Origin of the sequence: Paenibacillus thailandensis, assembly GCF_042685365.1 — a bacterium.
Lineage (GTDB): Bacteria > Bacillota > Bacilli > Paenibacillales > Paenibacillaceae > Paenibacillus_AP > Paenibacillus_AP thailandensis.
The window spans coordinates 54519-112189 of the sequence record NZ_JBHUMY010000016.1; the positions used below are offsets into that span (position 1 = coordinate 54519).

Annotated in this window: 46 protein-coding genes and 1 other RNA gene (2 of these 47 cut by a window edge); 5 read left to right on the top strand and 42 right to left on the bottom strand. The window is 56.3% G+C overall.

What is annotated here, in order from left to right:
* Positions 1-1214 carry the 3' portion of a cache domain-containing sensor histidine kinase gene (locus tag ACFSW5_RS15260; RefSeq protein WP_379274691.1) on the top strand. The gene continues 688 nt to the left of window position 1, outside the view, so the window shows 1214 of its 1902 coding nt (coding positions 689-1902); its start codon lies off the left edge, out of view; it ends in the stop codon at positions 1212-1214.
* Positions 1211-2857, top strand: a complete 1647-nt coding sequence (locus ACFSW5_RS15265) for a response regulator transcription factor (protein ID WP_379274694.1) — start codon at positions 1211-1213, stop codon at positions 2855-2857. The genes ACFSW5_RS15260 and ACFSW5_RS15265 overlap by 4 nt, the downstream gene beginning before the upstream one ends.
* Positions 2858-3008: 151 nt before the next feature.
* On the opposite strand, the gene ACFSW5_RS15270 is transcribed toward ACFSW5_RS15265, so the two are convergent.
* From ACFSW5_RS15270 to ACFSW5_RS15285, 4 genes are read right to left on the bottom strand one after another with little or no spacing between them, the layout of a single operon-like run.
* Entirely contained in the window at positions 3009-4982 is a 1974-nt protein-coding gene (locus ACFSW5_RS15270) for a glycoside hydrolase family 15 protein (RefSeq protein ID WP_379274696.1), read from the bottom strand.
* Complete coding sequence (gene glgA, locus ACFSW5_RS15275; RefSeq protein ID WP_379274698.1) at positions 4964-6418, bottom strand: glycogen synthase GlgA; 1455 nt, start codon at positions 6416-6418, stop codon at positions 4964-4966. The genes ACFSW5_RS15270 and glgA overlap by 19 nt, the downstream gene beginning before the upstream one ends.
* Positions 6419-6452: 34 nt before the next feature.
* Positions 6453-7565: a glucose-1-phosphate adenylyltransferase subunit GlgD gene (gene glgD / locus ACFSW5_RS15280; protein ID WP_379274700.1), complete on the bottom strand. Its 1113-nt coding sequence runs from the start codon at positions 7563-7565 to the stop codon at positions 6453-6455.
* Positions 7562-8728 (bottom strand): glucose-1-phosphate adenylyltransferase, encoded by a 1167-nt coding sequence (locus tag ACFSW5_RS15285; RefSeq protein ID WP_379274703.1) that lies wholly within the window; start codon positions 8726-8728, stop codon positions 7562-7564. The genes glgD and ACFSW5_RS15285 overlap by 4 nt, the downstream gene beginning before the upstream one ends.
* A 1260-nt stretch (positions 8729-9988) precedes the next feature.
* Between ACFSW5_RS15285 and ACFSW5_RS15290 the strand changes: the two genes are divergently transcribed.
* Positions 9989-10567 carry a helix-turn-helix domain-containing protein gene (locus ACFSW5_RS15290; protein WP_379274705.1) on the top strand — a complete coding sequence of 193 codons (579 nt, stop codon included), beginning with the start codon at positions 9989-9991 and terminating at the stop codon, positions 10565-10567.
* Here the strand turns inward: ACFSW5_RS15290 and helD are convergent.
* On the bottom strand, positions 10564-12906 hold the full coding sequence (gene helD, locus ACFSW5_RS15295; protein ID WP_379274708.1) for an RNA polymerase recycling motor HelD: 2343 nt from the start codon (positions 12904-12906) through the stop codon (positions 10564-10566). The two genes, ACFSW5_RS15290 and helD, sit on opposite strands and share 4 nt — an antisense overlap.
* A gap of 255 nt (positions 12907-13161) precedes the next feature.
* Between helD and ACFSW5_RS15300 the strand changes: the two genes are divergently transcribed.
* Positions 13162-13884 (top strand): queuosine precursor transporter, encoded by a 723-nt coding sequence (locus tag ACFSW5_RS15300; RefSeq protein WP_379274711.1) that lies wholly within the window; start codon positions 13162-13164, stop codon positions 13882-13884.
* Between the two features lie 56 nt (positions 13885-13940).
* Here the strand turns inward: ACFSW5_RS15300 and ACFSW5_RS15305 are convergent, their stop codons facing one another.
* The 5 genes from ACFSW5_RS15305 to ACFSW5_RS15325 all read right to left on the bottom strand — a co-directional run bounded on the left by ACFSW5_RS15305 (position 13941) and on the right by ACFSW5_RS15325 (position 18797).
* On the bottom strand, positions 13941-16211 hold the full coding sequence (locus tag ACFSW5_RS15305; RefSeq protein ID WP_379274714.1) for an alpha/beta hydrolase family protein: 2271 nt from the start codon (positions 16209-16211) through the stop codon (positions 13941-13943).
* A gap of 61 nt (positions 16212-16272) precedes the next feature.
* Positions 16273-17052, bottom strand: coding sequence for an ABC transporter ATP-binding protein (locus ACFSW5_RS15310; RefSeq protein WP_379274716.1), 780 nt, complete (start codon positions 17050-17052; stop codon positions 16273-16275).
* A 535-nt stretch (positions 17053-17587) separates the two neighbouring features.
* The gene (locus tag ACFSW5_RS15315) at positions 17588-17959 is read right to left on the bottom strand and encodes a DUF4190 domain-containing protein (protein WP_379274718.1); all 372 of its coding nucleotides are present in this window, start codon (positions 17957-17959) and stop codon (positions 17588-17590) included.
* Between the two features lie 7 nt (positions 17960-17966).
* The gene (locus ACFSW5_RS15320) at positions 17967-18179 is read right to left on the bottom strand and encodes a DUF1540 domain-containing protein (protein WP_379274721.1); all 213 of its coding nucleotides are present in this window, start codon (positions 18177-18179) and stop codon (positions 17967-17969) included.
* Positions 18180-18296: 117 nt separating this feature from the next.
* Positions 18297-18797, bottom strand: coding sequence for a YpuI family protein (locus ACFSW5_RS15325; RefSeq protein ID WP_379274723.1), 501 nt, complete (start codon positions 18795-18797; stop codon positions 18297-18299).
* Positions 18798-18970: 173 nt separating this feature from the next.
* Between ACFSW5_RS15325 and ACFSW5_RS15330 the strand changes: the two genes are divergently transcribed.
* Positions 18971-20854 carry a S8 family peptidase gene (locus tag ACFSW5_RS15330; RefSeq protein WP_379274725.1) on the top strand — a complete coding sequence of 628 codons (1884 nt, stop codon included), beginning with the start codon at positions 18971-18973 and terminating at the stop codon, positions 20852-20854.
* Between the two features lie 128 nt (positions 20855-20982).
* Here the strand turns inward: ACFSW5_RS15330 and rnpB are convergent.
* From rnpB to ACFSW5_RS15490, 32 genes are all read right to left on the bottom strand, one after another.
* Positions 20983-21387: RNase P RNA component class A (gene rnpB, locus ACFSW5_RS15335), an RNA gene on the bottom strand.
* A 96-nt stretch (positions 21388-21483) separates the two neighbouring features.
* Positions 21484-22605 (bottom strand): Nif3-like dinuclear metal center hexameric protein, encoded by a 1122-nt coding sequence (locus tag ACFSW5_RS15340; RefSeq protein ID WP_379274727.1) that lies wholly within the window; start codon positions 22603-22605, stop codon positions 21484-21486.
* Positions 22581-23354 (bottom strand): tRNA (adenine(22)-N(1))-methyltransferase, encoded by a 774-nt coding sequence (locus ACFSW5_RS15345; RefSeq protein ID WP_379274730.1) that lies wholly within the window; start codon positions 23352-23354, stop codon positions 22581-22583. The genes ACFSW5_RS15340 and ACFSW5_RS15345 overlap by 25 nt, the downstream gene beginning before the upstream one ends.
* Entirely contained in the window at positions 23354-24196 is an 843-nt protein-coding gene (locus ACFSW5_RS15350; RefSeq protein WP_379274732.1) for a hypothetical protein, read from the bottom strand. The genes ACFSW5_RS15345 and ACFSW5_RS15350 overlap by 1 nt, the downstream gene beginning before the upstream one ends.
* A gap of 118 nt (positions 24197-24314) precedes the next feature.
* On the bottom strand, positions 24315-25448 hold the full coding sequence (gene rpoD / locus ACFSW5_RS15355; protein ID WP_379274735.1) for an RNA polymerase sigma factor RpoD: 1134 nt from the start codon (positions 25446-25448) through the stop codon (positions 24315-24317).
* Between the two features lie 18 nt (positions 25449-25466).
* A complete protein-coding gene (gene dnaG / locus ACFSW5_RS15360) occupies positions 25467-27317 on the bottom strand; it encodes a DNA primase (protein WP_379274738.1) in 1851 nt (616 codons plus the stop codon).
* 44 nt (positions 27318-27361) lie between these two features.
* The gene (locus tag ACFSW5_RS15365; RefSeq protein ID WP_379274740.1) at positions 27362-27838 is read right to left on the bottom strand and encodes a YaiI/YqxD family protein; all 477 of its coding nucleotides are present in this window, start codon (positions 27836-27838) and stop codon (positions 27362-27364) included.
* Between the two features lie 87 nt (positions 27839-27925).
* Positions 27926-28741, bottom strand: a complete 816-nt coding sequence (locus ACFSW5_RS15370) for a pyruvate, water dikinase regulatory protein (protein WP_379274743.1) — start codon at positions 28739-28741, stop codon at positions 27926-27928.
* A 65-nt stretch (positions 28742-28806) separates the two neighbouring features.
* On the bottom strand, positions 28807-30888 hold the full coding sequence (gene glyS / locus ACFSW5_RS15375) for a glycine--tRNA ligase subunit beta (protein WP_379274746.1): 2082 nt from the start codon (positions 30886-30888) through the stop codon (positions 28807-28809).
* Positions 30881-31768, bottom strand: a complete 888-nt coding sequence (glyQ, locus tag ACFSW5_RS15380; RefSeq protein ID WP_379275170.1) for a glycine--tRNA ligase subunit alpha — start codon at positions 31766-31768, stop codon at positions 30881-30883. Before glyQ ends, glyS begins: the two co-directional genes overlap by 8 nt.
* A 479-nt stretch (positions 31769-32247) precedes the next feature.
* Positions 32248-32997, bottom strand: a complete 750-nt coding sequence (gene recO / locus ACFSW5_RS15385) for a DNA repair protein RecO (RefSeq protein ID WP_379274749.1) — start codon at positions 32995-32997, stop codon at positions 32248-32250.
* 31 nt (positions 32998-33028) lie between these two features.
* Positions 33029-33190 carry a YqzL family protein gene (locus ACFSW5_RS15390; RefSeq protein ID WP_379274751.1) on the bottom strand — a complete coding sequence of 54 codons (162 nt, stop codon included), beginning with the start codon at positions 33188-33190 and terminating at the stop codon, positions 33029-33031.
* A gap of 95 nt (positions 33191-33285) precedes the next feature.
* Complete coding sequence (gene era, locus ACFSW5_RS15395) at positions 33286-34185, bottom strand: GTPase Era (RefSeq protein WP_379274753.1); 900 nt, start codon at positions 34183-34185, stop codon at positions 33286-33288.
* Between the two features lie 12 nt (positions 34186-34197).
* Positions 34198-34632, bottom strand: coding sequence for a cytidine deaminase (gene cdd, locus ACFSW5_RS15400; RefSeq protein ID WP_379274756.1), 435 nt, complete (start codon positions 34630-34632; stop codon positions 34198-34200).
* A 92-nt stretch (positions 34633-34724) separates the two neighbouring features.
* Positions 34725-35084, bottom strand: a complete 360-nt coding sequence (locus ACFSW5_RS15405; protein ID WP_379274758.1) for a diacylglycerol kinase family protein — start codon at positions 35082-35084, stop codon at positions 34725-34727.
* Positions 35084-35581, bottom strand: a complete 498-nt coding sequence (ybeY, locus tag ACFSW5_RS15410; protein ID WP_379274762.1) for an rRNA maturation RNase YbeY — start codon at positions 35579-35581, stop codon at positions 35084-35086. Before ybeY ends, ACFSW5_RS15405 begins: the two co-directional genes overlap by 1 nt.
* A complete protein-coding gene (locus ACFSW5_RS15415) occupies positions 35578-37818 on the bottom strand; it encodes an HD family phosphohydrolase (RefSeq protein ID WP_379274764.1) in 2241 nt (746 codons plus the stop codon). Before ACFSW5_RS15415 ends, ybeY begins: the two co-directional genes overlap by 4 nt.
* 17 nt (positions 37819-37835) lie before the next feature.
* A complete protein-coding gene (locus ACFSW5_RS15420; protein WP_379274766.1) occupies positions 37836-38810 on the bottom strand; it encodes a PhoH family protein in 975 nt (324 codons plus the stop codon).
* A gap of 3 nt (positions 38811-38813) precedes the next feature.
* Positions 38814-40001, bottom strand: coding sequence for a sporulation protein YqfD (yqfD, locus tag ACFSW5_RS15425; protein WP_379275173.1), 1188 nt, complete (start codon positions 39999-40001; stop codon positions 38814-38816).
* A gap of 189 nt (positions 40002-40190) precedes the next feature.
* Positions 40191-40466 (bottom strand): sporulation protein YqfC, encoded by a 276-nt coding sequence (gene yqfC, locus ACFSW5_RS15430; protein WP_379274768.1) that lies wholly within the window; start codon positions 40464-40466, stop codon positions 40191-40193.
* Positions 40467-41114: 648 nt separating this feature from the next.
* Positions 41115-41570 (bottom strand): hypothetical protein, encoded by a 456-nt coding sequence (locus ACFSW5_RS15435; RefSeq protein ID WP_379274770.1) that lies wholly within the window; start codon positions 41568-41570, stop codon positions 41115-41117.
* 33 nt (positions 41571-41603) lie between these two features.
* The gene (gene floA, locus ACFSW5_RS15440; protein WP_379274773.1) at positions 41604-42620 is read right to left on the bottom strand and encodes a flotillin-like protein FloA; all 1017 of its coding nucleotides are present in this window, start codon (positions 42618-42620) and stop codon (positions 41604-41606) included.
* An 18-nt stretch (positions 42621-42638) separates the two neighbouring features.
* Positions 42639-44024, bottom strand: a complete 1386-nt coding sequence (locus tag ACFSW5_RS15445) for an NfeD family protein (RefSeq protein ID WP_379275175.1) — start codon at positions 44022-44024, stop codon at positions 42639-42641.
* Positions 44025-44516: 492 nt separating this feature from the next.
* The gene (locus ACFSW5_RS15450; RefSeq protein ID WP_379274774.1) at positions 44517-44960 is read right to left on the bottom strand and encodes a GatB/YqeY domain-containing protein; all 444 of its coding nucleotides are present in this window, start codon (positions 44958-44960) and stop codon (positions 44517-44519) included.
* A gap of 15 nt (positions 44961-44975) precedes the next feature.
* Positions 44976-45149, bottom strand: coding sequence for a 30S ribosomal protein S21 (gene rpsU, locus ACFSW5_RS15455; protein ID WP_005547957.1), 174 nt, complete (start codon positions 45147-45149; stop codon positions 44976-44978).
* 112 nt (positions 45150-45261) lie between these two features.
* Positions 45262-45612, bottom strand: a complete 351-nt coding sequence (locus ACFSW5_RS15460) for a histidine triad nucleotide-binding protein (RefSeq protein WP_379274777.1) — start codon at positions 45610-45612, stop codon at positions 45262-45264.
* A 172-nt stretch (positions 45613-45784) separates the two neighbouring features.
* Positions 45785-46219 (bottom strand): hypothetical protein, encoded by a 435-nt coding sequence (locus tag ACFSW5_RS15465; protein ID WP_379274779.1) that lies wholly within the window; start codon positions 46217-46219, stop codon positions 45785-45787.
* A 73-nt stretch (positions 46220-46292) separates the two neighbouring features.
* Positions 46293-46904, bottom strand: a complete 612-nt coding sequence (locus tag ACFSW5_RS15470; RefSeq protein WP_379274781.1) for a hypothetical protein — start codon at positions 46902-46904, stop codon at positions 46293-46295.
* Positions 46905-46973: 69 nt separating this feature from the next.
* Entirely contained in the window at positions 46974-51014 is a 4041-nt protein-coding gene (gene addA / locus ACFSW5_RS15475) for a helicase-exonuclease AddAB subunit AddA (protein WP_379274783.1), read from the bottom strand.
* Entirely contained in the window at positions 50992-54531 is a 3540-nt protein-coding gene (gene addB, locus ACFSW5_RS15480; RefSeq protein ID WP_379274785.1) for a helicase-exonuclease AddAB subunit AddB, read from the bottom strand. Before addB ends, addA begins: the two co-directional genes overlap by 23 nt.
* Positions 54532-54734: 203 nt before the next feature.
* On the bottom strand, positions 54735-56645 hold the full coding sequence (locus ACFSW5_RS15485) for a rhamnogalacturonan lyase (RefSeq protein ID WP_379274787.1): 1911 nt from the start codon (positions 56643-56645) through the stop codon (positions 54735-54737).
* Positions 56646-56810: 165 nt separating this feature from the next.
* On the bottom strand, positions 56811-57671 hold the 3' end of the coding sequence (locus tag ACFSW5_RS15490) for a rhamnogalacturonan lyase family protein (RefSeq protein WP_379274789.1). 4410 nt of this gene lie beyond the right edge of the window; 861 of the gene's 5271 nt are visible here — the last part of the coding sequence; its start codon lies off the right edge, out of view; it ends in the stop codon at positions 56811-56813.

Consider the following 57671-nt stretch of genomic DNA (forward strand, 5'->3'; position numbering starts at 1 on the left):
CGGACGACAGCGGGCTGATGGGCGAAAAAATACGCGCCGGCTGGTACGATTCGCGGAGCGGCCAGCTGACGGACAGCGGCTATTTCGAGCAGGACGATTCGCTGTTCGTTTATTCGCGGCTGAACTCGGAGCTTGTCGATTGGACGATCGTCAAGCAAATTCCGACCTCGTACCTTGCAAAGGGCGCGAACGAAGCGGCGATGATCAATATTTTGCTGCTCGCGGTTTCGCTTATCGTCATCATTGCGCTTACCGTGGCGATCACCGTGCGGATGACAAAGCCGATCAAGCAGCTGGTCCGCTACATGTCCGAGGTTCAGGCCGGCAATCTGAACGTCGACGTCATTCCGTCGAGCAAAGGCGAAATCGGGCTCGTCATCGAGCAATTCGGGAGGATGATGCGGACGATCAATCATCTGATCGTAAACGAGTACAAGCTGGAGCTTGCCAGCAAGACAAATCAGCTTAAAGCGCTGCAAGCGCAAATCAATCCGCATTTTTTGAACAACACGCTGCAAATTATCGGCACGCTTGCCCTGGAGCTGAATGTGCCGCGAATATACGCGCTGCTCTCCTCGCTGGCCAAAATGATGCGCTACAGCATGGACAACGCCGCCACGGCGACGATGCGGGAGGAGCTGGCCCATCTGAACGCTTATATCGAGCTGCAGAAGGAACGGTTTGAAAACCGGTTCGAATTCCGCTACGATGTGGAGGACGCGCTCATGGAGCTTTCCGTTCCGAGGATGATCCTCCAGCCGGTAGTCGAAAATTATTTCAAGCACGGGCTGGACCGTGCGGAACAGACCGGGCTCCTGTCTTTGACCGCCGTTATGCGCGAAAGCGAGATTCGGATCACGGTCGAAAACAACGGGACAAGCATCCCGGAAGAAAGGATTCGCATGCTTCATTACGCGCTTAAGCTGAACGACAAGGCGCCTAATCGGGCGCAGCGGCTGTTCGGGGGGGACGCATTCGGCGGCGCGCCGGAAACGGAACCCGCTTCCGACGACTCGACAAGCAGCATGAAGCAAAAGCTGAAGAAGGCGCAAGACGGGGCGGATTCCCGCATCGGCCTGCTCAACGTGCTCGAGCGGATGCAAATGGTGTACGGGCCCGATGCGAGCTTGTCGATCGAAAACGTAAAGCCGAAGGGCGTTCGGATCGAAATGAGAATGAACCTACAGAACAAAATGGAGCGTGATGAAGGATGAAGGCGCTCATCGTGGACGACGAAGCGCGCGTGCGCAAAGCGGTGAGGCTGCTCGTCGATTGGGAGGAACACGGCATCTCGGATATCGCGGAGGCCGAGAACGGCAGCGAGGCGGTCCGGTATATCGAAGCGGAGAAGCCGGCCGTGGTGATTATGGATATGATGATGCCGGAATTTAACGGGATCGACCTGATGTCATGGGTAAGCGAAAACGCGAATACCGTCAAGTTCATCGTCGTCAGCGGCCATAACGATTTTGATTTCGTCCGGCAAACGGTCCGAAACGGCGGGATCGATTATTTGCTGAAGCCGATCGAGCCGGACGCGATTAACGCCGCCGTAGCCAAAGCGGTCCGGGAATGGCGCGAGGAGGAAGCGCGAAGAATTTCGCTCCAAAAAAACAATATTCAACTGAACGAGCTGAAGCCGATCTACAGCGAAAAGCTGCTGACGGGCATCGTCGACGAGCCGGGGCAAAGCTATTCTGCCATCCGGCGCCTGCAGGAGGAAGGCGTCCTCCCGCCCTCGATCGATAAAGCGCGAATCGCTTTGCTGCAGGCGGACATCAGCGATGAAGAGCTGTATAAGCGATTTGGCTACGACAGCGAGCTGCTTTATTACTGTATCCTCAACATTTGCAACGAGTTCGTCATGGAGAGCGGATGCGGCATCGCATTCCGGTATTGGAGCGAACCGTCCGACATGATCGTTCTCGTCTGGAGCGATTTCGAACGGCTGGAGACGCTGATCAGACGAATCAATGACGGCTTGTACCGGACTTTAGGCAGAAGGATGCATTTCGGCTTAAGCGAAACGGCCGACTTCCCTGCGCGGCTGGCCGAGCAATATTCGCAAGCGTCGGGCGCTTTATGGGACCGGAACGTGCTTGATGCCGGCCTCTTTGTCCATCGTCCCGCGAATGAACCGAAACCGGCTCCTTCAGCCGAAGGTTCGCGTTATCCGTTTCAGCTTGCCGACTGGGAGGAAGACTGGCGGACGGCTATCGTAAGCGGCCATGCCGGCCAAATCGCGGAAGCGTGCGGACGGTGGCGGGATGCCGCCAATAGCGTTCGAAGCGTCACCCCCCGCCGGCTTGTCCAATGGACGGCCGATATCGAACTGTTCACGAACCGGTTGCTACGGGAGCGGCTCGGCGCGGCGGCCGAAGCGGCCAGAAGCAGGCTGGAGGACGCGGCCGCGTTCCCTTATCCGGGAAGCGGCCGGTTCTCGCGCGAAGATTGGCTAGCGGCAATCGAACGGTGGATGAATGAAACCGCCCGCGTCATCAACGATCTTCAAGGAAACGAAACGACGACCATCGGCGACATCGTCGCTTACATCAAGCAGCATTATCAGTTGGACTTGTCGCTTCAGGATATTGCCGGCCGGTTCCATGTCAGCCGCGAATACGTATCGCGGAAGTTTAAGCAGGAGTACGGCATTACTTTAACGGACTTCATTACGGAACTTCGAATGGATCATGCAAAGAGGCTTATGCTGAACCCTCAGCTGAAAATCGCCCAAATCGCCGAAATGGTCGGGTTTCACGACGAAAAATATTTCAGTAAAGTGTTTAAGAAACTGACCGGGTTATCGCCTTCCGCCTATCGGCAGGAAACGAGCGCGGAGCATCTTCCCGGCTAACCTTTGTAGTATCCCAAACTAGCACCGTTCTAAGGGGGGGTATAGGGTTTTCAAACGCTTTTCTACTCTATAGCCGCTCCCTTTGCTTTTCCGTCTTCCCTTCCGTTGTTTCATCCGGTATGTTAGCGATGACTTGCGGTCATTGACCGGCTTAATCTTCGGGACGGCGGCTCAGCTCCTTGTATTTTTTCGCATATTTGCATACCGCATGGACGAAGGTGGCGTGAGACCAAGTGAGCGGCGCCACGGACAACGGCTCGCCGCTGTACGGGTTTAACTGCTCGGGCAGCATGCCGCTTTGCAGCGCGTGCTTCGTGACCCATTGCAGCGTGCGGAGCGGCCGCTTCAGGTCTTCGACCGTATCGGCCGATTCGATTTCGTACTCCGCCATCCATAACGTGCATATAATCCACGGATTGCCCGGCACTTTATCGATCTCGCCCGACTGCTGGAAGTAATAGTCGTTCGTATAGCGGGCGACGCCGCCGATATGCGTTTTGACGCTAAGCCCTTCCTTGATCGCCTCCATCGTTCGGACGACGCGGGGATCGTCTACCGGAAGCAGCCCGAACTCCACGATGAAATAAAGGCTGCTCTCCAGCGTCATGTCTTTCACCCAGCGGTTGTCCTTCTGAACCAATCCCCGGGCGAAGCGCCCCGCTTCCTCATCCCATAAATGGGTCAGAATGCCTTCCTTCAACGTGTCGGCCGTAGAGCGGAAGTAGTCGCTGCGCTCGTAATCGCCGAACAGCTCGGTGAAAAAAGAAGCCGCCATCAAGCCGCCGTATACCGATGCCGCCGTATACGTCCAGATCCCGTACCTCTCTTCCCATAAATCGTAGCTTGGTTTCGGAAGGTGAAGCCCCGGCTCCATATATTCGCACAAGAACGATCCCGCTTTGCGGATCAGATTGGTATAAAGCGACTGCGGCAGCTCGATCACTTGATTGCGCGTGTAATCCTGCCATAAAGCGAACAGCACGAGCGCCGTTTCGTCCTCCTGAATCGGAAGCCGCCGGCTCCCTTGAACAACATAAGGATGCCAGCTGGAGCCAACCGTGCCGTCCGGATTGTATTTGTGGTACAAATAGCCGTCCGGAGACAAGGCGGAAGCGCAAAACTGGAAAAACGGGGAGATAACGCTCTGATAGCCCGCCAGCGACATCGCGTCGGCAATAAGCGCTCCGTCGCGCGGCCACATATAGCTGTAATGGTCCCGATTGTACTGCAAAATATCGGTGTCGTTCGCCGCCAATATCGCTCCGCCTTCGTCAATCTGCGTGCGGACGATCAGCAGGCTGTGCTTGAACATGCGGACGACTTCGGCCGGAAGGTTGCCGAAGTCGGTTTCCGCGCGCCGCAGCCATTGCTTCCAGTAGATGACCATCCGGCTCAGCAGCTTTTCCGGGTGGTTGTCGGCGACATAGGCGTTTAACGTTTTGACCTCTTCCAAATGCTTTCCGACGGACATCCAGTAATAGATGCTTTTCTCGCCGTGCGGCGGGAGCGCGGTCCGAAAGCTGATCGTGCTGTCGACGGAGCCTTGCGATATCGTGTTGCCCATCAGCATGCCGTCCTCGGCGTCGCGCCAGGTGCCCTCCGCGGAATGAAACCTTTTGATGCCGGTCGAATATTGCGCGATGCCGCCTTCGTCCGAAAATCCGTTAAACATGAAATAATTCGAGCGCTTGTAATGGAAAACGGTGTTGTTCTCCGGATAATAAGCGGCGGTATCGCCGACCTCGGTGCCGTCGATCATTAAATCCTGATGGAAGAACAGCTTGAACTCTCTCGCCTCGTCCCGTAAATTGCGCGCCACGACCCGCTTGATATAGATGCATTCGCGTTGATGAATGCCGTCGTTCATGTCGAGCTCGATGCCGAGGCTGTCGTTCCGCGCCGTAATATTCGTAACCAGCGAGTCTTCAATGTAATCGAGCCGGATATCCCAATCCGGCTCATGCAGCCATGTGAAACGTCCATCCGCCCAGACGCCGAGCCGGCAATATTGTCCGCCGACATGATTGAGCTGCCCGATGAACGGATAATAAATATCGCGAATGTAGCAGCGGTCGTCCAGGTTTAACAGCATTTTTCCGTTGCCGATTACGAGATGGCGGGCCATTGCATCTTCTCCTTTCGGTGCGACAACAAGCTCTCGTAAACAGCCAAATAGGCTGACGCCGAACGCTCCCAGCTGAAATCGGCCTGTGTTCCGCTTAAGACAATGCCCTCCCATGTCTTTCCGCCGTCTTTTCGGTAAAAACCGAGGGCTCTGCGAATCGTATATAGCATGTCATGCGCGTTGTAATTCCGAAAGCTGAAGCCGTTCCCTTCGCCGGTAAACTCGTTGAACGGCTTGACCGTATCGGCCAAGCCTCCCGTCTCCCTTACGATCGGCACCGCCCCGTATCGGAATGCAAGCAGCTGGCTTAACCCGCACGGTTCGAACTTGGACGGCATCAGATACATGTCGGCCGCCGCATAAATGAGTCTCGCCAGCCGGTCGTTATAACCGAGCCATACTTTAACCTTGTCGGGATGGCCGAAAGCGGCCCGGTTGAACGCTTCCTCATAGACGTATTCGCCCGCGCCCAGCACGACCAGCTGAATGTCTTCCTGCAGCAGTTCGTCGAGCACATGGAGAATGAGATCGAAGCCTTTTTGCTCGACGAGTCTGGACACGATCCCGATCATCGGAGTCGTCTCGGATTGCGGCAAACCCAGCTCCTTCTGCAAATCGAGCTTGTTTTTGCGCTTGCGGGAAAGCGAGCTCCGGTAAGGCGTATGCAGCGCATCGTCGTTCATCGGGTCGTATAAATCCGTGTCTATGCCGTTTACGATGCCGTGCAGATCGGCGCTGCGATGCCGGAGCAAAGGGTCCAGTCTTTCCCCGTACCATTCCGTCTGGATTTCCCGAGCGTACGTTTCGCTTACGGTCGTAATTTTGTCGGCGAACACCAGCCCGCCCTTCATGCAGCTTCCGGCTCCGTAAAACTCCAGCTCGGTTCCTTCTCCCCCTATAAGCTCCTTCAAGAGCGGCATGGGAACGATCCCCTGATATTTTAAATTATGTATCGTAAAGACGGTCCGTGCCCCGGCCCATGCCGGATCGCTTGCATAACGCGCATGCAGGAAATAAGGGATGAGCGCGGTCTGCCAATCGTGGCAGTGGACGATGTCCGGCGCCCATTCCAAACGGCGGACGGCTTCCATGACGGCCACGCTAAAAAAGACAAACCGCTCCGGATCGTCGCCGTAGCCGTACAAGCCTCTGCGCTTGAAGTAAAACTCGTTATCGATCAAATAATAAACGATGCCGTCGATCGAACCTTTAAGCACGCCGCAATATTGATTCCGCCAACCGAAGGAAACGTTAAAGACCGCAACCGTTTCGAACTGCCGGATCAGCTCCGGGTCGATCTCCTCATATTTCGGGAGCATGATCCTGACGTCCGCTCCGAGCCTGCCAAGCGCCTTCGGAAGCGATCCCGCGACGTCCGCAAGCCCTCCCGATTTGGCAAGAGGCACCGCTTCCGACACCGCAAACAACACATTCATGACCGAAATTCCTCCCCGTTCATGATTTCGAATGTCAAAGCACTTTGCGTTTGCCTGCAACAAAAGGCGAATTTTCGGCACCGCGAATGTCGCGGCGGGGATGCACCATGACATCCTTGTCCAAAATCGTATGCTGGACGATGCTGTTTTCGCCGATCGTGCCGTTTTGCATAATGATGCTGTTATGTACGACAGCCCCTTTTTTGACATGAACGCCCCGAAACAAAATGCTGTTTACGACCGTTCCTTCGATCCGGCAGCCGTTTGCGATAAGGGAATTTCTTACTTTCGACGATTCGTCGTACTGGACGGGGGGCTCGTCCTTGACCTTCGTGTAAATCGGGCCGGGCTTGAAAAACAGCTCCTTCCACGTATCCGGAACGAGCAGGTTCATGCTGTTGCGGTAATAGCTTGGCAGCGTGTTGACGACGCCGAGATAGCCTTCATGCATAAAGGCCGATACGTGCAGGTTGTCAAGCCTGGAAAATATGGCGTGGCGGACGAGATGGTCCTTCCCCTGCGCAAGCGACGTCTCCACGATTTCCATGAGCAAATCTTTGCGCATCAGATACATTTCCATCGAGCAGATATCGCTGTTCATTCGGCCGTATTGCTCTTGAATCGCCGTAATTCGTCCGTCCTCGTTCACCCTGACCTTGCGGGCGTGGCCGCCGTGCAGCTCAGCGTCTTGCTTGCACACGATCGTAATGTCCGCCTTCCGTTGTTCGTGGGCCGCGACGACGGCTTCGAAGTCGAGATTGCAAACCATATGGCTGCGGGCGATGATGACATATTCCAACGAGGAGCGGGCAAACAAATCGCGGTGCTGATAGAAATGATACAAATCGCCGCGGCTAAGCTCCTGGATGTTGTCCGTCGCGGGAGGAAGAATAAACAGGCCGCTCTGGCGGTTGTCCAGGTCCCAGTTCTTGCCCGAGCCCAAATGGTCCATAAGCGAGCGGTATTTCGTATGCGCGAATATCGCGACTTTCGAGATGTTCGAGTTGACCATGCTGGACAATATAAAATCGATCAGCCGATAGCGCGCCCCGAACGGAACCGTCGCAAGGCAGCGGCCATTCGTCAAACGTTCGAGTTCGTCGGTTTCATGAATGAGATTGATGACGCCCATCACCTTATGCTTCATGCCTGTTCGACCTCCTCGAGCCATTGGTTGTTCGCAACATACTCCCCGACCGCAACGACCGTAATGCCGCCGTCATACGGATCTCCGATGGAGGCGCCGTCTTCGATGACCGCCCCTTCGCCGATGATCGCCCTATGAATGCGGGCCCCCTTGCCGATCCGGACGCCCGGCATGATGACCGAATCCTGAATATCGCTCCTTGCGCCGACATGGACGCCGTAGAACAATACCGAGTGATGGACGCGGCCTTCGATTACGCAGCCTTCGGAGACGAGGCAACCCGCCGCTTCCCCTTCTTCGGCGATATAATGCGCAGGCTGGTTCGGGCTGACGGAGTAGATTCGCCATTCTTCATCCGTCAAGTCCATCGATGCGCGGCCGTCCAGCAAGTCCATGTTGGCTTCCCACAAGCTTTCGATCGTCCCGACATCCTTCCAATAGCCTTGAAACTTGTAGGAGAATAGCCTCAAGCCGTCCTGGAGCATCGCCGGAATGACGTCTTTGCCGAAGTCATGGCTGGAGGAACGGTTCGCCTCGTCGTACACAAGATAACTGTGCAGGACGGACCACGAAAAGATATAAACGCCCATCGAAACCAGGTTGCTGGTCGGCGTCTTCGGCTTTTCTTCAAAAGCGATAATGCGGTCTTCGTCATCGACATGGATAACGCCGAACCGGCTCGCTTCCTTCCAGTCGACCTCGAACCCGGCGATCGTCACGTCCGCTCCTTTCCTTTTATGTTCGGCAAGCATCTTCTCATAATCCATCTTGTAAATATGGTCGCCGGAAATGACAAGCACGTAATCGGGAGCGTAGCGTTCGATAAAGGAGATGTTCTGGTAAATGGCGTTTGCGGTTCCTTTGTACCAAACGCCCCCCCTCTGTTTCACATGAGGCGGCAATATCGTCATTCCGCCGTCGCGCCTGTCAAGTCCCCAGGGGCTTCCGATCCCTAAATACCGATTAAGCTCCAGCGGCTGGTATTGCGTCAGCACGCCTACCGTGTCGATGCCCGAATGTGCGCAATTGCTCAGCGTAAAATCAATAATCCGGTATTTGCCGCCGAAATAAACAGCGGGCTTGGCCAAGTCCCGGGTTAACACGCCGAGCCTTTTGCCTTCCCCTCCGGCAAGCAGCATTGCGATCATTTCTTTTCGGGCCATAGACTCCAACTCCCTCGAAAGTGTAGGTTCCCCGCTTGGCTTTCAGTGTGCGGCACGAAGAATCCAAGGGGTGTACATGCTCCATTAAAAAAGAAAAGACATAGCGGATGAATTGCATTTCCATGATGGACGGATGAAGAAAAACATCATAATCTCGAGGTGTAAAACGAAAAGGCGGAATTGATGAAGGTAGGTCCAGTAGATGCCAAAGACTTTACATACTATGGGAGTATAACTTGAAGCTGAGGAAATATCAAGCAAGCGGCCGGAAGGTGCGGGGCGAACAAGCCCTGCGCTTGTTCGCAGCCCCCCGATTGCCGTACGAGACTCATGTATAAGGAGTAATCTGTATCTAAATTATACATGGTCCCCTGAAAAAATACACCCCGTTATCAATAAAACGTTCAATAGATGTCATAGTTGTTGACATCATTCGACACGTCTATTGATGGCATGACGAAACCCGATAAATATAGTAGTGCTTCGTGCATAGCCCTTTCGAAACTGCCGGGCGTTCGCAGTTCACCCAGGAACAAGCCTTAGGTTGTTTCGTTCTGCGAGGCCTAACCGTATTCGGATCGCCGTGACGCAATAGCCGCTGATGATGCATTGCGCACAAACCTTTCGCCTTAACCGGTTTCGAGCATTCGTTCATGGTGCAGATTTCCAAGTTGTCAGCCCCCTTCCAACAGGCATTTCAGCAGACTAAAGCAAGAATGCTACTACATAATACCCGAATCAATAAACTTAATGAAAACGGATAAAACGGGCAAATCGCATTCAATATACATCGGGATTGCGCTGTAGCTTGTACTTAATCCATGACATGCGGCATAGTTTAATTTTTTAAACCTTGTAATTTGATGTGAATATGTACCTCTTGTAGCGTAAATCCAGTTCTCTTATACTTAAAATCGACAATGCGCAGCTAGATTTAGAAAGGTGGACATTTATTGTCGTATTATCGCGAAACGTTTTATGCGGTCAGCCAACCGCTTGTTCTTATAAAAAACGATAATTTGGCCGTTCTGGACGCCAATCCCGCTTTTGTCCGGCTTTGCGGTTATAACGCCGAAGAGCTCCGCCGTATCCCGTTATCTTCTCTGATCGAGCATTGCACGGGCATAAGCCAGCTCCGAAACAACCCGATTAAAAGATTTACGCTGATTACCAGAAGAAAAAAAAAGAATCCCCATATGGATCGAGCTGTTTCCGCTCGCGGCTTCCAACAGAGGAAAGCCAAACGCAACGGCCCTTTCCGTGCAGGACTTAAGCTCCCAGTTATGGTTAAGGCAGCGATGCGACGGCGATCATGTGCTGGTAAGCGGAGTGGTGGACGAAGCCCATAAAATCAAATTTCTATTGAATTCACGGCCGCTTGAGCTGCAGGAAGCCGAACGTTCGGATGACGAATCGATTTTCCGGTATGTCGAAAAGGAAGAATGGTCCCGGGTGCTGAAAACGACCGCGGAAGCGGTGAAACAGAAGCAGGCCCGAACCGTCGTCATCCGATCGGCCAATCTCGGCGCTATACTGGATATGAACATTACGTTCCAGCCCATCTTTGACGGCTTCGGCAAAGTAAAAGAATATGCGTTTGTCCTTCATGATCTGAAGCCTGTCGAAAAATCGGCCGATTCCTCGATCAAGCTGAAAATATGGATGGCCAAACGCGATATTAACGCCAGCCAGCTGGCCGCGGCTACCGGGATCACGCCGCAGACCATCTCCAAGCTTCGCAACGGCAAAATCATCCGGCCGCATCGGCTGACGGCGGAGCTGATCGCCGCCGAGCTTCGGGTCGACGTATCCGACATTTGGACGGAAGTCCGAAATTAACGGTTTCGCCCGGGCGGCGGCAAGAGCGGCGTAGGCCGATCCTCGTAATAAATATGCAGCTCGTGCATGGCTCTGGTGCACGCCGTATAAAACAGCTTTCTTTCGTTTTCTTTGCCGTAAACGGAGGAAGAAGCGTTATAAATGATAACGGCGTCAAATTCCAAGCCTTTTGCCAAATAGGACGGAATGACGACGGTTCCTTGGCCGAACGTCGCCGTTTCTTTCTCCACCAGCCGAACGGCCGCCCCTTCCTCTTGCAAAAGCGAATGCGCCTCCCTGGATTCCTCGGCCGTTTTGCAAATGACGGCAATCGACCGGAAGCCTTCGGCCTCAAGCTCGCGCAGCCGTTCCGCAATCAGCCTCAATCGTTCGGTCCGGCCGCCGGCCGCCGTTAACGACGGCTTTTCCCCTTCCCGGTTGAACGGAATGATCCGCTCTCCTCCCGCAATCATGCGGCTCGTAAATTCCACGATCGGCCGCGTCGAACGGTAGCTTCGCTCCAATGCGACGGTTTCCGTCGCTTCCTCGCCGTACAAGCCTTTCAGCATTTCGAAGCTGTCCCTGTATTCGGCGTGCGCGAAGATCGCCTGATTCAAGTCTCCGAGCACCGTCATCTTCGCGAATGGAAAGATCCGCTTCAAATAATGGAATTGAAAAGCCGAATAATCCTGCGCCTCGTCGACGAATACATGACGAACCTTCGTATTCGTATGGAACCCTTCCAGCAGCTCCTTCAAGTAGAGGTAAGGCGTTGCGTCCTCGTAAAACATGGCGCCGCTCTCCAGCTTGGCAATCGTCAGCCTGCAAATGCCGGTCCATTCGGCCGGAAAGCCCGCGTCGGGTTCCGCTGCCGCAAACAGCTGGCGGTACATGGCGGGCACGTCGAGAAACCGGAGCAGCTTCGCTCTTCTTCGCAGCTTTTTGAACTTTTCGGTGACGACCATAGTCGACAAAATCCGCTTTTCCCGTTCAAAATCGTTAAACGAATCTTCGTGATAACCGTTTTTTCGCGACAGCTCGTTATAAGCTCGAATGTATTCCTCCTTGTCCAAAAGCTCGATCTCTTCCTCGACCCAGCTTTTGTTCCGCTCCAGCTTCGCAAGTCTTGTCAGCTCCTTGAGAAGCCATTCCGCCAGCTGCTTCAAACGGTTCGGTATCGACGACGAGCGGTCGAGCTCGTAGAACTTCTCCTCCATCGTTTCCGCGGCGACGAGCACGCGGCCCCGAAAGCGGATCGGCTTGAACTTGAGCCCTTTGTCCCCAAGCGATGCCGCGTACCGCTCGATCGCGTTCATAAAAAGGAGATCCGATTTGAAGCGGATGGAGGCCATTCTCGCTTCATAGTCGGGATCGTCCGAAGCTCCAAGCGTATATTCCATCTGGGTGAACGGATCCTCGAGATCGAAGGAGCGGCCGAGCCTATGCTCCAAATATTGCTGATAAGTGGTCTGCTGCATGTTCTCTTCCCCAAGCTCCGGCAATACGGTGGCGACGTAGCTGTTAAACATCGGGTTCGGCGAAAATAATACGATCTGATCGGCCGTCAGGCTGTCGCGATACCGGTACAGCAAGTAAGCGACCCGCTGGAGGGCGGCCGACGTTTTGCCGCTTCCCGCGGCTCCCTGAACGATCAGCAGCTTTGCCCGCTCGTTGCGGATAATCGCGTTCTGCTCGCGTTGGATCGTCGCGACGATCCCTTTCATCTGCGCGTCGGAATGCCGGCCGAGCAGCTCCTGCAGCAGCTCGTCGCCGATCGTGACGCCCGTATCGAACATGCTTCGGATCCGGCCGTTCCGGATGACGAATTGCCGCTTGAGCGTCATTTCGCCGCGGATCGTCCCCGCCGGCGCCCGGTATTGGGCCGGACCCGGCGAATAATCGTAATACAGGCTGGAAATGGGCGAACGCCAGTCGTAAATCAAATAATGGCCGCCGGATTCGTCCAGAAGCGAGCCGACGCCCAAATAGACCGCTTCCGCATCGGCTTCTCCGTCCTCCTTGAAGTCGATGCGGCCGAAATAAGGGGTCTGTTCGAGCTTCCGCAACGTGTTGAGCTGCATTCTCGCATGCCGGTGGCTGTGCTCTCTTTCGAACAGCACTTCCGCCTGCTGCTTTAAGCTTGCCGCCGTTTCCGCCGCTTCGGCCGAATCTTCGAAGTTGACGGTGACGTCGTCCCAGAATTCTCTGCGAATTTCGACGACGTCTTCGCGTTTCTCGCCAAGGCGATCCTCAAGCTCCTCGATTTTGGTCCGAATATGGTTCGTAACCCGGTCTGCCCGCTTCTGTTCCTCCGCCAGCTCCGCAGTTATCCGTTCTTCTTGTTCATTCTGAATATCCATACCTAACCCCTTCTGCTGCATAATACTCATGCGAATATGTACCCGCCCGCGCATTAACGGTCGCGTTCGGACCGCGTGCTTTCACATTTTAACACCGGCCCGGCCGAAATGGAATCGTACGCTTGCCGCGGCATATTGCCCGTTTGCCGGTTTGCCTATATAATGACAAGGTTAAGCTGTCCCAGCCGTCGTTCCGCGTTACGGAACGGGCCGCGGTTCGAAATCTCCCGCGTCAACAAAACTAGGAGGAACGTTATGTTTAATTTATGGTTCGGCGCATTGTTTATGCTTGTCCACTTCGCACTTTTCCTGCTCGGCTACCGGCTGTTCGGCAAAGTCGGCGTTTACGCGTGGATCGGAATGGCAACCGTCCTCGCCAACATTCAGGTCGTGAAGACGATCGACATTTACGGCATCGTGCTGACCCTTGGCAATACGATGTACGGCACGATCTATCTCGCTTCCGACCTCCTGAACGAGAAGTACGGACGGAAGGAAGCGAAAAAGGGAGTTTGGTTCGGCTTTTTTACGTTGCTCGTCTCGACCTTTATTATGCAGCTTGCGCTGCTGTTTGAGCCGCATGACGCCGAATTCTCGCTGGCCGCACAGGGAGCGATGGAAACGCTGTTCGGACTTATGCCGAGAATAGCCGCCGGCAGCTTGTGCGCTTATTTTATAAGCCAGTTTCTCGACGTTCGCATTTATTCGCTGCTTAAACGGCTTTGCCCGAAACCGAATCAGCTGTGGATCCGGAACAACGGCAGCACGGCCGTCAGCCAGCTTGTCGATACGCTTGTTTTTACGTCGATCGCTTTTCTCGGCGAATACGACATGCCGACATGGCTGTCGGTGTTCGTCACGACATATGTCGTCAAATTTATCGTATCTGTCTGCTCCACGCCTTTCCTGTATGCCGCCAGAAGCATTACGTTTAAGGAAGAGCCGCTAAACGGCAAAGATCCTTCCGCGCTAAAATAACGCCGAGAGAAAAAGGGATGCCCGCATGCGGTCGGAACCGGCTTGCAGGACATCCCTTATTCGGATGCAAACCCAACGTGGTCAAGCATCGCTTTGCCGGCTCCGCCGTCCATCCGGAAGGCAACTTGAACGATATCTTCCGCTTTCGTTGTCCCGAGCGGGACTCTGACCGTTTGATATACCGGCTCGTTCGGTTCCTTGTATTTGCCGTCGTCGATCGTATCTTCCAGAAACGGCAATCGAGTAAACGTCACGAATTCCGGCTCTTCCCACTGCATGACGGAAGCTAACGGAACTTCCCGGCGCTTTCCGTCCGCCGTTATCCATTCAACCGTTATTGACGAACCGGGATTTACGGCCCGTTTATTTTTGCCGCCGGCTTCGGGCAAATCCCTGCTCAGATCGGCAATGGCAAACGTCAATACCGCCGGTTCGGCTGCCTTCGCGAATTGCCCGTTCATTTCTCCCCGCTGCAGCCGAAGCGTATAGGACGCTGTTCCGTCCCACTCCAAAATGACGCCTTTCGTCCCTTTGCCGTTGCGGCTGCGGCTTAACGCTTCGCCTTCCGACCATTCGTTGAAGCCCGTCGCCTCCGCAGTCCCCGCTGCGGTCAACGTTCTCCTGTCGCCGTCCTCTTCGAAGTCCGCGATGGCCGCAAACGACCCGTCTTCGTATTGGCTGTAATACCGGGTCGTGGACGGCAGCCAATCGCTGCCGTACCGGTAATCCTGAAACAGCTTGGCATAAGCGGCGTTATCGTGAAGCGTTGCCTCCAGAAACGCCGAAATATAAACCTGGGCCGCCCGGCGCTGATCGTCGCCGTCCATAATCGGCTTCAGCTCCAGCAGCAGCCCTCCTGGCAGCTTCTGATCCATGGAGCCCCAAGAAGTGTTAAACCGGCTATGGTTAGCGTTCGTCATATAAAGCGAAGCTTTAAACATGCCGCTCCCGGTCTGCGTAAAGGTCGTCCGATTATATTGCCGGTCGCCGTAAAAATCGGTCACATCCGCGTCTCTCGCCCCTTGGAGCGTCAAATAAGCGACGTCGTTCAGTTCCGCATGCTTGCCGTCTACGGCCCGGTCGGTCGGCGCCATGGCCGCGACGGAGCGGATGCGCACGCCGTTCAGGTCCTTCATCAGCTTGTCCTCGCCCGCGAACCAGCGCCTGGCATCGGCGGCCATCGCGACGGCCTGGCCTCCTCTGGAGTGGCCGATCAAACCTACTTTGTCCCAATCGATCCGGCCGTAAAACGGATTGCCCGGCTCGCTGCCGAAAGCCTTCAGCTGCTGCAAATGCTTGAGCAGCATCCACGCTCTCGCTTTCATGTCGTTATCGGGAATGCCGGACCAAACGGAGTAATTCAGAAAGTTTTCGTCCACTGAAATCGCTATAAATCCCCGGCTTGCAAGCAATTGTCCCAAATACCCGTACCCGTCGTCGGAAAACTGCTCCATGAGATGGTTGCCGTGCACGATCAGAACAAGCGGCCGCGGCCCGCTTCCTTCCGGCATCCACACGCGGCCGTTGACCGGCAGCGACTTCCGGTCGAAGCCCCAGAACAGCTTCTTGAGCCAAGGCCAGTCGGAAATATATGCGGAGGCGTCGACGGGAACGGTCTTCAGCGTAACCCCATTGCCGTATTCGGCACGATGGCGGTCATCCCCGCTTCCGTAAGTAAAATAGCGGAAAGCATACGGCCCTGCAGCGGCAGGATCGCCGGCATACAAGCCGGCTCCTAGGACGGAGTCCAGCGCATCGGCCGAATCGCCTCCGTCCGCAGCATCGGCCGGAGTATAGCCGTCAGCGCTGTCCGCGAGAACAGGTTCCGCCGCCGGATCGGCGGCCGGCAGCTGCCATACCGCGCTGAGCATGACGGCCGCTCCGACGGCGGCGGCCGCAGCCTGCCGCCTGGCTCCTGCCGCGGGAAGCCGCCTAAGCAAAGCGACCGCGGCCGCCGTCCCCGCAGCGGCGGCCGTCAATACGGCGGCGATCGCAAGCGAGCTTGCAGCGGTTAAATCCGCAGAGTAACTAAGCAGGTATATTTCGGTACCGGCATAAAGCGCGTAACCGGCGAATAACCGCGGTACGGGTACATAAACGAACGATAAGACGATCGCAACGGCGTGGGCGGCAAGCCATGACCCAACGGCCGTGAGCAAGCCAAAGAGGAGCAAGTCTGCGCCTCCTCCAAGACCGGTCGGCATGCCGGGAGCCGCTAGACATATCCCCAATAGGCTGAGCGATATAACGCCTCTGGACGCCGCTTTCCATAAGCCCGTATGGTAAAGGTATCGGGCTGCAAGCCGCTTCCGCAGCCAGCCGATCAATGTCCGCCGTCTCCGAAGACCGGGTTTTGCCCGATGTTCGTCCGCGAACGGTAACCCGGTATCAGCTCCGCTTAACATAAAGCCAATGGCGCTGGTCTCTTGTTTCGATTTCAACCGGCACTTCAAAAAATCCGCTCATGCTTTCCGAGGTCAGCACGTCGCTTGTCCGGCCCGCTTGGAACACTTCTCCTTTTTTAAGAAGCAGCGTATGGCTGAACACCGGCAATATTTCCTCGACGTGATGCGTAACGTAAACGATTGCCGGCGCTTGCTCGCCCTCCGCAATCGCCTCGATCATCCGGAGCAATTGCTCCCGCGCGAACAAATCGAGCCCCGTGCAAGGCTCGTCCAAAATAAGCAGGGACGGCTCGCTCATCAGAGCCCTTGCGATTAAAATGCGTTGACGTTCGCCCTGCGACATTGTCTGATACGTCCGGCCGCTCAAATACCCGCAGCCAAGCTGCTCCAGAATCGCTTCCGCCCGGCGTTCGTCGGAAGCGGTTATTTCATCGTAAAGACCGATAGAAGCAAATTTGCCGCTTAGCACGATCTTCAGTCCGGTCTCGCTGCCGTACAGCTTTTGCTGCAGCGAAGTGCTGACCCAGCCGATTTTTTTGCGCAGCTCCCTAAGGTCGGTTTCTCCGAATTTCTTGCCCAATACGCCGATGCTTCCCTTGGTCGGCCATATATAACCGTTTATCATGTTAAGCAATGTCGTTTTGCCGGAACCGTTTAGTCCGAGAAGGCACCAATGCTCGCCCGGCTCGACCCGCCAATTGATATGGTTCAAAATCGTTCGCTCTCCGCGTTCCCAGCTTACGTCCCTTATGTCGATAATCACAGCCAAATCTCCTCTCCCAATCGTACTTTTATAACTTTATTATAAAGGCCCGTGTCAAGCCATAAGCACCCAAACCCTTTTCTAAGGGCGTTCCCAACCCCCTAAATCCCCCTTGTCGTAAGGGGACCCCTAGGGGCGTCGCCCCTGAAGGCCACCCCAAATGGAAAACGATTCCTGCTTCAGAGACGTTGACCAGCCCTTCCGAGCAAAGAGCGCTTTGTCCCTGCAGGACACGCTGCAAACTCGACGATAAAAAAGTTCCCCCTTTTGGACAATATCCCTATTACTCAGAAAAGAACCAATGTCCATCAAGTGCAAGCGCATTCCTGAGTAGTGGGGATAGTGCCGATATGTAAAAAACATTCAGTAAATAACATGACCTAAGGGGGATACTGCCGGTAAGAGCCAAAAAACACGCTCCGACGCAAGGAATCTATTCCGGTCAACAAAAAAACAACGCCTGGCGCAAGATCAGCTTGGGGCTGAAATTTGTGCTTCGGCGTTGCTTTCGAGATAGCCTAACATTCCGCTTCGTTTAGGACACGGCGTAATATAACGGGATAATAAACAAATAGACGGCGGCGGCGACAAGGCCGACCCCCATGGACCAAGCGCCCGTTTTTCTTGCGCCTTGACGGTACGCGATAAAGCCCAGGACAGCGGAAGTGACGCCAAGCAATACCGGCCATACGAACCAGGAGGCGATCGCGAACACGAGGGCTACCCACCCTAACGAATAACCCATCGATTTGGTTTCCGATTCCTGGAATTCCGCGCGGTCGCCTCGATCCACGTAGGTCCCCGCGGCAAAATCGGCGCCCATCTCTTCCTTGTACTCACGGTTCATTTCTTCAAAATTGCGGGAACGATTGTCTTTTTCTTTTACTTCATCCTCGTATCGGTGCATTTCCGCTTCACTCCTTCGGTTTAAAGGTGTAGCAGCAGGTTACTGAGGATTGCGTCGCTTGATCTTGATGATCCAAGCCGAGATCGTCGGCGGCAAATTCCTCGAAAAAATCCGGGCTTGCGTGCTGGTCGATATCGACGGAGATACGATCCGCTCCGCACGCATTTCCTTCTTTCCAATACGTGCAGTTTGAAACGCTGCAGGAGACGCCTTCCGGCATTCGCAATACCTCCTCAAGAAAAAGCTTCTTGCCAAGGCAGGAGCTTGCAAAAGCTTGCGCCCAAAAATAAAAAGCCCCCGCTATCAAGTTTCCCTTAGCGGAGGCGAACCATTCTGTTTATTTTTGCCCTTGCATGCGGCGTTGTGTCAAATAATCGCTTTCGTAGTAAGCAAGCTCGTCGCGGAGCTCTTCGAACAGCTTGGACAAGGTGAGGACGATATCGCGCGCTTCGCGGACCGGCTTCCGGCGGAAGCGGATCGCGTCTTGTCCGGTGTAAGCATAACGCCCGTCCTCCGAATAACATTCGTTCTTCGGATAGAAGTAGGCGTTAACGCATTGATGATAAACGTCGTACAATGCCCTCTCGGCAAAATCGATATCGAAGTTAGGGCGTCTTAGGAGCACTCCGAGTTTTTCCACGGATACTTCTGAAAACACCAATAAATGTCTAAGATCGGACAACAGCCCTTGGTAGAAGGCCACGTTCTCTTCGCTCGTATCCTCTCCTGCCAGCTGGCCGATTGTGTTGTTGTTCAAAAATGGCTCCAACACCGAAATCGCTTCTTTAAGCTTGCTTCGCGCCGATTCGCTCAGCGGTTTAACATTTGTTGATTGCATAGGTAGTAGATCCCCTTTCATTCATCGCGACAGAAAAACTTAGGCATCAACATCGTACCACAAATTACTGGGAAGTGGTACTGGCGATTCGCAGTTTGTTCCGCATAATTTCGTTTGGAGTTTCGGAATCTAAAATATCGTTTCATCAAGCCATTCATAATGGAGGTTAAAACATGCGCAAAAGATGGGTCGGCATTTTCACGGCAATCGCCGTGCTTGCCCTGCTTATCCCGGCGATCCCTTTTTTCCTGCCGGAAGCAGGCGGTCCCGCCCCGGAAGCTCCCCGAACGGCTTCCTTAACCAAAAAGCAGGAGAAAGCCGGCAAAATTTCGGATCTTAACCATGATCTTAAAGCGACGGCCTTCTTATGTGTAACGGAATGCTCCAAAGATTTCCGAAACCTTCTGGACGGCGGCGGCGATTCGGATGGAGCCAAACAACATAAGCTGCAAGCGATGATGGACGGCCATCATCATATGCGGCAATTGACTTGGATCTCGGGGGACCGTTCCGTTACGAAAGGATCGCTTCCGCCTACCCGGGACGGCATTGCGGAAAAATACGTAAAAGAAGGCATGCGGAGGGTGAAGTCCGGACAGAAATACGAATCTCCGGCGTTTACGGATAAACAAGGGAGCCGGTATATCGTATTGGGCATCCCGAAAGAACAACATCGCGGAACGGGCATTGTCGGCGTCATCCGGCAAGATATTATTGCGCAGGTCGAGCGGCAGCAAAAGCGCAATTTACGCCTTGTTCCTTATCCGGCGGAAGGCCGTTACCGCGTGGAATCCGTCAAACCGAATACGATAAAGGATAAGACTGTCCGGGAAGGCGACGACAACGGCAATGTCAGCCATTACAATGTCAATGAAGTCGTCGTCCATTTCAAAGACAATCCTTCCCGTTCCGATCTGGAAACCATCCGTAACCGTACTCAAGCTTCCGCCGTCAACCGGATCGGCGACGTTTATATATTCAGATCGGACAAGCAAGACGCCGAGCAGATGATGTCTTATTTTCAAAAGAATTGGAAAACGGAATACGTCGAGCCCCATTACCTGTATTTGACCAACGAAATCAATAACGGCAATGGAAACGGCATAAGGCCCAACGATCCGCTGTATTCGGAATACCAGTGGAACCTGCCGTCGATCGAAACGGAGAAAGGATGGAACTCGTCCAAAGGGAGCAAGGATGTCATTATCGCCGTCGTCGACACCGGCGTAGAATCCGGCCATCCGGATTTGCAGGGCAAGCTGCTCAAGGGCGCCAATTTCGTCGATCCGGAGGCGGAACCCGAAGACGACGTCGGACACGGCACTCACGTAGCGGGCATTATCGGGGCTTCGGTCAATAACGGCGAAGGCGTGGCCGGGCTGTCTTGGTACAACAAAATATTGCCCGTCAAAGTGCTGGATTCTACCGGAGCCGGCTCGACCTATTCGGTTGCTCAAGGGATTATATGGGCAACGGATCACGGCGCCAAAGTGATCAACTTAAGCTTGGGCAACTATGCGGAAGCGGATTTTCTGCATGATGCCATCAAATACGCGTATGACCGCGACGTCGTCCTTATCGCGGCAAGCGGCAACGATAATACGGACCGCCCCGGCTATCCGGCCGCCTATCCGGAAGTGTTTGCCGTAGCGGCTACCGACGCGAACCATAACAAAGCTTCCTTCTCGAACTACGGCGGCTATATCGACGTGGCTGCGCCGGGAGACAGCATTGCCAGCACGTATCCGGGCGGGCAATATGCCGCGCTTTCCGGAACGTCGATGGCAAGCCCGCACGTCGCGGCGCTCGCCGGGCTTATCCGCTCGATCAATCCGAACCTGAACAACGAGCAGGTAATGGATATTATGCGCAAGTCCGCCGTCGACATCGGCAACGACGGCAAAGACGATTATTACGGCTACGGGGAAATCGACGTGGCGAAAGCGCTGAAGGCTGCGGCGGGTACGGACACGACGCTGCTGGATTTCCCTTCCGAGGTGAAACGGCGTCTCGAAGCGATTAAGAAGAAATACGGCAACGGGGACGAAAAGCTTTGAGCGAAACAGCTGCCGAAGCAGATTAAGCGATAAGCGACCGGTCGCCAACCGCAAAAATAAAAAGCGCTCGAGAGCTTATAAGGCTCGCGAGCGCTTCTTTATGTTCATTCATCATGTACAGTGTCCGTGCGGAAAGTTTGCCATAAGCCGGGTTCTGTACTTGCGGCGGTTCGAACGGGAACGACCCTCCCGCCGATAAGCGACAATCATCTATCTAGGCCGTTTATTGCTAAACGGCTCAAGCGACACACCCGGACGCGCCTCGGGCAAAGGCTTCGCAATGAAGCGATGCATCCTCTCGGTCTTGCTCCAGATGGGGTTTACCAGGAATATAGTCACCCATACTCCTCGTGGTCTCTTACACCACGGTTCCACCCTTGCCTGATCCGGCGCGAAGCCGGCCATCGGCGGTCCATTTCTGTGGCACTATCCTTCAGCTCGCGCTGACTGGACGTTATCCAGCATCCTGCCCTATGGAGCCCGGACTTTCCTCTCGCGGCATCAAGGCCGCCAGCGATTGTCTGTCAAACTTTCCGATACCCGAAATATTATACTCGCATTTCATCCAAAGCTCAAGCCTAAAATGCATGCAATTGCTTCCAATCGGTTTGGAGCTCCGGCAATAAGCGTCATACGAAACGGAAAGGCTCCGTATTCACCGATGAGGCTTGCGCGGCCGTGCTATAATTCTTTTCCGCAAGACGGGCATTTAACCATTCGGCCACTTTCGCTTTCATGATTTTCTCCGCGTTGTGCCCCGGATCGATGATCGCGAATCCCGCTTCGACAGCGTCAACCGCCGTATGGTAATCGATATCGCCCGTAATCAGAACGTCGGCGCCGGCGAACATCGCGTGACGGACGTAACGGGCGCCAGATCCGCCAAGAACGGCGGCCTTGCGAATCATCCGGTCCTTGTGGCCGACGACGCGCAGCGCCGGCACGTCAAACGCTTGCTTGACCCGCTCGCACAGCTCGCCGAGCGTGACCGGCTCCGTCAGCTTGCCTACCCGGCCCAGTCCGAAGGAGCGGCCCTTCAGATCGACGGGATACAGATCGTAGGCGACCTCTTCGTACGGATGCGCCTTCAGCATCGCCTGAATCACTTTGCGGTGGATGCTGTGGGGAACAATCGTTTCGATACGGATCTCCTCGACCCGCTCCAGCTGACCCGGCTTGCCGATAAACGGATCGGTGCCTTCGCCGGGAAGAAAAGTGCCTTCGCCCGCCGTATTAAAGCTGCAGTGGCTGTAGCTGCCGATTTGTCCGGCTCCCGCACGGAATACGGCCTGCAGCACTTGCTCGTGATGCGGCCGGGGTACGAACACGGCCAGTTTATATAGCTTATCCGTATGAACCTCTTCCAGCGAATCGCGGCCGTCGGCCTGAATCCCGACGAGGTCGGCCATCCAATCGTTCATGCCGCCGTCCGCCGTATCCAGGTTCGTATGCGAAATGTAGACGGCGATGTCGTGCTTGATCAGCTTCTCGTACAGCCGTCCCGCCGGGGTAGACGTATCCAGCTTGGCAAGCGGCCGGTAGATGATCGCGTGATGCGCGATAATGAGATCGGCGCCGGCGGCTATCGCTTCGTCGGCGACCGCTTCCGTAACGTCAAGCGCGACCATGATCTTCTTCACTTCTTTGTTTAACGTTCCAAGCTGCAAGCCGATTTTATCGTTTTCGACCGCATAATGCTTGGGGGCGAGCTGCTCCATCAGCTGGATTACCGTTTGTCCGTTTGCAAACAACGCAATACCTCCTCGATCGCGGCGATTTCGCTTTTGAGCGCCGCAAGCTTTTTGCCGGCTTCGGGGAGCTCGGACTGCGAAAGCTGCTCCGCGATCCGGTTCATCTTTTTAAGCTCGGAATTCCACTTTTTAAAAAAGACTTCGTTGGGGGAACGCAGCAAATAAGGGCCCATCTTCATGACGACTGACGATAAAAGCGGTTCGGCAACTTGGGCTCCAAGCCATTCGCGGTCGTACAGCTTCCGTCCGTCCGGATGCGAACCTCCGTTTTTTGCCGCGTGCAATATTTCGTATATTTTCCCGTCTTCCTCCAATATGCGTTCCGCGAGTAAAGCGAACTCCCGGCGAAGCAGCCATTCCCTTACGAGCTCCTCCCCGATGTTCGGCTGAAGGACAAGCTCCTTTACGCCCTCCAGCTTCCCATCCCGATAGCCGGCTTCGAGAATGTCCCGCATCAAAGCGCCGCCCATGCCGGCGATCGTCACCGTATCCGTTTCGTTCGGCCCGATAACCGACAACCCGTCTCCTTGCCTGACGTCGATTCGCTGCGCGAGTCCAGCTGCGGCAACCTGCTTACGCGCCGCAAGAAGAGGACCTTGATTGAGCTCGCCTGCGATAGCCGACGGAGCTTTACCCGATTGTACGAGAAAAGCCGGCAGCAGCGCATGGTCGGAGCCGATATCCGCCACCCGGTTGCCGGGCGTAACGAATTCGGCGATCGCCTGCAGCCGGTTCGATAATTTCAACATTACGCAACCCACACCATCCATTGTTTTCGTAGATAAAACAGCAAGCCGCCTGCAACGCCGATTTTCGCCAGCAATTGAAGCTGAATCCATGCCGTTTCGCCCATAAATAACATTTGATACACTTCCGGCATAAACCATAACACGGCGCATGTTACGAACAACACTGCCGACACCGCCTTCGCGAAGCGGTGCATAAACCAGGTGGCCCACCCGAACAGCAAGCTGACCGGCAGCCAGAATAGCTGCGTTTCGTACCAAGCGGCTTCCGGCAAGTACCTGGCCAGAACCGTTGCATACACGAACGAGAGCGTTAGCCAACCGCACAGATGGACGATCGGTATGCGGGCCATAATGCCGTAGACGATCCAAAATACCGCACAGAGGAGGATCAGGCCGGTCTGATATCCCCATTCCTCCAGATTGTGGATCCCCAGCATGTAAGATCCGCCGCCCACCAAGACGAGCATGGCAATCCCGATCAAGCTAAGCCCCATCGCTTCCTGTCTCACCCGGATCCGTCGGCCCAGCCATAGCAAAGCCGCAACGGCAACGAGGACGACCGCTATTTGCAATACAGGATGAAAAGCGTTAAAATAAAGCACAACAAAGGAAATTAAGGTAAAAATTCCAATTGTAAACAACCATTGTTTGCCGGTAGCCTTCTGCACGGCGGACAACGCTTTGCCAAACGACAACGGAGACGACTCGTCCGTTGAAGCTTCCAGATCCTCCGGCTTGGCATACAAGTTGAACAGAAAATCACAATATTGCTCGGGCAGCAGCTTGTTCCGCCGCCAATGGGCAATTTCTCGTACAATGATTTGCCTGCGCTCTTCATTCATGGCTTTATCGTTTCCTTATCGCTTGATTTGATCAAACCTCTAACCACGGCCTTTTCGAGTGTTGCGGGAAACAAAAGACCTTTGCTGCAGACGCAGAAAGGTCCCTAATCGTACAGCTTTATTCAAGAAAATCTTTCAGCCGTTTGCTGCGGCTCGGATGGCGGAGCTTCCGGAGCGCTTTCGCTTCGATCTGGCGGATCCGCTCGCGCGTAACGCCAAATACTTTGCCAACTTCCTCAAGGGTGCGAGTCCTTCCGTCGTCCAAGCCAAAACGGAGTCTAAGAACGTTCTCCTCCCGCTCGGTCAACGTGTCCAGCACGTCCTCCAGCTGTTCCTTCAGCAGCTCGTATGCGGCCGCGTCCGCCGGCGCCAGCGCTTCCTGGTCTTCGATGAAGTCGCCAAGATGCGAATCGTCCTCTTCGCCGATCGGCGTTTCGAGAGAAACGGGCTCCTGTGCGATCTTCATGATCTCTCTTACTTTATCCGTGCTGAGCTCCATCTCTGCCGCGATTTCCTCCGGCGTTGGTTCGCGCCCGAGTTCCTGAAGCAGCTGCCTGGAAACGCGAATCAGCTTGTTGATCGTCTCGACCATATGAACCGGGATCCGAATCGTGCGCGCTTGGTCGGCAATCGCCCGCGTAATCGCTTGGCGAATCCACCAGGTGGCGTACGTGCTAAATTTAAACCCTTTGGATTGGTCAAACTTTTCAACCGCTTTAATCAGGCCCATGTTGCCCTCTTGAATCAAATCGAGGAACAGCATGCCGCGGCCGACATACCGTTTCGCGATGCTGACGACGAGCCGAAGATTCGCTTCCGCCAGACGGCGTTTCGCCTCTTCGTCGCCGTTCTCGATCCGTTTCGCCAGTTCTACCTCGTCATCCGCCGATAGGAGCGGCACGCGTCCGATTTCCTTCAAATACATTCGGACGGGGTCGTTAATTTTGATGCCGGGAGGCAGAGACAAGTCGTCATCAAAATTAAATTCGTCCGAATCCCGATCGGCGTCGTCGTTGCCCCCGCCAAGCGGGTTATTGTCGTCATCGTTTTCGTTTACCACTTCAATTCCCAAATCGTCCAGCTGTTCAAAAAACTCGTCGATTTGCTCCGGATCCTGATCGAACGGCGCCAGCTTCTCCATAATCTCTTTATAAGTTAAGGAGGACCTTTTTTTGCCTTGCTCAATTAATTGATCCTTCACCTGATCCAGCTTTTGTTCGGCATCCAGTTCTGTACGCTGATCATTCGCCATACTCCGACTCCCTCCTCCCTAGATCCGATCATCCGGTCGACCTTTTAGTTGTCTCTCTAGGGTTATAATCTCACTTGCAATTTGTGCCGCCAATATAATCTCTCCGGACCGTTCCGCCCGCATCATCTCTTCCCGTTTCCGTTCGATTTCCTTGTAACGCGGCACTTTTCGAATATCTTCGATATCCGCGGAAAGAATTTCTTCGTCGAAAGGAAAATCGCCGTTCATGAGAAGGATGGAAGCAGCCGTCCGTTCCAATCGTTCATCCTGCAATGTCGCGATAAACCGGCCGGCATCCGGATCAAAGCCCTGCGCGTAATAAGCGTATAAATAAGCAGCGAGCGCTGCATGATCCTCTATATTAAATGACTCTCCAAGCCGTTCATGAACGATCTGGGCAACATCCCGATCCTTCATCATGACATGAAGCAGCCGCCGTTCCACGTTGGCGTATGCGGGCAAAGGCATCGGCGCTCCTGTTGTACGGCGTTTTTCATTCCTACCATTATTCCACGAAATATCGTTATTATCCCTTTGGGGGCGCTTTTTTTGCAGCTCCTCCCTCATTTGAAACGAATCCTGCTTCAACGTCTGGAGATCGATATCGAATTCGCGGGACAATTCTTGAAGGTATACTTCCCTTTCGATGGACGAATCGAGCTCCGCTACGATGCGCACCGCCTCGAGAAGATAGTTCTTCCTTCCCTCTTCTGTTAGCAGTATATGGTTTTTTCTTGAATATATAAGCTTAAATTTTGTAGCGGACACAGGTTGACCGATCGCTTCGCGCACAAACGCCTCAGGACCGTATTCGCCGATATATTCGTCGGGGTCTTTGCCCTTCGGCAGCATGGACACCATTACCTTCAGCCCGGCTTTCTCCAGCATGGCGATCGACTTCAGCGCGGCGGATTGTCCGGCGTCGTCGCCATCGTAACAAACGATCACTTCGTTCGCTTGGCGGGCAAGCACCTGACAATGTTCGTCCGTCAATGCCGTGCCCATCGTCGCTACGCCGTTATGAATCCCTGCGTACCATGCTTTAATGACGTCCATATACCCTTCGAATAAAACAACCTGTTTCGTTTTGCGGATAGAGGGCCTCGCTTGGTGCAAATTGTACAATGTGCGGCTTTTGGCAAACAGCTTCGTTTCCGGCGAATTCAAATATTTCGGCTGTCCCTCTCCGATTACCCGTCCGGCGAAAGCGGTCGCTTTGCCGTCCCGGTCGCGGATCGGAAACATAATTCGGCTGCGGAACCGGTCCACGTAGCCGCTCCCGTCGTTTTTTGCCGAAAGCAGTCCCGCCCTTTCAAGGAGCGAAGGATCGAATTGCCTAGCCGTCAAAAAACGGGCCAGCGTATCCCATTGCGGCGGAGCGTAACCGATCATAAACTGATCGATCAGCTTGTCGCTTACCCCTCTTTCCCGCAAATAACGGAGAGCCTCGGCACCATGCGTCGTATTCATGAGCAAATAATGATACCATTTCGCCGACAGCTCGTGGGCTTCGACCATCTTCAAACGCTCCGTCTCCGCCTCGGACCGCCTGCCGCCTTCCGAATCGGACCAAGTGACGGGAATGCCCGCTTCCTCGGCCAATACGCGCACCGCTTCGGGAAACGAATAGCCTTCGATCTCTTCGATGAAACGGATCACGTTGCCGGTCTTGCCGCAGCCGTAGCAATGGAAAATTTGAAGCTCCGGCGTGACCGTAAAGGAAGGCGTCTTCTCGGAATGAAAAGGACACAAGCCTTTCATGTACTTGCCGTTCTTCGTAAGATGAACGTATTTTCCGACCGTCTCGACGATGTCATGCTTGCGTCTGACCGCTTCAATGACCTCTTCCGGTATTCTGCCGTTTGTCAATCGTTCATCACCTTCTATGAGCTTTGCCTGGCAGCGTCTAATAATTATTCGCTGTTTTTCACGCTTCTCCTGCTCGGATCCAAAAGTTTTGTCAGGTTTTGTTGAAATCGTTCCCTGTCACCAGACCCCATTGCCTTCGGTCCTTTAGTCCTGCCCCCGGCACGCCGTCTTTTTGCATGCTCGTGGCGGCGTTCGAGCATATAGCCGATCGCCTCCTGCGTGTACAATTCGCCGCGCGGGGACAGCACTTCGGCTCCTTTGGAAAGCGCGAGTGTTGCGAGCCCCAAATCTTGCGTCACGACGATATCGTTCTTGCCGACCAGATTGGCGATATACAAATCGACCGCATCGCGGCCCGGGTCGATTTGCACGACCTGCACGCCTTCCGAGGAATGAAGCCGGTGATCGTAGGAGGAAACCATAACGACGGGCACGCCGAAAGCCCGCCCCGTCTCGGCAATTTCCGCCTTGACCGGACAAGCGTCGCCGTCCACGACAATCGACCGTTCCTTCCGCATCATGTCCGATCACGCTCGATTCTGTACGAATACTATAATATACGCCAAGCCGGCATAAAATCCTTCCGCCCCCGGCTATCCGCTCGGCGGTCAGCCGGAGCGGATATAGCTCATGATCAGGCTGGCCGTTTCTTCCACGGCCCGGTGCGACACGTCAATGACATGGCAGCCGAGACGGTCCATGATCGACTCGGCGTATTTCAGCTCGCTTAAAATGCGGTTTTCCGTCGCATAAGCGGCATTGTCGGGCAGCCCTAATGCCTTAAGCCTTTCCTTGCGGATAATATTCAGATAAGGAACCCCGATCGTGAGGCCGATAATTTTATTGCTCGGAATGCGGAACAATTCTTCCGGCGGCTTGATTTCCGGCACCAGCGGAACGTTCGCCACCTTGTACTTCTGATGGGCCAAGTACATGGAGAGCGGCGTTTTGGAGGTGCGGGACACGCCGATCAGAACGATATCGGCCTTCAGCACGCCCGAAGAATCTTTGGCGTCGTCGTAACGAACCGCAAACTCGACCGCCTCCACTTTGCGGAAATAATCTTCGTCCAGTACGTGATTAAGACCGGGCTCGTCCCGGGATTTGCGTCCCGTCTGCTTCTCGAGGCTTTCGATCAGCGGCCCGAGCAGGTCGATCGCCGTAACGCCGTTTGCATCCGCCAGCCGCCGCATATTTTCTCTAAGCTCGGGAATGACGAGCGTGTACAGAATGATGCCGTTATGCTCCTTGGCTTGGCGGATGACCTGCTCCAGCGCGGGCTTATCGGTAATAAAAGGCGCCCTGCGAATGCTCGTATGAACCGGATGAAACTGGGCGACGGCCGCCCGTACGACCAGCTCCCCCGTATCGCCCGCGGCATCCGAAGCGACGTAAATCGTAATGTCCGGAACTGTAGGATACATCGGCATCTCCTCCCGTTCTTCTTTCGCGAAGACTGACGAAGACGAATGGCGCTCGTATTAACGCGTTACCAGACCAGCTTCGAGAAATCGGCGATGCGCGTAATATCCCCCGCTATCGCCTTAAGCGCCGCAAGACGGTTGGCCCGCACCTTCTCATCCTCCGCCATGACCATAACGGCGTCGAAGTAAGCGTTGATCGGCTCCTTCAACCCTGCCAATATCGCCAGCGCGCCTTTGACGTCGCCTTCCTCCAGCGATTTGCCGGCGCCTTCGTGCGCCTTCTGCCACGCTTCGTAGAGATCATGCTCCGCGCGCTCGGCGAATAGCGAAGGATCGACGGTCGAAGTCGTCGCTTTGGCCGCCAGATTGCATACGCGCGTAAACGCGTCTACCGCCGGTTTCGCCTCAGCGCGCTGATCCCCCGACGTCCAGCCGTTAACGGCAAGCGCGCGCTCCACCGTCAGAAGCAAATCGTCGAAGCCGGAAGCCATAACGGCGTCCACAACGTCGTAACGGTTCGCTTGCTCGGTTAATACATTTTTTACCCGTAGAGCGAAGAAATCATTCAAGTCTTTGCGAATTTCGTCCGCGGAGCGCTTCATATTCCGCTGTTCGTGGACGGCAAGCGAAGCGTCGAACAGCTCCGTCAATCCGGCCTTCAGCCCGTGCGCCAGCATAATTTGCACAATGCCCGACGCTTGGCGGCGCAGCGCGTAAGGATCCTGCGAGCCCGTCGGCACGATGCCGATCGAGAAGCAGCCGACAATCGTATCGATTTTGTCAGCCAGGCTTACGATCGCCCCCGTCAGAGAGGCGGGCGCCCGGTCGCCTGCATGCCGCGGCTGGTAATGCTCGTTGATCGCCCGCGCTACGATCTCTTTCTCGCCGGCTTTCCGCGCGTAATCTTCACCCATGATGCCCTGCAGCTCCGGGAATTCGTATACCATCTGGGTAACGAGATCGAACTTGCAAATGTCCGCCGTACGGCTCACCGCTTCGGCCGTTTCCTTGTCCGCTCCAAGCAAGGCGGCGATGGAATCGGCCGTATGCCGAACGCGGCGCACCTTGTCGGCCACCGTGCCGAGCTCTTCATGATACACGATCGACTCCAGCTTAGCCAGCGCGTCCCCGATTTTCAATTTCTGGTCTTCGGCATAGAAAAACTTCGCGTCCGACAAACGCGCCCGGAGCACTTTCTCGTTGCCTTTGGCGACAACGTCGATCGACGTGCGGTCGCCGTTTCGCACCGTTACGAAATAAGGCTGAAGCTCGCCTTTCTGGTCCAGCACCGGGAAGTAGCGCTGATGCTCGCGCATCGACGTAATGAGCACCTCCTGCGGGATATGCAGGAACGATTCGTCGAAGGTGCCGAACAAGACGTTCGGATACTCGACAAGGAACAATACTTCCTCCAGCAAATCTTCCTTGATCGCGATGTCCCAGCCCCGTTCTTCGGCCAGCGCCTTAATCTGGGACACGATCAGCCGCTCTCGCTCTTCAACGTCTACGATGACGTGCTGGTCGCGGAGACGCTCCTTGTATTCCGCCGGCGACGCCACGACGGTCTCGGATCCCAGGAAGCGATGACCGCGCGACACGTTGCCGCTTTGTACTCCGGCCAGCTCCAGCGGCACGATATCCGTTCCGAACAAAGCGACCAGCCAGCGGATCGGACGGACGAAGCGGAGCTCGTGGCTGCCCCATCGCATGTTTTTCGGAAAGGTCATCGACGTTATAATATTCGTCAGCCCTTCCGTCAATACGTCCGCCGTATGCGTTCCGACACTGCTTTTATTCGCATAGACGTATTCGACCCCGGCCAGCTCCTGAAAATACAGCTGCGAAGGCTCCACGCCCTGGCTTTTCGCGAAGCCTAACGCCGCTTTCGTCCATTCGCCGTTTTCGTTCTGGGCGATTTTGCGGGAAGGTCCCTTCACTTGTTCGCTCACGTCCGCCTGCTTCTCCTCGACCGCCTCGACTAGCACCGACAGGCGGCGCGGCGTGGCGTAAGCGTGTACGGCTCCGAACCCGATCCGGGAATCCGTCAGCCATTTCTCCGTTTTATCCTTCAGCTGGTTCATGGCCGCGCGCACGAAACGGGCGGGCACTTCCTCCAGACCGATTTCCAGCAGCAAATCTTTAGCCATTCAGCTCAACCCCTTTCTTCAGCAGCGGGAAGCCGAGGCGTTCCCTCTCCTCAAGGAACGTCGCCGCGCATTCTCTCGCCAGATTGCGCACCCGCATAATATAGCCCGTCCTCTCCGTGACGCTGATCGCTCCGCGGGCGTCCAGCAGGTTGAACGTGTGCGAGCATTTCAGCACGTAATCGTACGCCGGGAACACAAGCTTCGCCTCAAGCGACTTCTTCGCTTCCTCCTCGTACATGCTGAACAGCGAGAACAGCATCGAAGCGTCCGAAACTTCAAACGTATATTTGGAATGCTCGTATTCGGGCTGCAAAAACACGTCTCCGTACGTGACGCCGTCCACCCATTCCAGATCGTATACGTTCTCCTTCTGTTGAATGTAAGAAGCAAGCCGCTCCATGCCGTACGTAATTTCGACGGCGACCGGATTCATGTCGATGCCCCCGACCTGCTGGAAATACGTAAACTGCGTAATTTCCATGCCGTCCAGCCATACTTCCCAGCCGAGACCCCATGCTCCAAGCGTCGGCGACTCCCAGTTGTCCTCGACGAACCGGATATCGTGATGATTCGCGTCGATCCCGAGACGCTTCAAGCTTTCCAGATAAAGCTCCTGAATATTGTCCGGCGACGGCTTCAGAATGACCTGGAATTGATGGTGCTGGTACAGCCGGTTCGGATTTTCGCCGTAACGTCCGTCCGCCGGGCGGCGGGAAGGCTCGACGTAAGCGACGTTCCACGGCTCGGGGCCGATCGAACGAAGAAACGTCATCGGGTTCATCGTACCCGCGCCTTTCTCTACATCGTAGGGCTGGACGAGAATACAATTCTGCTCGGCCCAAAATTGCTGCAGTGTAATGATCATGCCTTGAAAATTCAACACTGTGCTTCGCTCCTTTTTCTCATGTTCCTCTTGCAACAATCGCGGCAGCGTGCGAAAGGGGCGGACCCGCGAGGCGGGAACAAAAAGGCCCCCGTCTCTACGCCTGCTGCCAGACGTAGGGACGAGAGCCGGTGCTCCCGCGGTTCCACCCTACTTGGTTCTCCGCACCGCAGCCTGCGGCGGCTTTAGCGACCGCGACCCGGCTAACGTACCAGAAAACCCGCTTTGGTTCGATACGGCTCGGGAGCGCCATGTTCGCGCGAGATGGTCCTCCGGGCTTTCACCGTCCCCGGCTCGCTATGTCGGCCTTCTCTCGCGTTACTTTCTCCGTCATTGCCCGTTTATTCACTATTAGAACATTTTAATCATCCAATATCGTTTTGTCAAACTTCTGTTGAAACCTATCGCCGCCGGAATGAAAATAAGCCTCCGTTCAAAGACGGAGGGCTCTCGTTTTGCGCTTGTAGGTTATATATCTATGTAAGCTTGTCCAATTGATCCAAAAAAGACTGCGACTTCAGCTTTAATCCAAGCTGTTCGTCCATCAGCTTCCGCATGGCCAGCTTCAGCTCCGCTTTCGTTTCCGGCTTGACTTCGATGGAGCCGAGCCTTCGCAAATCCATGCGGCGAAACAGCCTCAGCAGCTTGTAGGCGGGATCGCTTAGACGGATCGCACCCGGGTCGCCGGCCGAGCAGCGTATGCATAAAGCGCCTCCCATATGGGCGCTAATCCGGAACGGGCCTTCCGGATTGCCGCAATTGACGCAAGCGTCAAGCCCCGGCGCGTATCCCGCCGCCTCCAGAATGCGCATCTCGTACAGATGAGTCACGATCTGCGGATCTTTGCCCAGCACATACCCGTTCAGGCAAGCCTTCAGCTGCTCGAACAAAAAACCGCCCGCTTCGTCTTCCTGAAGCGCGCGGTCCGTCAGCTCGGCAACGTATGACGCATAAGCCGCCTGATCGAGATTTTCCCGCAGCGTATGGTAAGATTCGTAAATTTCGCCGGCATTCAGCGAACCGAGCCCGCCGTTCGGCCCGCGAAAAAACACGAATTCGCCATACGTAAAAGGCTGAGCCAAAGAACCGAATCTGCTTTTCACTTTTTTGGCGCCCTTCACGAGCACGCCGGCCTTGCCGCTTGAATTCGTCAGCAGCGTGACGATTTTGTTGCTTTCCCCATAGTCCATGCTGCGAATGACGATTCCTTCCACGCGATAAAGCATGTTAAAGTTCCTCTCCCTTGCCTGCCGCGCTTTACTCCGCTACGGCCGCGGCATCCTCCGGTTCCGAACCCGCGTCCGCCTCGTTAAGCGATTCGGGAAACGAGGCGGACCTGATCCGATCCACCTCTTTGTAAAGCAAAAATGATTCCACATCCCCCGTTAACGTAAAATACTTCCACGAAAAATTCCGCATCGTATTCATCCTTTCGCCTCGGAGTACTGACGAAAGTTAGGATGCGATATTGGGGGATGCGTTATCCTTGTCAAAATCTTTCAGCGGCTTAGCCCTCATTCGTGGCGGAATCCGAGATCCTTCAGCACATGCTCCTGATTGCGCCAATCCTTTTTCACTTTTACCCACAGCTCCAGAAACGTTCTGGATCCGAGAAGCGCTTCGATATCCGCTCTGGCCAGCTTTCCGACTTCCTTCAGAAGCGAACCTTTTTTGCCGATAATGATCCCCTTCTGCGAGTCCCGTTCCACATAGATGACCGCGCCGATATAGACGACGCCGTTCTCCTGCACGCGCATGTCTTCGATTTGAACGGCGATGGAATGCGGCACTTCTTCCCGGGTCAAGTGAAGAATTTTTTCCCGGATCAGCTCGGCGCAGACGAACTGCTCCGGATGGTCCGTTACCTGATCGGCCGGATAATATTGCGGTCCTTCCGGCAAATAACGGATGAGCTGCTGCAGCAGCGTTTCCACATTGTTGCCGTTAAGCGCCGAGATCGGAATGATTTCGGCGAAGCTGTACAGCTCTTTATATTCGGCGATAATCGGCAGCAGCTTCTCCGGCTCGATTTTGTCGATTTTATTCAAGACGAGGAACACCGGAGTTTTCACTTTTTTCAAGTGCTCGATGATAAATCGGTCCCCGCCGCCGATGCCTTCGGACACGTCGACGAGAAACAGCGCCGCCTCCACTTCCTTCAGCGCGCTGTCCGCCGCTTTAAACATATAATCGCCAAGCTTGGACTGCGGCTTATGGATGCCCGGCGTATCCAGAAATACGATCTGGGCGTCGTCCGTCGTATATACGCCGTGAATTTTATTGCGCGTCGTTTGCGGCTTATCGGACATGATGGCGATTTTCTGGCCGATCAGATGGTTCATGAGCGTCGATTTGCCCACGTTCGGCCTGCCGATAATGGCCACAAATCCGGAGCGGAATTTCGTTTGATTCATAGCTGTAATGATTTACCCCTCTTTCTCAAGTGAAGAAGACGTGAACGCTCCCGGCAGCAGCTCGCTGACCGTCGAGGCGCTCCACTCTCCTTGTAGGTTGCCCATAATGACAGGCATATCGTGCGGGCATAGCTCTACCAGCACCTGGCGGCATACGCCGCACGGCGCAATCGGGCCTTCCGTATCGCCGATCACGGCGATCGCGCGAAATTGCCCCGGGCGCTTGCCGTCGGCGACGGCACGGAACAATGCGGTCCGTTCCGCGCAGTTGCTTGGGCCGTACGCGGCGTTCTCCACGTTGCAGCCGTAATGGACAGTGCCGTCCGTATCCAGCAGAGCGGCTCCCACCCGAAAATGCGAATAAGGCACATAAGCCCGGCCCATCGCTTCTTTCGCGGCATTCAACAACTCCCGATATTGCTCTTCCAACCCGTTATACATATCCATCTCCCGCCTCTTTCGTTCGTGACAAAACGTAACGCCTTGCGGCTAATCCGCGGAAAAAGCTGTGCCGGAGTTGCCGAAGAAGGGACTGCGGTTTAAAAAATCAGCTCCCACAAAGGCGGCCCCAGAATAATCAAACCGACAGCCGCAGCCGCAACCGCCAGAACCAATACGGCGCCTGCGGCCGTATCCTTGGCGGCTTTCGCCAGCGGATGGACGGCGGGGCTGGCCAAGTCGACGGCCTTCTCGATCGCCGTATTGATTAGCTCGGCCGCGATAACCCCGGCCATCGTAAGCAAAAGCAGCGCCCACTCCAGCAGGCCGATCCGCACAATCAGACCGACCGCGGCGGCAACGGCCGCAGCCGACAAGTGAAAGCGCATATGACGCTGCGTGCGCAATCCGTACGCTACTCCTTCGCACGCATAGCGGAAACTCCGGCCGAAACGTTTCATTATCGGGTCAGTCCCGCTTTTTGAAGAACCGCTTCCTGCTTCGCGAACATTTCTTTTTCGCTTTGCTCGTCCTGATGGTCGTAGCCGATCAAGTGAAGAAAACCGTGCACGAACAGGAATCCGATCTCGCGTTCCAGCGAATGGCCGTATTCTTCGCTTTGCTGTACCGCCTTGTCCACGGAAATAATAATGTCGCCCAGCATGCCCGATATCGGATCCAGCTCGTCTTCATGCTCGACTTCAAAAATAATGTCGAGTTCTTCCGTTCCGTCGTCAAGCATTGCAAACGACAAGACGTCGGTCGGCAGGTCGATGCCGCGGTATTCCTTGTTCAGCCGATGTATTTGTTCATTGTCGACGAAGGTGAGAGTAACCTCTCCGTCGTGCAGCCCCTCCGCTTCGCCGGCCAGCTGCAGCAGCTGCTCCAGCTTCGCGATCCAGTCCGCGGGAATTTCAATTTTCTCCTGTTCATTGCTCCAATCGAGCCGCAAGCTCATGCCAAACGCTCCTTTGACTTGTCTTCTTCCGGATACTCGATCCGGGAGTGGAATATGCCGATCACGCTCTCCTTCAGCGACTGGGCGATTTGCTCCAGCTCCTTCATCGTCAAATCGCACTCGTTCAGCTGATTGTCGTCCAGCCGGCTTTTAATGATTTTTTGGATCAGCGAATCGATCTGATCGACCGTCGGATTGCGCAAGCTCCGGACGGCAGCCTCCACGCTGTCTGCGATGCCGACGATCGCCGCTTCCTTGGACTGGGCTTTCGGCCCCGGGTAACGGAAGTCGTCCAGCGTAAAGTTAACCTCCCGGCCTTGCTCCTCCGCCTGTTTCTTGGCCTTATGGTAAAAATAATAGAGGCTTGTCGTTCCGTGATGCTGCTCGGCAATATCCCGGATCGGCTTCGGCATATTGTAGGCCTTCAGCATTTCGACGCCGTCTCTCGCATGCGCGATAATGATCGATTTGCTCAGCTTCGGATCGATCGAGTCATGCGGGTTTTCGATGTTCGATTGATTTTCGATAAAATAGTTCGGCCGTTTCGTCTTCCCGATATCGTGATAAAACGAGCCGACCCGGCACAGCAGCCCGTCCGCTCCGATCGCCTCGGCGGCCGCTTCGGACAAATTCCCGACCATGACGCTGTGGTGGTACGTGCCCGGCGTCTCCGTCAGCAGCTTGCGCAGCAGCGGATGATTCGGATTCGACAGCTCGACCAGCTTAAGCGCCGACAGGATGCCGAACGTCACCTCGAAGAACGGCATCAAGCCGATGACGAGAATGGCCGTTATAAGGCCGTTCGCGAAGGCGAACGCCGTTGAATAAATTAATGTCGTCTGCTCCAGATTATCCTTAAGGAAAAAGAGGGATAGCACCGACAACACGCCGAACAGGCTGGCCATAATGCCCGCTTTCAAAATGGTCGAGCGCTGGCTCGCGCGGTGGATCGAAAAAACGGCGGCAAACGACATCGCCAAAATGACATATCCGTAGCTGTAATCAAACAGCTGGTTCGTCCCGCTGTTCAGCACGATGCTTCCGTACAAGGCAAAAACGACCGAGCTGACGACGGCCAAATGAAGGTCGAGCAGCAGCGTAATCAGCATCGCCCCAAGCGCCGCCGGCGCCAGAAAGCCGACGTAAAACGCCTTGTCGGTTTGCAGGACGGCGATAATTTGGATGACCAGCATATTAATAAAATAAATGAGCCAGAGCATAAGCAGCTGAGCGTTGTTATATTTCGACTTCCGGTCCGCCCGCCCTTGGTCCACGAAGCTGAACACCCCGAGGATGAGAAGCGCAGACAGCATAAACAGCCCCAGCTGCGGCCAATAATTTTTTTTGTCCTGCAGCAGCGACGAATCCGAAAGCAGCTCGTATATTTCCGGGGTAATAGTCTCGCCCTTCTGCACGATCACGTCGCCTTCGTTGTACACGACGGGCGGCGTATCCTGCTTCGCTTGCGCCTTCGCCTCGTCCGTCGCTTCCTTGTCGAGAAACTTGTTCGGCATGATCGCAAACCTGGCAAGCTCCTGCACGATTTCGCGGCCGGTCCGGCTGCTGATCGAGCTGGCGTTCACCAGCTCCGCAACTCTCATCCGGGCCGTTTCCGCCTCGCGCAGCTGGTCGCCCATCAGCTTGCGCACCACTTCTTGCGCAACGTCGCGCATTTCCGCGATTTCATCCGCCGACAGGTTCGGTATTTTGTAGAACGTTTCCTCGGGAATCGTATACTCCTGCTCCTTGACGACCGTCTTCATCTCTTCCATCAACGTAGCGCTGTACGTGCCGTTCCCCGTGTTCGTCTTTGCGAAATTGTCGACGTACGACGCGTATTTTCGCGGAATTTCGTTCCGGTAAATGTCGATTTTGTTTTGAACGGTGACCTGGTCGTCCTGGTTCAATTGCTCGATCCGGTCGAAAATTTGGACGATCAAGCTTTCGCTGCGCAAGGCGACGGTCGAATAAACGTTTTCGATTTTATCCGCCGCCTCTTCCTGGGCTTTCAGAGTCCCTTTTACGTCTTCGATCGGGCGGGGAGCGACGATGTTTTTCTCGCTGACGTCGCCTTGCTTGATATCGTAAGTTTCCGGCAGGACGGTCGGAGCCAGACTGAAGTAGAACGACAGCACAAACAGCAACAAGAGCCCCCACCGAACGGCTGCGCTCTGCTTCCAACCCGCCGCGGAGGACGGTTTAAAGCTTCCTTGTTTACCGGATTGTTTGTAGTTCATGCAGCGGACATTCCTCTCTAAGCTTTGTTTTCAGCGTCCACGTTATAGGCCATGACGATTTTCTGCACCAGCGAATGTCTTACGACGTCTGACTCGGAGAAATAAATAAAACCGATTTCGCTAATAGATTTAAGCACGCGTTGCGCTTCGATCAGCCCGGAATTTTTGCCGCGGGGCAGGTCGATCTGGGTGACGTCGCCCGTAATGACCATCTTCGAGCCGAAGCCGAGACGCGTCAGGAACATCTTCATCTGCTCCGGCGTCGTGTTCTGCGCTTCGTCCAATATAATAAACGAATCGTCAAGCGTCCGTCCGCGCATATAAGCGAGCGGAGCGACTTCGATAATGCCGCGCTCGACCAGCTTGCCCGTCTGGTCGGGGCCGAGCACGTCGTGAAGCGCATCGTACAAAGGGCGCAGGTAAGGATCGACCTTCTCCTGCAGGTCGCCGGGAAGGAAGCCCAGGTTTTCGCCGGCTTCAACGGCCGGACGCGTCAGCAGGATCCGCTTGACCCGGTTTTCCTTTAATGCGGCCACCGCAAGCACGACGGCCAAATACGTTTTGCCCGTTCCGGCCGGACCGATGCCGAAGACGATATCGTGCTTCTGAATCGTTTTGACGTAATGGCGCTGCCCGATCGTTTTGACCCGAACCGGCTTGCCTTTGTACGTCGTCGTAATTTCCGCCTTAAACAAGTCGAGCAATTCTTCGGCCTGCATCTTGCGGGCCAGCTCCAGGGCGTACGCCATATCCCGTTCCGTCGGCGAATAGCCGCCCCGGACGAGCTTCAGCATCACCGAATAAAACTGCTCCAGCGCCTCCACCTCGGCGGCGTCGCCGCTGATGACGATCTCCGCCTCGCGCGAAGCGATGCGGGCTTCCGTCTGGTCTTGCACCAATCGTAAAAAACGGTCCTGCGGCCCGAATACCGCAAGCCCTTCTGCTGCGTTTCCTAGCGGGATTTTAACTGTTTTCGCTTCAATCTGCAACAAACCTCAATCTCCTTGTACATGGACTAAAGGCATCTCTTCTATGATTGATTGCTCCACTTCAAAAAGAACTTTCATATAAACTTTACCATTGTCCGTCTTTTCATGCAAAATTATTTCGTCCCGCACGACGGCGTCGGCGCCCGCTTTAACCGTCAATTCCGCCTTCGCCTGCAGCAGGCCGACCTCTCTTGCTTCTTCGGCGGTCAGCTTCCGCTCTTCCTGCACCACTTCCATCACCGTCTCCTTCATCCTTCCGATCGGGAGCTTCCAATCGCGCCAGCCGGCCTGCTCCTCCGTTCGAATCGCCTCCGAAAGTTCGAACGCGCTTTTCCCGAAGCCGCTCACCTGCAGCATTCTCGAGCCGATAACGGCATACCACTTCGTTTCCTTTTCGCCGGTGTACACTTTATACGTTTGCGTCAGCGGCGAGACGATATTGTATTCGTACCAGACCAGTCCGCGCACGGTTCCCTTCGCCACGACGGTTTGCGTATTTTCGCCCGCGCCGATGGTGCCGGAGATAAGCGTCTGGCCCCGTTTGACCCGCTGATTTTTGCTGACGACGGCGCGTCCCTTCTCCGCCAAAATTTGCGTTACGACCGCATCCGCCGAAGCGACGAGGTGCCGCGGCGTATTCAGCTCCGGCTTTTGCTCCTGCGTCGTTTCCACGACTTTGATAATGACGCGCGTCCCTTCCTTCTCGACGCCGACCCACGCCGCATCCGGCAGCTTGCCCGCCAGCCGCTTCGCCAATACGTCGGTTTGAGCGAGCCGGAACGACCATTGCATCGGATAAAGCCCTTCTTCCTTCGCCGCCTGCTCGATCTGCTCGTCCGTTATCCGTTTGTTGCCCGAAATTTCGACCGACCATACGAGGGAAGAAAGCAAATAGATAATAACGAAAAACAAAAACATCCCCGCCGCAAAAAACTTCCGTTTGCCGGCCCGCGCCATCCAAAAGGGCAGTCCCGCCCGCTTGACGACATGAACGCGGCAGCCCGTCTTTCGCAAATACGGCCGCAATCGAAAAAAATCGCCGACAGACAGATCGAAAGCCATGCTTCCGCCGCTCGTCCAGCGTATATTCCACAGCTCCAAGCCTCCGGCCAGCGCGCGGTTTACCAATTGCTCCGGCTCTTCCCCGCGAATATGCACGGAAACGACACCTTTCGTCCACTGCATCCATTGCATGCTCAATGCCCGTCCCTCTTTTCGCTATAAGATAAACCTCGTTACGCGGGCTTGACACGCAAGTTAAGCAACCGCGCTCAGAGGCAGGTTTTGGATCCGATCGGTATAGCTATAGCAAACCCAAATTGGGCTAAGCTGTCCCTCCGGGCTTGTCCGGTTAAAGCCGGAAGCAGCCCATCCGGCTTCCACTCATTTCAATTCGATGTTTTTGATGGTCCCTTCTATGAACACTTCCTCCGTCCAGATCGTCCGGATGACCAGATCCGCCCCCGTCACTTCCAATACCCCGTTGCTTAAGGCAAGCGTCAGTTTCTCTTCGGAGAAGCGGATAACGCCACGGTGATTTTCGATATAGAGCTGCCGGTCGCCGATCATCGTCAATCTCGGAAGGTCGTACATCACATCCTGCGGCATATCCAGCAGGTCGGCGGTCCATTTGCGCAGCTTTCGATTTATGCGGCCCATTTGCTCCTTCGTCCCTCCCGCCCGGCTTATGCGAAAAGCTCATGTACAAGCAGAAACGATTCGTCGCCTTGCCCAAAGTCAAACCGTTTCATGCAGAAACACAACGGTCCTTTATTTCAAACTATGCGCACGCCGGCCGAAATAGAAGGCGATGCGGCGGATGGAAGCTTTCTTTTTCCGTGCCGACCGCAGGTACGGGAGTTATTTTTGCGCGAGCGGCAGCTCGAACGTTAGGCATCCGGCTTTGGCTGCAGGACAAGCGGGGACAGATCGAACGGAACATGGAAGATGAGTGAGCAGTAGGCAGCAAGCGGAGCTTTGTCCGTTAGGACAAGCAGGGGTCGGCTCGAACGGATCATGGAAGAAAAGCAGCAGGCAGGGAGGAAATAGAGCTTTGTCCGTTAGGACAAGCGGCTTGTTCTCGTATGCAGCATCGTGGAGCGATGGAGCCGTTAAGCAACTCCCAAAGGCAATACGTAATGTAAGAGGCAGGAAAGAAAGCTTTGTCCGTTAGGACAACGCGGGGTTAGCACCCGGGATTGCCGAAGACGGCCGCGGTGCAGTGACGCCAATTTGGGATGTCCAGAGGGGCAATCCCCTTGGAGCCCCCTCCTTATGGAGGGGGTGGGGGGTGGTTTATAAAAACAGTTATTTGCGGTACATTCGTTTCGCTTTTGGCGGGCCTAACACTTCGGCCCATATAACGGCGCGGCGGAGGTCGCTTGCGTTTGCCGGCAGCGCCGATCCGTCGGGAGAAACCTCACGTACCGCCTCCGCCCTGCGGTTATCGGGCGTTTGAGGCCCGATTGGCGCCGTATGGCGAACCGGTACGGCAGCCAGAGCGGGACTCGCCCATTCTTCTTCGCTTTCATCCCGGCGTTCGACGGGCGTGTAAACCGGCTTTGGCTGTGCCTCTGCCGTCGTATGTGCCTTGCGGACAGGCGCTTCCGCCGGCTTCCCGGCATGGCCGCCGCCAAAATCCGGCATACGGCGGGGCCGCTCTTTCGAGGTGCCCGGCAAGCCCAGCAGCTTGGCAATGACCCCAAGCGCGATCACGACGAATACGATATTGTCCAGCAAAAACTCAATGATGACGTTCCACAAGCCCGGCACCTCCGTTCCTTCTTCATCTTACGGTCAGGACCGGCCGCCATGGCCGGGATCCGAAGATCCCGGAGAATCCGCCGCCTCGGGCTTGCCGATCGCATTGCGCATTTGCGTGTCCGCTTCGATATTTTTCAAATTCATATAATCCATAACGCCGATTTTGCCCGATTTCAGCGCTTCGGCCATCGCAAGCGGAACCTGCGACTCGGATTCCACGACAAGCGCGCGCATCTCCACGACTCTCGCCTTCATCTCCTGCTCTTGGGCGACCGCCATCGCGCGGCGCTCCTCCGCTTTCGCCTGGGCGATCCGCTTATCCGCTTCGGCCTGCTCGGTTTGCAGATGAGCGCCGATGTTTTTGCCTACGTCTACGTCGGCGATATCGATCGACAATATTTCGAACGCGGTTCCGGCATCCAGCCCTTTGCCAAGCACGGTCCGGGAAATAAGATCCGGGTTTTCCAACACGTCCTTATGGGAATTCGACGAGCCTACGGTCGTGACGATCCCTTCGCCTACGCGGGCAATAATCGTTTCTTCTCCGGCGCCGCCGACGAGTCTTTCGATATTGGCGCGAACCGTTACCCGCGCCTTAACCTTCACTTCGATGCCGTCTTTTGCCACGGCCGCCACGATCGGCGTCTCGATGACGCGCGGGTTAACGCTCATCTGCACGGCCTGCAGCACGTCGCGGCCGGCAAGATCGATTGCGGCCGCTCTTTCGAACACGAGCGGAATATTGGCCCGCTGCGCCGCAATAAGCGCGTTGACGACGCGGTCGACGTTGCCGCCGGCCAGAAAGTGGCTTTCCAATTGATTGATCGTCAGTCCCAAGCCCGCTTTGGTCGCTTTGATCATCGGATTGACGATCCGGCTCGGCACAACCCGGCGCAAGCGCATCGCTACAAGCGTAATGATGCCGATGCGGACGCCGGAAGCGAGCGCGGATATCCAAAGCATTAGCGGGAAGAAGCTTAGAAATACGGAGATGACAATTATAGCGAGAACGACGATAATAACTGCCGATACGATCGGATCCAACGGCATAGCAGTACCCCTTTCGATTTAACTACTTATATTCTTTTTCTTTTCCTCGACAAAAACCCATGTACCTTCCGCTTTCGTGACGACAATGAGCGCGCCTTGCTCGATGTACGATCCCGAGGTGACGACGTCGACCCTCTTGTCGCCGATAAGTGCGGTTCCGGCAGGCCTTAAGGCGGTCAACGCCACCCCTTCCAAACCGATGAGGGACGTTTTGGCTTCGGCCGGCACGTACCCTTCCTCGGTCGAAAGCTTGTCGCGCAATATAAATTTGTTCCATATGCCGCGGTGCTTATATTTTTTGAACGATACGGCCAAGATGGCGGCCGATACCAGCAACGCGACGGCAAGCGAAACGAGTGCCGTCCACGGGTCCGAAGCGGCCGTCAAGACGCCTGCGATAAGCGATACGCTTCCGAGAATGCCGAGCACCCCGAAACTCGGCACGAATATTTCAAGCAACAGCATGACAAGCCCCAGCACGAACAGCGCCACCGATTCCATGCCGGCGAATCCGGCAACGTAATGCCCGAAGAAATAAAGGCCAAAAGCCAAAACGCCGATAATGCCCGGAACGCCGAAGCCGGGAACGAACAGCTCCATCATAATGCCCGCAATACCCAAAATAAGCAGCACGGTCATCACGTAAGGGTTGACGAGATAACGGGCCAGCTGCTCAGCGGGCGAGAGCTCCATTACGATTTGCTGCCTTCCCTCCAAACCGAGCCATTGCAGCGTCTCGTCGACTGAACCGGCGATATGTTCGGCGTAGCCTGTTTTCGCCGCTTCGTCCGCGGACAAAGTTAAAATTTCCCCGGCTTTTTTCGACTTTCCGATGCTGTCCAGCTCAAGAGCCGTATCCGGATTTACCATCGCCGCGGCGATGGCCGGATCGCGGCCGTTCAGCTTTGCCGCTTCCATCATCGTCTGCGTCCAGAAAGATACGGTCTTCGGGTTGTCGATCAGATCTCCGGAGCCGTTGACGACCGCCGCGGCGCCGATCGTGCTGCCGGGTTCCATTACAATCTGATCGGCATTCAGCGCGATGTAAGTCCCTGCCGAGACGGCTTTGCCTTCGATGAAGGCCGTTGTCGGAACGCTGCTCTTGCGAACCAGTTCCCCGATTTCCTCCGCGCTTGTCACGGCGCCCCCGAACGTGTTCATAACGAGAACGATCCGCTCGGCCTTCGCTTCCTCCGCTTCCTTGAACGCTCTTTCCAGAAAAGACTGCAAGCCGGATTCTACGGTATGCTTGACCGGAACGATATACACGGCGGGTCCGGCTTCGGCCGCCTGCTCCGCGCGAGCCGTCTCAGCCCGAAGCAAGCCCGCTCCGCCATAGCTTGCAAGGCCGGCCATCACCGCAAGCAACGACAAGAACGCCGCCGCTTTGCGCCATTGTCGCACAAGCAAAAAGAAGCCCCTCCTTTAATGTATGCCTATGGATTATTACGCAGAGATCGGATGTTAGGTTTCGCCGAGCCGCCGCTTGCCGCCGAAACACCGGCGGCTCTTTCGCTTCGACGGAATATTCTTCTTTCAACATTATGAGAATGGAAGCGGATTCATTATGAAAAAAACTTTTGCCCGACACTTCGAGGCGATGAACCCGACGCGCTGAAAAGACGATTTCCATGCCGTTAAAATTAAGAAACACCCCTTTTTATGCAAAAAGGGGTGTTTATGTTCAAATATAAGGGGTTATAAGCTAGCTCTTATAATTCACCTTACATTTCTAGCCGAAACCGTCTGTCCTTCGATAAAGACCAGAAGATCGTTTCGGCTTGAAAGATAAGAATTTATAAGCAATCTCTCTTATAAATAGGCTTATCTTTCGCCGAGAAACGGTTCGTCCTTTGTATAGGACGATGTAGCCGTTTCCGGACAGATCTCTCTTGTTTATTGCAGAAATTGTTGAACCAATTGATTTACTAGTTTACCGTCAGCGCGCCCTTTGACTTTCGGCAAAAGAGCGCCCATAACTTTCCCCATCTCGGCTTTGGAAGAAGCACCGAGTTCCTGGATCGTCTGCGTTACTATCGCTTTAATCTCTTCTTCGCTCAGCTGTGCGGGAAGGTATTGACTAATAATTTCAATTTCTGCTCTAAGAGCTGTTACCAGGTCATCACGGCCGGCTTTCTCAAATTCTTGGAGGGAATCTTTACGTTGTTTGATTTCACGACTTAAGATATCAAGCACTTCATTATCGTCCAGAGGACGCTTCAAATCAATCTCCAAGTTTTTTATAGACGCGCGAACCATGCGGATCGTAGCCAACTTGAACTTGTCCTGATTCTTCATGGCTTGCTTCATATCGTCGTTCAATCGTTCGCTAAGGTTCATTATGGAAGGATCCTCCTAAAACTTTCTCTTGCGCGCAGCCTCGGACTTTTTCTTGCGCTTGACACTTGGCTTCTCATAATGCTTGCGTTTCTTAACTTCCGCCAGCACGCCATCTTTGGCAATGGAACGCTTAAAGCGGCGAAGCGCTGCATCAATAGTCTCGTTTTTGCGAACTTTCGTTTCAGACACCAGTTTTCCCTCCCTCCGAAACAGACCGTCCAGAGCATTAAAGCATAAACACGGTTTATCAAACTACATTATATGTTAAATGGAATAACAAAGTCAACTTCGCTTGTCCGCTTTACTTCTCCGCCAGCAAAGGACCGAGCGGTTTGCCTCCCAGCAAGTGGAAATGAAGGTGGAACACCACTTGCCCGCTATCCTTGTTGACGTTGTTAATGAGCCGGTAGCCGGACTCCGCGACGCCTTCCTCCTTGGCGATCTGGCGGGCGGCGGCGAACAGGTCGGCCATCGTTTGATCGTCTTCCGGGCCGACGTCGTTCATGGTCGGAATATGCTTTTTCGGGATGATGAGAATATGTACGGGAGCGGCCGGCTGAATATCGCGAAAAGCGAGGACGGTGTCCGTTTCGTATACCTTTTGCGAAGGAATTGTCCCTTCAATAATTTGGCAAAATATGCAATTTGACATAATGGGCTATGCCTCCCTATTTTTTGGTTCGATGCTTTAATGATACCGAATTTGCCGCGGCTCGTCCAATCGGCCACGGAGATCGGGGACGGCGGGTATGAAGCGAAGGGGGCGCACGCCGAAACGCCGCGCGGCGCCGGACCGTTCGGTCGGCGCCGCGCCTCGCAACGTATCAAAAGAAAGGCAGCAGGGACAATGCGAGCAAGCCCGCAAGCGGGATAATCTGGCGGTAAAACCGCCGCCTCGGGTAAAAAGGATAGGGGAAGAAGGCAGGATAAAAGCCGGGGTAAAACGGCACGAACGCCCGGCCGTCGCCGGATGGCCCGTAAGGAACCGCCAGACTGACGACCTGGTCGTCGATATGCTCGATGAAGCCGTCGATGCACAGCCCGCTGTGCAAACGGACCAGAACGTAGCGGTATTTATGCTTCTCGCACCAATCCTTGCAATCTTTCGCTTGTCCCGTATAGGACGGATAGGACTTATTCGTCTTGTGCCCGTCCGGCTTCGCTCCTTTCGACAGCTGTCCTTTCGATTTCGCCCCATACGATACATGGGGCAAAGGGAAATTCGGCGTCAGAGCCGGATTCGGCTCAAAATGACTCATGACGGTTGCCTCCTTCGATACGCTTTCTTTCATCGTATTCATAAGTAGGCGTTCGGCTACTGCCCTCCGGCCGTCATTGCGCGCTTCCGGCTTGCAATATGGCGCCCTCCAGCTCTTCGGCGATTTCCGGCCAGTCGAAGCCCGCGCCAAGCCGGATGGAAGAGCTCCGAATGCCCGCTGCATCGAAGTTGAATTTCCGGATAATATCGAGCTCGGCGGTATAACGGTTTTGGAACGAATCGAGCACCGCGAGCTCGTCCTCCGTCAACGGTCCTTCATGATTGCCCAAGCTGCTTAGCCGCTGCTCGTCTTCCGCCATGATTCGATAAATATCGTCCGCATTCGCCTCTGGCTGCTTCAGGCTGCGGCCCAATTGGACAAACCGGCTTGCGCCGTCCGCATAAGCCCCGTATGCCCGGCCAAGCTCGAACTTGGCCGCCGCCCGGTCTTCCTGCGACCGGCTCTCTTTCAAGGCGGCGATGCCTTTCAACGCGGCGGTATAAAACGAAGCCGTATCCGCGGCCGCGTGGCCGACCTCCTGGCCTTTGTCGTATTTGCGGTCTTGCCCGTGCTGCAAAAACTTGGAGTATAAAAACACGTTGCCGATCAAGCTCAGAACGAGCAGCGCCAGCGTAACGGGCAGCGCTATCGGCTTTTTGCCTTTCTCCTTGCGTTCGTGCTCCACACACCGTGCCTCCTTATCGTTTTACAAACCCGCTTGAGCGTCCTGCTTGTCGCAAATGCCGCGGCTCCGTTACCGAAGCCGAACCGAGCGGCCCCCGTCGAAGAAAAAGACATGGCATTCGTCCACCGGCTTCCCCAACACTTTTTCCAACGCTTCGGCATACAGCTCCAGCTGAAACCGGTGCCGCTCCGCCGCTTGCTCCCATTGCTTCATATAGATGCGGTCCGTTTTGTAATCGAGCAGCACCAGGCCGGCTTCATCCTCGAACAAGCAGTCGACGACGCCTTGAATCAAGATCGGCTCGCCAGCCTCCTCGCCGGAGCCGGTCCACGGGTAAACGCGCGATGCCGGAAACATACAGCTGAACGGCACTTCGCGCCGAACCCGTCTCGCCCCGAGCAGCCGCCGGCCGAGATCGCTTTCGAAGAAGCCCGCAATTGCGGACAGATCGACCGACTCCGCTTGCTTCCGCGTAAGGAGCTTCCGTTCGATCATTTCCTCCGCCGTCTGCCGCAGCCGTTCCTCGCCGATTTCGCCGGATAGCGGAATATGCTGCATGATCAGGTGGCTGACCGTCCCTTTCTCCGCCGCGGTCAAGGCGTTCTCCTCCATAAATCTCGGACGCCGCAGCCGGAATGTGTAGCTGCCGCCCATAGACGGCGACGGCGCGGTTCGTTCCCGTTCTTCCGCTTGTTCCGGCCGCTCCCGCTCCGCAAGCTCCTCCGGCAGCATCAAAGCGGACGCTTCGCCCTCGGTCACGGCCGCCGCATGGAGCCGCTTCATCTCCGTAACCGAAGATTTGGCGGCCAAATAAGGGGCGTGCCGATGCGGATAAGCCCACTCCAGCCGGCTTCTGATCTCTTCGTCCGGTTCCACGCTGTCCAGCACCGCCAGCGATACGACGCCCTGCAGCCTTTCCGCCAGAGCTTCGTCCGCAGCCGAATCGCTCTCTTCTCCGGCGGCCGCTTCGGATACGAGCAGCCCCGACGGGACGATGCCGCCGCGCAGCCGCAGCCAAGCCGCAGCTGGGCCGTCAGGCCCGCCTGTCTCCGAATGTTCCGGCCCTTCGCCGGGAACCAGCGACCCTGCCGCCAGCGGTCCAAGCCAATCGAGGAAGGAGGTCGCGGACGCCAGCCGGAAGTCGGGCAGGCTGCCGCCATTCGCCGCGGCTTGCCATTCCTGCAGTTTTTTGGCGGCGTCGTTTACCGTTCCGACCAAAATCATCTTTTCCTTCGGCCGGGTGAGGGCTACGTACAAAATCCGCATTTCCTCGGCGAGCGTCTCCATGCGCATCCGTCTGCGGATCGCGAGATAAGGAAGCGACGGATAGCCGATGCGCCGTTCGGGGTCCACGTAACGCGGACCGAATCCCAGCTCCTTATGCTTCAGAAACGCGCTGCGCGCATCCTGCTGGTTAAATTGCTTGCCTAATCCGGCAATGAATACGACCGGGAACTCCAGCCCTTTGCTCTTATGGATGGACATGATCCGCACGACGTCCTCCTGCTCCCCGAGCGCCCTAGCGGTGCCCAGATCGCCTCCGGTGTCGCGCATCCGCTCGATGAAACGCAAGAAGCGGAACAAGCCGCGGAAAGACGTAGCCTCGTACGCTTTCGCCCGGTCGAGCAAAGCGCGAAGGTTGGCCTGGCGCTGCGCGCCGCCTGGCAAGCCGCCGGCAAATTCGTAATAGCCGGTGTCGCGGTATATTTGACGGAGCAGCTCGGTAAGCGAGCCCTGCCGCGCTTCTTCCCTCCACCGGTCCAGACGGTCGAGGAACGCGGACAGCTTGTTCCGAAGCTCTTCCGGCTGCAGCAAGTCGCCCGCCGCATGCAGCACGGCGTCGTAATAGCCGGCATGCTTCGACCGGATGCGGATCAGCGCAAGCTCCTCCGTGTTCAGTCCGAACAGCGGCGAGCGCAGCACGCCCGCAAGCGGAATGTCCTGGTACGGATTGTCGATGACCCGCAGCAGCGACAACACCGTCTCCACTTCCGTGGCGTCGAAATAACCGCTGCCAAGCTCCGCGTAAGCGGGAATGCCGCAGGCTTGCAGCTCTTCGATAATGACGGGGGCCCAAGCCCGCGTCGCCCGGAGCAAAATGACCGCGTCGCGCCACTGCATCGGGCGGCTTGCTCCGCGCCTGTTGTCGTAAACGCGGAAGCCGCCGTCCATCATCGCGCGGAGACGCTCGGCTATCCAGCGCGCCTCCAGCTGGACGGTTTGAAGCTCTTCCGCGCTTGGCGCTTCGTTGCCGCCTTCCGGCGCGTCTTCCTGCCCGTCTTCGCCGCCGGCGTTATCCGGCGTCTCGTCTCCGCCGGAAGCCCCGCCGTCCGTTTTGCCGATGACGGCCATCTCGACCGCAAACGCCTCGGCGTTGTCCGGCGCCGGATAACTGGCGCCGCATACAAGCTCGGCCCGCTCGTCGTAGTCCATCTCCGCAACGGATTCCCGCATGATCGGGCGGAAAACGCCGTTAACGGCGTCGACGACTTCCGCCCGGCTCCGGAAGTTGCGGGCGAGATCGATGCGGAGGCCGGAAGCGCCTGCGCTTTCCTGCGATAGAGGCCTATCGCCCTCCGCCCTGTCCGAAAGCGCTCCGCTTTTGACGGCTTGAACCTCCGTTAATGCCGCTTCGGCCCCTGCTTCGGGCGGCGGACTCGCAGACCCGCCGGGAAACGGGGCGTTAACGCCGAGGGCCCGCAGCTCGGCATCGGTCTTGTAACGTTTGTACTTGTTGAGGAACAGCTTCGGCTCCGCCAGACGGAAACGGTAAATGCTTTGTTTCACGTCGCCCACCATAAACCGGTTGCCCGGCGCCGGCCTCGCGATCAGGCTGACGATCGCTTCCTGAACCATGTTCGTATCCTGGTATTCGTCCAGCAATATTTCGTCGAATTGTCGCCGGTATTCAAGCGCCGCCGCAGACGGCACGGTCCGCTCGGGCGTCGACTCCGGAGCGCGCAATATCCGCAGGCAATAATGCTCAAGATCGCCGAAGTCGAGCAGTCCTTTCTCCCGCTTGGCCGCCTCGTACCGCGCCGAAAAATCGGAAACGAGCGCAGCCAGCGCTTTCATCAGCGGCGCAAGCTCCTGCAGCTCGGCGACGAACTCCTCCGGCGTCCGGCCGAACAGCTCGGCCGCCAGCGTTCCGACCAGCTTTTTCGCCCCTTCGCGAAGCTCCTTGGCCCGCTCCTGCAGCGCTTTGTCGTAATCGTCGCCGCGCATCGCCTTCAGCTTGCCGAACTGGGCGGCCTGGAACGGGGCAAACCAGTGCTCCCAGTCCGAGCCGGTCACCGCGTCGCGAAGCTCCCGGACAAGCCGGATATCCTCCGCGAACGTCTCCGCATAAGGAGCGGGGCCGGCCGGCTCTCTTGTCAGCCGCAGCGCCTGTTCAAGCAATGAAATAGCCCCGTCGAGCGACAGCAGCGCGTCCTCCCGGATGCTCCGCACCCATTCGCTTTTCCCGAGCTCCGCGATATTCTGCACCTCGAAGCCGGCCGCCGTCTCCTTCAGCCAATACTCCGGCCATGGATGGCTTTGCGCGAAATCGTAAAGCTGCTGAACGAGCCGGTACAGCGGCTCGTCCCCTTTCTCCCCGCCGAAACGGTCGGCCAGCCGGAGAAATGCGCCGTCGTCGCCCGCGCCTTCGTACCTTTCCTCGAACAGCTCGTCCAGCACGTCGATCCGCAGCAGCTCGCTTTCGGTTTCGTTGGCGATCCTAAAGCCGGGATCAAGTCCGATCAGCGAATAGTAACGCCGGATAACATCGAGGCAAAACGAGTGAAGCGTCGTAATGGACGCCCGGTTCAGAAGCGCCAGCTGGCGGCGCAAATGCTCCGAGTCGGGCTGGCGCTCGAGCTCCTTCTCAAGCGCCAGCCCGATGCGCTCCTTCATCTCGGCCGCCGCCGCTTTCGTAAACGTGGCGACGAGCAGCCGGTCCACGTCCGTCCGGGCGCAGATTTTGCGGATAATCCGCTCGACGAGCACCGCCGTCTTCCCCGAGCCGGCGGCCGCCGCGACCAGCACGTCGGAGCCTTCGGCCGTAATGGCCCTCCACTGGTCGTCCGTCCAGTTGCTGCCTGCCGGCTTATTCGTCTGCAGGCTGGTCATCCGCATCTCCTCCTTCCCTGAAGCTTTCCCACAGCCGTTCCTTTGGCGGCTTGCGCAGCTTTTTGAATTCGTTCCCGTCGAACAGCGGGTCGAATTGGCATACCGCCTTGTAATCGCAATATTCGCAAGGCGATTTGCCGCCGAGCCGGTACGGGCTTATCTCCACCTTGCCTTGCGAAATGTCCGCGCCGATCCGGCCGATCGTCCGCCGCACGGAGCTTCGCAGCACGTCCCATTGCTCGTCCGTTGCGACCGACGAGCTGCTGTAGAACGTTCCGTCCCGCTTCAGCGCGACCGGAATCAGCTCGGAATGGCCGCTGTCCAGCTCCCCGTCCATCAGCCGCGCCGTTTCCCCGTCCGCCCGGATCAATCCGCGGGTCTTGAATTTTTTCAGAATAAGACCGCCCGCTTCCGCCGGGCTGACGCCGTTCGAGAGCGACAGCAGCGGATTATGCACGTGGAAATAGAGCACCCCCGCCGGCAAGGCGGGCTTGCCGAGCCAGCTTTCCGCATGCGTCAGGAGCACGTCCAAATAAGTCAGCATCTGGAGGGAAAGGCCGAAGGCCACCTCCTCGAGCCTCAGCTGGGTCGGGCTGGACTTGTAGTCCAGCACGCGAAGCAGGAGGCCTTCCTCCGTTTCGGCTCCGTCCACACGGTCGATCCGGCCGATAATTTCCATCGTGTCTCCGTTCGGCATCGGCACGACAAGCGACGGAAGCTCGCCGTCCGGGCCGAACGCGACCTCCAGCCCGATCGGCTCGAATTTCGCGCGCCTTGCGTGCTCGCCCAGGATGACCGCGGTTTGGCTAACAATTTCCTTCAGCTTGCGGGCGATGTATTTGAACCTGCCGCTGCTGAGCAGTATTTGCGACTGGAGCCGAGGCGCCAGCTCGTCGACCGTCTTGGCGGCCGCGCTTCGGATCTCGGACTGTGACATGGAGCCTAAGCGCGGGCCGAGCCCTTGCGCCAGCTTGCTAAGCGCCGCATGGAACAGCTGCCCGACGTCCGGCGCCTCCAGCCGGTAAAGCTGCCTCTCCCGCAGCTTCAAGCCGTGGATGGCGAAATGCTGGAACGGGCACGCCACGAACCGTTCCATCCGCGACACGCTCGCCCGCAGCGTGTCCCCGTACAACAGCCGCGCCGTATCCGGCGTCAGCGGCTCCGCTTCGTTCGTATAGCGGAGCGATGCGGTTAACAGCTGCAGCCGGCTTTGCCAATCGGGACGAACGGCAAACCAGTTGTACACGTCCCACCAGAGCGGCGCGATCGCCTTACCTTGCTGCGCGGCGCGCAGCTCGGCGATCAAATAGCCGAGCGTCTGCCCGGGATGGACGATATATTGCCGCTGCTCCGCTTCGGGCATGTCCGGCGCCGGCTCCGCGGCCGCCGCATAAACCGGAATGCCGGGAAACAGCCGCTTCGTCTGCCGGACGACCTCGGACGGGAGCAGCGCCTTCCCTTCTTCGTCGGCTTGCGTCCAGCTGATCCATAAATGCCGCTCCGGCTTCGTCAGCGTGTTATAGATCATAAACCGTTCGTCCAGCAATTTTCGGCGGACGCCCGGAGCCATGGCGAGCCCTTCCTCGCCAAGCCGCTCCCGCTCCTCTTCGGTCAGGATGCCGTCCTCCTTGACGCGCATCGGCATAACGCCGTCGTTGGCGCCAAGCACGTAGCTGACCTTAATCCGTCCGGCCCGCGTCCGGTCCATGCTGCCGACCAGCACTTGGTCCACGGACGGCGGGACCGCCGCAAGCTTCAAGCTTTCCAGGCCCGTTTCCAGCATGCCGGCAAAAAGCTCGGGAGTGACCGTCTCGCCGCCGACCATTTCGACCAATTGATCGAGCAGCTGCATGACGCCGTCCCACAGCTGGCGATGCGCCCGCGCCCTCCTTGCGTCTCCTTCGGCGCTATGCAGGCGGCTCCACCGCTCCAGCCGGTCCGCCGCATCCGCATGGTCGAGAAGGCGGTAAAGCGCCTCGCACATTTCCCGTACGTTCTCCGCCTTGCGGAGCGCTTGTCCGAATCGGCGCAGCGGCGGGACAATATATTCGCGCGTCGCAAGCACCGCGTCCAGCTCGCGCAGCGACCGCTCGCCAGGCTCTGCGATGCCTTCCCCTTCTTCCAGACTCTCCTTGACGAGAGGCCTCCACTTCGACTTGTCCAGCCACTTCCAGCCGTCGATGCCCGCGGCTAAGACGTAGTTTTCCAGCAGGTCGAACGCTTCGCGCGTCAACGAACCGTCGAGCGGAAACAGCAGCTCCGTCTTGATGCAGCGGAATACGGCCTCGTAATGCCAGCCGTGCAGCACCGTCTCGAAAGCCGAACGGATAAACTCGACCAGCGGATGATGGACCGCCCTATTCTTCTGATCAAGGAAATGCGGAATGCCGAAGTCGGTCAGAACCGATTCGATGTATTCGTCGTAATCGCCGGCGTTGCGCACCATGATGGCCATGTCCCGCCAGCGCAGCCCTTCCTCCCGCGCACGGCGCAGCATATCGCGGGCGGCGGCTTCGACTTCCGCACGTCGGCTCGGAGCGGCGTGTAGCGACAGGCCGCAGCGCGAATCGGCGAGCTCGAACTGCTTCGCGTCCGGAATAATCATCGGCACCCGGCCGCCGTAATGGCGCTCCAGATGGGCGAGCATCGCGTTGTCCTTGAATCGTGCGGGCGGGCTTTCGTCCAGCACGACGGGCTCCAGCACCTCCATCCCGGTCGACGAAGCGATATCGAGCAGCTTGCCGTACGTTTCCGCCGTCGGATGGAACAGATCCAGCTCGTGGGGCGCCTCTCCCGCCGCGTACGGACGGTCCAGCGTCAGCGTTACGGTAATGTTCGCCCCGGAAGCGATGAGCGCGGCAAGAGCCTCGTATTCCTTCGGCGTAAAGCCGTGGAAGCCGTCTACCCACAGCTCGGCGCCGGCCATCGACGGCGCGCTGCGAAAGCCGGACGACAGCCAGCTCAAATAATCCTCGGAATCGACATATAATCCGTCGAGCTCCCGCTCCAGCTTCTCGTAAACGAGCCGCAAATCGTGCAGCTTATGGGCGAGCAGCGGCGAGTCGGCCAAAGCGGTGCCGCCTTCCGTCTTTTCCGCGACGGACGCGGCGTCGATGCCGTACCGCTTCCATTCGGTCAGCAGCTCGGACAGCCGTTCGATAAAGCCGGGCTGCTCCGCCCCGCCGCCAAACAGCCGAAGCTCTCCTTCCAGGCGGTGCACGATTTTGAACAGCAGCATTTGCTTGCCGTTGTCGCTAATCGGGATAAGCGAAGTGCCCCCCGTCTCCTGCATGACCCGGAAAGCGAGCCTGCGAAAGCTGAGCGCCTGCGCCCTTACCGATCCGGCGAGCCCGCCTTGCTGCAGCAGCGCATACTCGGTCTGAAACGTCGCTTGCTCCGGCACAAGCAATATAAGAGGCGGTCCTTCCGGATCGGCGGCGAGCCTTTCCCGAACCTCCCGGAGGCATAACGCCGTCTTGCCCGATCCGGAACGGCCGAGCACTAAGCGCAGTGCCATCGCGATCATCCTTTCTATGTAAACTAACTTGTAGTTATCGGATTATAAGAACACTCAATGCATTCTGATCTATTATTCTATCATACTCCACAAGTAGAAACGACTTGGGATAAATTCTATGCCGGTAAAAAAAGAGCCTCCCGCTGCAGCACGTTCTGCCGGCGGTCGGCCCTTATTCGACAATGTTTTTAAACGATCTTTTGTCACGATTTTGCAGTCACATAGATGTTCGGCGCAGGCGGCGCGCTCATCCCGTAACCCAAAAAATAGCTTGTATGAGGCGGCTGGTTGTAGCCGACGTTTTGCCAAGCCACGCCCAGCCGGTATACCGGATCGTGCATCAGCGTGTACAATCTCGTCGACGTGATGTCCGTCGTCGTATACATGCGAAGCGCGGTGCTGTCCGCCGTCCGCCAAATCACTTCCTCGCGCCAGTCGCCGATCAGATCGGCCTGCAGGCTCGGATTGCCCTTCGTGGAATTGTTGGAATACGTTCCTGTCGCGGTCAAAAGCCGGGTCTCCGTCCCGCTCGCATAATTCCATTTATCGATTTTGCCGACGCCCGTCGACGTGCTGCTGGACCACGTATGATCCAGAAGCTCGCGCTGCAGGTCCCCGTCCCACCAGATGCCGAAATTGATCGAGGAGGGCGTCTTGCTCGAAATAAGCGCCCCGGTTGCGCTGCGCAGTCCTACGCCGTTGCTGGCCCACGCTTCTTCGCCCGCGTAATTCGGGTCGATATCGGCGGACATGCCCCTTCCGGTATCCGCGCCCGTATGCACGCCCCATAAGACGGTGCCGGTCGCCGCGTCGTGCATCTCGGCGCCGTAGGCGGCGGAGGTGCTTTCGTTTACTTTAAACACTTCAAGCCCGGAACGGTTCGGATCAAGGTCGCCGACGTGCATCGCATCGCCGTGGCCAAGACCCGTCGTATAAAGCTTCGCCCCGTTGTCGTCCACCGTTAACGAGCCGTAAACGATCTCGTCCTTGCCGTCGTTGTCGACGTCGGCCACGCTTAAGTTATGGTTGCCTTGACCGGCCGTCCCGGCATTCGTCGAGCTGTTGCTGTCGAACGTCCAGCGCCGGGTAAGCGAGCCGTTCCGCCAGTCGAAGGCGACAAGCACCGTTCTCGTATAATAGCCGCGTGTCATGACGATGCTTGGGCGAACGCCGTCCAGATAAGCGACGGCGGCCAGAAACCGGTCGACCCGGTTGCCGTAGCTGTCGCCCCAGCTCGATACCGTTCCCCGCGGCGGAACGTAATCGATGGTCGCCAGATTGGCTCCCGTCGATCCGGAAAAGACCGTTAAATATTCCGGTCCGCTCAAAATATAGCCGCTTGAATTGCGGTAGTCCGCGCCGGAGCTGCCGATGACGGCTCCCGTGCCGTCCTTCGTGCCGTCCGCCGTCTTGCATACGACCTCGGCTTTGCCGTCGCCGTCGAAATCGTAGACGAGGAACGGCGAATAATGGGCGCCCGCCCGAATATTAATGCCAAGGTCAATCCGCCACAGCCGGGTGCCGTCCATCTCATACGCGTCCAAATAAGCGTTGCCGGTATAGCCGGACTGCGAATTGTCCTTGGAGTTGGAAGGATCCCATTTCAGCACGATTTCGTAATCCCCGTCGCCGTCCAGGTCGCCGACGCTCGCGTCGTTGGCGCTGTACGTGTAGGAAACGCCGTCGGGAGTCGTCCCGCCGGAAGGCCTGCTGATCGGGATGTCCAGGTAGTTGTTCGCCCACACTGTAACCGTTCCGGATGAAGCCTGCTCCGTTCCGTTAAGTACAGGACGCACTTCATAAACCGAGGACGCCGTGCCCGATGCGTCCAAATAGTTCGTGCTGCCGGTAATGACGCCGGAATTCACTTTCGTTCCGTTCCGGTATAAGTTAAATCCGATGGAAGACGGCTCCGTGCCGAGCAGCCGCCAGCTAACGAACACGCCGCCGCTCACTTTGACGGCCACAAGGCCGCGGTTTAAATTTTCCATCTGGCGCGCGGAGGCGGCCGACGCTACGCTTGCCGGACCGACCGCCGGAAAGACGAGCGCAATTGCGAGCGCTAGCGACAGGGTCAGGTACCAGGGACGTTTTTGTCCGAGAGCAACGTTCATTTAATCCTCGCTCCTTTGAGAGTTCATTTTCGGTTGCCGGTACTAGAATGCGATCTAGCCGAAACGATTCCGTTTTCTTATTGGGCAGATTCGCAAGTTCTTTTTCGAAAGACGGGCCGGCCCATATGCCTAAGCTTTATCGGCCGCCCCCATGCTGGCATTGCGTTATTTGACCGTTACGGTCAAGCTGTCGCTTTCCGTCACGCCGCTTCCGTTCTCAAGCTCGACCTTATACGTATACGATCCTGCGGCTCTGCCGGTAATTTCCGTAAACGCGGATTGTCCGTTAGGCGTGTCCGCCGTTAAAGTCTGCGTGTCGATCAGAACGCCGTTCTCGTACAGACGGTAAACGTCCGCGTTCGTGCCCCACCACAAGTTCGCGGTCACCTTATAGCTGCCGTCGCCGTCCCAATTGTCGCTTGACAATGCCGGTTTCGCCGGCAACGCGTCCTTCACCTGAACGGTCAGCGGGTCGCATGCCGTCGTGCCGTGCGTGTTGCTGATTTCGCAAGTGTATACGTAAGTGCCGTTTGGCTTGCCCGTCAAGCGGGTGGCCGCCGTCTGCGCCGATGGGGTATCGTCGGTCAGCTTGACCGTGTCGACCGGGACGCCGTTCTCGTACAGCTTGTAGCTCGTCCCGTTGTCTCCCCACCACAGGTTCATCGTAATGTTGTAATCGCCGTCCATGAGGCCGGTATCGTAGCCGTTGTCGCTCGACAATACGGGCTTGGCCGGCGCTTTCGCCGCTTTAACCGGCTCTTCCGGCTCCGCCGTTACCCCTGCATACCGAATATGCGGCCCGGCCGGCTGCTCCATCCCGTCGCCGAGATAAAAGCTTGGATGCGGCGGCTGGTTATAGCCGACGTTCTGCCAAGCGACTCCAAGGCGGTACACCGGATCGTGCATAAGCGTCCGGATGCGAATATCCGTCGGATCTACGGTCGTATAGATGCGAAGCTCGCTGCTGTCGGCCGAGCGCCATACCGCCTCCTCGCGCCAATCTCCGAACAAATCCGCCTGCAGCGA

Bases quoted from the DNA above. Each gene is read 5' to 3' on its own strand.
- ACFSW5_RS15265 (WP_379274694.1), top strand. From the start codon at position 1,211: ATGAAGGCGCTCATCGTGGACGACGAAGCGCGCGTGCGCAAAGCGGTG.
- ACFSW5_RS15270 (WP_379274696.1), bottom strand. From the start codon at position 4,982: ATGGCCCGCCATCTCGTAATCGGCAACGGAAAAATGCTGTTAAACCTG.
- glgA (WP_379274698.1), bottom strand. From the start codon at position 6,418: ATGAATGTGTTGTTTGCGGTGTCGGAAGCGGTGCCTCTTGCCAAATCG.
- glgD (WP_379274700.1), bottom strand. From the start codon at position 7,565: ATGAAGCATAAGGTGATGGGCGTCATCAATCTCATTCATGAAACCGAC.
- ACFSW5_RS15285 (WP_379274703.1), bottom strand. From the start codon at position 8,728: ATGGCCCGAAAAGAAATGATCGCAATGCTGCTTGCCGGAGGGGAAGGC.
- helD (WP_379274708.1), bottom strand. From the start codon at position 12,906: ATGGATATTCAGAATGAACAAGAAGAACGGATAACTGCGGAGCTGGCG.
- ACFSW5_RS15300 (WP_379274711.1), top strand. From the start codon at position 13,162: ATGTTTAATTTATGGTTCGGCGCATTGTTTATGCTTGTCCACTTCGCA.
- ACFSW5_RS15315 (WP_379274718.1), bottom strand. From the start codon at position 17,959: ATGCACCGATACGAGGATGAAGTAAAAGAAAAAGACAATCGTTCCCGC.
- ACFSW5_RS15320 (WP_379274721.1), bottom strand. From the start codon at position 18,179: ATGCCGGAAGGCGTCTCCTGCAGCGTTTCAAACTGCACGTATTGGAAA.
- ACFSW5_RS15325 (WP_379274723.1), bottom strand. From the start codon at position 18,797: ATGCAATCAACAAATGTTAAACCGCTGAGCGAATCGGCGCGAAGCAAG.
- ACFSW5_RS15330 (WP_379274725.1), top strand. From the start codon at position 18,971: ATGCGCAAAAGATGGGTCGGCATTTTCACGGCAATCGCCGTGCTTGCC.
- ACFSW5_RS15345 (WP_379274730.1), bottom strand. From the start codon at position 23,354: ATGTTGAAATTATCGAACCGGCTGCAGGCGATCGCCGAATTCGTTACG.
- ACFSW5_RS15350 (WP_379274732.1), bottom strand. From the start codon at position 24,196: ATGAATGAAGAGCGCAGGCAAATCATTGTACGAGAAATTGCCCATTGG.
- rpoD (WP_379274735.1), bottom strand. From the start codon at position 25,448: ATGGCGAATGATCAGCGTACAGAACTGGATGCCGAACAAAAGCTGGAT.
- ACFSW5_RS15365 (WP_379274740.1), bottom strand. From the start codon at position 27,838: ATGATGCGGAAGGAACGGTCGATTGTCGTGGACGGCGACGCTTGTCCG.
- ACFSW5_RS15370 (WP_379274743.1), bottom strand. From the start codon at position 28,741: ATGTATCCTACAGTTCCGGACATTACGATTTACGTCGCTTCGGATGCC.
- glyS (WP_379274746.1), bottom strand. From the start codon at position 30,888: ATGGCTAAAGATTTGCTGCTGGAAATCGGTCTGGAGGAAGTGCCCGCC.
- recO (WP_379274749.1), bottom strand. From the start codon at position 32,997: ATGCTTTATCGCGTGGAAGGAATCGTCATTCGCAGCATGGACTATGGG.
- ACFSW5_RS15390 (WP_379274751.1), bottom strand. From the start codon at position 33,190: ATGCGGAATTTTTCGTGGAAGTATTTTACGTTAACGGGGGATGTGGAA.
- era (WP_379274753.1), bottom strand. From the start codon at position 34,185: ATGAATCAAACGAAATTCCGCTCCGGATTTGTGGCCATTATCGGCAGG.
- cdd (WP_379274756.1), bottom strand. From the start codon at position 34,632: ATGGATATGTATAACGGGTTGGAAGAGCAATATCGGGAGTTGTTGAAT.
- ACFSW5_RS15405 (WP_379274758.1), bottom strand. From the start codon at position 35,084: ATGAAACGTTTCGGCCGGAGTTTCCGCTATGCGTGCGAAGGAGTAGCG.
- ybeY (WP_379274762.1), bottom strand. From the start codon at position 35,581: ATGAGCTTGCGGCTCGATTGGAGCAATGAACAGGAGAAAATTGAAATT.
- ACFSW5_RS15415 (WP_379274764.1), bottom strand. From the start codon at position 37,818: ATGAACTACAAACAATCCGGTAAACAAGGAAGCTTTAAACCGTCCTCC.
- yqfD (WP_379275173.1), bottom strand. From the start codon at position 40,001: ATGCAATGGATGCAGTGGACGAAAGGTGTCGTTTCCGTGCATATTCGC.
- yqfC (WP_379274768.1), bottom strand. From the start codon at position 40,466: ATGGGCCGCATAAATCGAAAGCTGCGCAAATGGACCGCCGACCTGCTG.
- floA (WP_379274773.1), bottom strand. From the start codon at position 42,620: ATGCCGTTGGATCCGATCGTATCGGCAGTTATTATCGTCGTTCTCGCT.
- ACFSW5_RS15450 (WP_379274774.1), bottom strand. From the start codon at position 44,960: ATGAACCTTAGCGAACGATTGAACGACGATATGAAGCAAGCCATGAAG.
- ACFSW5_RS15460 (WP_379274777.1), bottom strand. From the start codon at position 45,612: ATGTCAAATTGCATATTTTGCCAAATTATTGAAGGGACAATTCCTTCG.
- ACFSW5_RS15465 (WP_379274779.1), bottom strand. From the start codon at position 46,219: ATGAGTCATTTTGAGCCGAATCCGGCTCTGACGCCGAATTTCCCTTTG.
- addA (WP_379274783.1), bottom strand. From the start codon at position 51,014: ATGACCAGCCTGCAGACGAATAAGCCGGCAGGCAGCAACTGGACGGAC.
- addB (WP_379274785.1), bottom strand. From the start codon at position 54,531: ATGGCACTGCGCTTAGTGCTCGGCCGTTCCGGATCGGGCAAGACGGCG.
- ACFSW5_RS15485 (WP_379274787.1), bottom strand. From the start codon at position 56,645: ATGAACGTTGCTCTCGGACAAAAACGTCCCTGGTACCTGACCCTGTCG.